The 48895-nt window shown below is 43.5% G+C and carries 44 protein-coding genes, 1 tRNA gene, 1 rRNA gene and 1 pseudogene; 33 read left to right on the forward strand and 14 right to left on the reverse strand.

Annotation, left to right across the window (positions count from 1 at the left end):
* Positions 1 to 35 precede the first annotated feature (35 nt).
* Positions 36 to 111: transfer RNA gene (locus BCU75_RS02965), tRNA-Gly, on the forward strand.
* A gap of 632 nt (positions 112 to 743) precedes the next feature.
* Here the strand turns inward: BCU75_RS02965 and queG are convergent.
* Complete coding sequence (gene queG, locus BCU75_RS02970) at positions 744 to 1922, reverse strand: tRNA epoxyqueuosine(34) reductase QueG (RefSeq protein WP_102472887.1); 1179 nt, start codon at positions 1920 to 1922, stop codon at positions 744 to 746.
* 247 nt (positions 1923 to 2169) lie between these two features.
* Here queG and tsaE point away from each other — a divergent pair, with 247 nt between their 5' ends.
* The 8 genes from tsaE (at position 2170) to hflC (ending at position 11710) form a co-directional block, all read left to right on the forward strand.
* Positions 2170 to 2634, forward strand: coding sequence for a tRNA (adenosine(37)-N6)-threonylcarbamoyltransferase complex ATPase subunit type 1 TsaE (gene tsaE, locus BCU75_RS02975; RefSeq protein ID WP_004735870.1), 465 nt, complete (start codon positions 2170 to 2172; stop codon positions 2632 to 2634).
* Positions 2628 to 4349, forward strand: a complete 1722-nt coding sequence (locus tag BCU75_RS02980; RefSeq protein WP_102472888.1) for an N-acetylmuramoyl-L-alanine amidase — start codon at positions 2628 to 2630, stop codon at positions 4347 to 4349. Before tsaE ends, BCU75_RS02980 begins: the two co-directional genes overlap by 7 nt.
* Before the next feature lie 51 nt (positions 4350 to 4400).
* Positions 4401 to 6659: a DNA mismatch repair endonuclease MutL gene (gene mutL, locus BCU75_RS02985; RefSeq protein WP_102472889.1), complete on the forward strand. Its 2259-nt coding sequence runs from the start codon at positions 4401 to 4403 to the stop codon at positions 6657 to 6659.
* A 97-nt stretch (positions 6660 to 6756) separates the two neighbouring features.
* A complete protein-coding gene (gene miaA / locus BCU75_RS02990; protein WP_076679106.1) occupies positions 6757 to 7689 on the forward strand; it encodes a tRNA (adenosine(37)-N6)-dimethylallyltransferase MiaA in 933 nt (310 codons plus the stop codon).
* 192 nt (positions 7690 to 7881) lie between these two features.
* A complete protein-coding gene (gene hfq, locus BCU75_RS02995; RefSeq protein WP_004735866.1) occupies positions 7882 to 8148 on the forward strand; it encodes an RNA chaperone Hfq in 267 nt (88 codons plus the stop codon).
* 44 nt (positions 8149 to 8192) lie between these two features.
* Entirely contained in the window at positions 8193 to 9500 is a 1308-nt protein-coding gene (gene hflX, locus BCU75_RS03000; RefSeq protein ID WP_017107433.1) for a ribosome rescue GTPase HflX, read from the forward strand.
* Between the two features lie 27 nt (positions 9501 to 9527).
* The gene (gene hflK, locus BCU75_RS03005) at positions 9528 to 10730 is read left to right on the forward strand and encodes an FtsH protease activity modulator HflK (RefSeq protein ID WP_004735863.1); all 1203 of its coding nucleotides are present in this window, start codon (positions 9528 to 9530) and stop codon (positions 10728 to 10730) included.
* A gap of 2 nt (positions 10731 to 10732) precedes the next feature.
* Positions 10733 to 11710, forward strand: coding sequence for a protease modulator HflC (hflC, locus tag BCU75_RS03010; RefSeq protein WP_004735862.1), 978 nt, complete (start codon positions 10733 to 10735; stop codon positions 11708 to 11710).
* Between the two features lie 171 nt (positions 11711 to 11881).
* Here the strand turns inward: hflC and BCU75_RS03015 are convergent, their stop codons facing one another.
* Positions 11882 to 12070, reverse strand: coding sequence for a DUF2065 domain-containing protein (locus BCU75_RS03015; RefSeq protein ID WP_026012244.1), 189 nt, complete (start codon positions 12068 to 12070; stop codon positions 11882 to 11884).
* Between the two features lie 172 nt (positions 12071 to 12242).
* On the opposite strand from BCU75_RS03015, the gene BCU75_RS03020 reads away from it, so the two are divergent.
* Both BCU75_RS03020 and motX read left to right on the forward strand, forming a co-directional pair.
* The gene (locus tag BCU75_RS03020; protein WP_017078237.1) at positions 12243 to 13559 is read left to right on the forward strand and encodes an adenylosuccinate synthase; all 1317 of its coding nucleotides are present in this window, start codon (positions 12243 to 12245) and stop codon (positions 13557 to 13559) included.
* 340 nt (positions 13560 to 13899) lie between these two features.
* Positions 13900 to 14535 carry a flagellar protein MotX gene (gene motX, locus BCU75_RS03030; protein WP_065682095.1) on the forward strand — a complete coding sequence of 212 codons (636 nt, stop codon included), beginning with the start codon at positions 13900 to 13902 and terminating at the stop codon, positions 14533 to 14535.
* Between the two features lie 167 nt (positions 14536 to 14702).
* On the opposite strand, the gene BCU75_RS03035 is transcribed toward motX, so the two are convergent.
* A complete protein-coding gene (locus BCU75_RS03035; RefSeq protein ID WP_102472890.1) occupies positions 14703 to 16112 on the reverse strand; it encodes an amidohydrolase in 1410 nt (469 codons plus the stop codon).
* 248 nt (positions 16113 to 16360) lie between these two features.
* Between BCU75_RS03035 and rnr the strand changes: the two genes are divergently transcribed.
* From rnr to rplI, 5 genes are all read left to right on the forward strand, one after another.
* Positions 16361 to 18859 carry a ribonuclease R gene (rnr, locus tag BCU75_RS03040; protein ID WP_102472891.1) on the forward strand — a complete coding sequence of 833 codons (2499 nt, stop codon included), beginning with the start codon at positions 16361 to 16363 and terminating at the stop codon, positions 18857 to 18859.
* Positions 18860 to 19047: 188 nt separating this feature from the next.
* Positions 19048 to 19788, forward strand: a complete 741-nt coding sequence (rlmB, locus tag BCU75_RS03045) for a 23S rRNA (guanosine(2251)-2'-O)-methyltransferase RlmB (RefSeq protein WP_004735856.1) — start codon at positions 19048 to 19050, stop codon at positions 19786 to 19788.
* A 292-nt stretch (positions 19789 to 20080) separates the two neighbouring features.
* Positions 20081 to 20494 carry a 30S ribosomal protein S6 gene (rpsF, locus tag BCU75_RS03050; protein WP_004735855.1) on the forward strand — a complete coding sequence of 138 codons (414 nt, stop codon included), beginning with the start codon at positions 20081 to 20083 and terminating at the stop codon, positions 20492 to 20494.
* Between the two features lie 132 nt (positions 20495 to 20626).
* Positions 20627 to 20854, forward strand: coding sequence for a 30S ribosomal protein S18 (gene rpsR / locus BCU75_RS03055; RefSeq protein WP_000090472.1), 228 nt, complete (start codon positions 20627 to 20629; stop codon positions 20852 to 20854).
* A 38-nt stretch (positions 20855 to 20892) separates the two neighbouring features.
* Positions 20893 to 21345, forward strand: coding sequence for a 50S ribosomal protein L9 (rplI, locus tag BCU75_RS03060; RefSeq protein WP_004735854.1), 453 nt, complete (start codon positions 20893 to 20895; stop codon positions 21343 to 21345).
* A 253-nt stretch (positions 21346 to 21598) separates the two neighbouring features.
* Here rplI and BCU75_RS03065 read toward each other — a convergent pair whose 3' ends face one another.
* On the reverse strand, positions 21599 to 22495 hold the full coding sequence (locus BCU75_RS03065; protein WP_102472892.1) for a DUF481 domain-containing protein: 897 nt from the start codon (positions 22493 to 22495) through the stop codon (positions 21599 to 21601).
* A 176-nt stretch (positions 22496 to 22671) separates the two neighbouring features.
* Between BCU75_RS03065 and BCU75_RS03070 the strand changes: the two genes are divergently transcribed.
* The 3 genes from BCU75_RS03070 to BCU75_RS03080 are packed head-to-tail and all read left to right on the forward strand — an operon-like array spanning position 22672 to position 26381.
* A complete protein-coding gene (locus BCU75_RS03070) occupies positions 22672 to 24063 on the forward strand; it encodes a replicative DNA helicase (RefSeq protein WP_171309440.1) in 1392 nt (463 codons plus the stop codon).
* A 6-nt stretch (positions 24064 to 24069) separates the two neighbouring features.
* On the forward strand, positions 24070 to 25155 hold the full coding sequence (gene alr / locus BCU75_RS03075; RefSeq protein WP_076679111.1) for an alanine racemase: 1086 nt from the start codon (positions 24070 to 24072) through the stop codon (positions 25153 to 25155).
* A 50-nt stretch (positions 25156 to 25205) separates the two neighbouring features.
* Positions 25206 to 26381, forward strand: coding sequence for a BamA/TamA family outer membrane protein (locus BCU75_RS03080; RefSeq protein ID WP_372201198.1), 1176 nt, complete (start codon positions 25206 to 25208; stop codon positions 26379 to 26381).
* Between the two features lie 117 nt (positions 26382 to 26498).
* Here BCU75_RS03080 and BCU75_RS03085 read toward each other — a convergent pair whose 3' ends face one another.
* Entirely contained in the window at positions 26499 to 26687 is a 189-nt protein-coding gene (locus BCU75_RS03085; RefSeq protein WP_425336920.1) for a secondary thiamine-phosphate synthase enzyme YjbQ, read from the reverse strand.
* 382 nt (positions 26688 to 27069) lie between these two features.
* Between BCU75_RS03085 and BCU75_RS03090 the strand changes: the two genes are divergently transcribed.
* From BCU75_RS03090 to BCU75_RS03100, 3 genes are all read left to right on the forward strand, one after another.
* Positions 27070 to 27834: a hypothetical protein gene (locus tag BCU75_RS03090; RefSeq protein ID WP_102472894.1), complete on the forward strand. Its 765-nt coding sequence runs from the start codon at positions 27070 to 27072 to the stop codon at positions 27832 to 27834.
* A gap of 340 nt (positions 27835 to 28174) precedes the next feature.
* On the forward strand, positions 28175 to 28852 hold the full coding sequence (locus BCU75_RS03095; protein WP_102472895.1) for a hypothetical protein: 678 nt from the start codon (positions 28175 to 28177) through the stop codon (positions 28850 to 28852).
* 29 nt (positions 28853 to 28881) lie between these two features.
* Complete coding sequence (locus BCU75_RS03100) at positions 28882 to 29523, forward strand: hypothetical protein (RefSeq protein WP_102472896.1); 642 nt, start codon at positions 28882 to 28884, stop codon at positions 29521 to 29523.
* Between the two features lie 213 nt (positions 29524 to 29736).
* Here the strand turns inward: BCU75_RS03100 and BCU75_RS03105 are convergent, their stop codons facing one another.
* The 6 genes and pseudogenes from BCU75_RS03105 to BCU75_RS03130 form a co-directional block, all read right to left on the reverse strand.
* Positions 29737 to 30138, reverse strand: coding sequence for a TetR family transcriptional regulator (locus BCU75_RS03105; RefSeq protein ID WP_102472897.1), 402 nt, complete (start codon positions 30136 to 30138; stop codon positions 29737 to 29739).
* A 34-nt stretch (positions 30139 to 30172) separates the two neighbouring features.
* Positions 30173 to 30307: a hypothetical protein gene (locus tag BCU75_RS24660; protein WP_277868898.1), complete on the reverse strand. Its 135-nt coding sequence runs from the start codon at positions 30305 to 30307 to the stop codon at positions 30173 to 30175.
* Between the two features lie 74 nt (positions 30308 to 30381).
* Positions 30382 to 32253, reverse strand: coding sequence for a site-specific integrase (locus BCU75_RS03115; RefSeq protein ID WP_133148286.1), 1872 nt, complete (start codon positions 32251 to 32253; stop codon positions 30382 to 30384).
* Between the two features lie 62 nt (positions 32254 to 32315).
* The gene (locus BCU75_RS03120; protein ID WP_102472900.1) at positions 32316 to 34019 is read right to left on the reverse strand and encodes a hypothetical protein; all 1704 of its coding nucleotides are present in this window, start codon (positions 34017 to 34019) and stop codon (positions 32316 to 32318) included.
* 47 nt (positions 34020 to 34066) lie between these two features.
* Positions 34067 to 35245, reverse strand: a complete 1179-nt coding sequence (locus BCU75_RS03125) for a tyrosine-type recombinase/integrase (protein ID WP_102472901.1) — start codon at positions 35243 to 35245, stop codon at positions 34067 to 34069.
* 78 nt (positions 35246 to 35323) lie between these two features.
* A pseudogene (locus BCU75_RS03130) lies at positions 35324 to 35587 on the reverse strand (secondary thiamine-phosphate synthase enzyme YjbQ); the annotation flags it as partial.
* Positions 35588 to 35913: 326 nt separating this feature from the next.
* Between BCU75_RS03130 and pgi the strand changes: the two are divergent.
* Entirely contained in the window at positions 35914 to 37566 is a 1653-nt protein-coding gene (gene pgi, locus BCU75_RS03135; protein ID WP_102472902.1) for a glucose-6-phosphate isomerase, read from the forward strand.
* Between the two features lie 138 nt (positions 37567 to 37704).
* On the opposite strand, the gene BCU75_RS03140 is transcribed toward pgi, so the two are convergent.
* The gene (locus tag BCU75_RS03140) at positions 37705 to 38166 is read right to left on the reverse strand and encodes a chemotaxis protein CheX (protein ID WP_004735847.1); all 462 of its coding nucleotides are present in this window, start codon (positions 38164 to 38166) and stop codon (positions 37705 to 37707) included.
* Positions 38167 to 38183: 17 nt separating this feature from the next.
* On the reverse strand, positions 38184 to 38642 hold the full coding sequence (gene zur, locus BCU75_RS03145; protein WP_076679115.1) for a zinc uptake transcriptional repressor Zur: 459 nt from the start codon (positions 38640 to 38642) through the stop codon (positions 38184 to 38186).
* 246 nt (positions 38643 to 38888) lie between these two features.
* Here zur and BCU75_RS03150 point away from each other — a divergent pair, with 246 nt between their 5' ends.
* Together BCU75_RS03150 and BCU75_RS24330 are read left to right on the forward strand one after the other, a co-directional pair.
* Positions 38889 to 39068: a hypothetical protein gene (locus BCU75_RS03150; protein WP_102472903.1), complete on the forward strand. Its 180-nt coding sequence runs from the start codon at positions 38889 to 38891 to the stop codon at positions 39066 to 39068.
* Positions 39069 to 39227: a hypothetical protein gene (locus tag BCU75_RS24330; protein WP_198593388.1), complete on the forward strand. Its 159-nt coding sequence runs from the start codon at positions 39069 to 39071 to the stop codon at positions 39225 to 39227. It begins immediately after the preceding gene.
* An 888-nt stretch (positions 39228 to 40115) separates the two neighbouring features.
* Here the strand turns inward: BCU75_RS24330 and BCU75_RS03155 are convergent.
* Positions 40116 to 40427 carry a tyrosine-type recombinase/integrase gene (locus BCU75_RS03155; RefSeq protein ID WP_102472904.1) on the reverse strand — a complete coding sequence of 104 codons (312 nt, stop codon included), beginning with the start codon at positions 40425 to 40427 and terminating at the stop codon, positions 40116 to 40118.
* A 166-nt stretch (positions 40428 to 40593) separates the two neighbouring features.
* Between BCU75_RS03155 and dusA the strand changes: the two genes are divergently transcribed.
* The 8 genes from dusA to BCU75_RS03195 all read left to right on the forward strand — a co-directional run.
* Positions 40594 to 41595, forward strand: a complete 1002-nt coding sequence (gene dusA, locus BCU75_RS03160) for a tRNA dihydrouridine(20/20a) synthase DusA (protein WP_017080832.1) — start codon at positions 40594 to 40596, stop codon at positions 41593 to 41595.
* Between the two features lie 262 nt (positions 41596 to 41857).
* Entirely contained in the window at positions 41858 to 42079 is a 222-nt protein-coding gene (gene pspG / locus BCU75_RS03165) for an envelope stress response protein PspG (protein ID WP_010434219.1), read from the forward strand.
* Between the two features lie 135 nt (positions 42080 to 42214).
* Positions 42215 to 42883 (forward strand): TIGR04219 family outer membrane beta-barrel protein, encoded by a 669-nt coding sequence (locus BCU75_RS03170; protein ID WP_102472905.1) that lies wholly within the window; start codon positions 42215 to 42217, stop codon positions 42881 to 42883.
* A gap of 471 nt (positions 42884 to 43354) precedes the next feature.
* A complete protein-coding gene (locus BCU75_RS03175) occupies positions 43355 to 43585 on the forward strand; it encodes a hypothetical protein (RefSeq protein WP_004735813.1) in 231 nt (76 codons plus the stop codon).
* A 123-nt stretch (positions 43586 to 43708) separates the two neighbouring features.
* Positions 43709 to 45574 (forward strand): assimilatory sulfite reductase (NADPH) flavoprotein subunit, encoded by a 1866-nt coding sequence (locus tag BCU75_RS03180; RefSeq protein ID WP_032500955.1) that lies wholly within the window; start codon positions 43709 to 43711, stop codon positions 45572 to 45574.
* A complete protein-coding gene (gene cysI / locus BCU75_RS03185; RefSeq protein WP_102472906.1) occupies positions 45574 to 47301 on the forward strand; it encodes an assimilatory sulfite reductase (NADPH) hemoprotein subunit in 1728 nt (575 codons plus the stop codon). The genes BCU75_RS03180 and cysI overlap by 1 nt, the downstream gene beginning before the upstream one ends.
* Positions 47294 to 48070, forward strand: coding sequence for a phosphoadenylyl-sulfate reductase (locus BCU75_RS03190; protein WP_102472907.1), 777 nt, complete (start codon positions 47294 to 47296; stop codon positions 48068 to 48070). The genes cysI and BCU75_RS03190 overlap by 8 nt, the downstream gene beginning before the upstream one ends.
* Before the next feature lie 748 nt (positions 48071 to 48818).
* A 16S ribosomal RNA gene (locus BCU75_RS03195) occupies positions 48819 to 48895 on the forward strand; the annotation flags it as partial.

The following is a 48895-nucleotide window of genomic DNA, read 5'->3' on the forward strand; positions in this document are numbered from 1 at the left end:
GTTGCCCAAGGCAGTAAGAGCAGCGATTAACTAATGCGATACTAGCTCAGTTGGTAGAGCGCAACCTTGCCAAGGTTGAGGTCATCGGTTCGAACCCGATGTATCGCTCCAGCTTTCTTCTAAAAAGCTATTAAGATTCTTTAAGCCACCGTGTTTTTCTTTAGATCACAGAGTTTAAAGGCGACCTTAAAGGTCACGCTCTTTCTTTAATGCTGCGAAGCATAATCCCCCCAAAAAGCAAATAATCCTCCATCATGGTGGATATTTTTTTGTCTTAAATTTTTCTTAGCAACTGGAATGCTAGTAAACATCAGGTCTCTGAAGCAGATACTTGAGGTTTTTCACATCTATAAACAGACTTATCCACAAAATGTTAGATGTGGATAACTTGGTTGATAAAGTTGTTTCAGACTTAATTCTTTACATATCCCAAAAAGATCTTTCTTGTTTTCAATATATTAGCTGAATTGCAATGATCGTAACTTATTGTTTTTTATGAATTTGAGTGTTTATCTCGAATTTGATAAAAGATCGTTAACTTGTTGTTTTTTGATCTTAATCATTTATCGGTACTGTGTTTAACTTTGTGAGAGTGTCGGAAGTTTACGAGAGTTCTGAATTTTTTCCACATTGCTAAAATTGAGAACAAGGTCAAACATTGTTCTCAAATTATGTGCAACGAGTTGTCTTATATATTGGACTGTCGGTGTGGGTCGACCTACCAATCGTTGATACCTAAAGGGCTAGGCGTCTCTTGGTAGTCCTTTCTCAACAATACGTATCAGTCTGTGCTTTTTGGTGAGGATTTTGCTGCTATTTTTTTGCACACAGCTATTTTTCTGCGTAGAGCTATCTTCTTGCACGCTGCTCGCGTTGGGTAACTGTTGTAGTTGTTTATTCAAAGCCCACTCAATATGCACATCCAACATATCGTTTTTGCCTTGATGAGATTCTAGTGTTTCAACAATGCGTTGTTGAAATGGCGCATTGCCCATCGCAACAAAGATATTGCGCAACCACTGGGTGTGGCCGATACGTCTTATTGCTGAGCCTTCCATTTTCTTTAGGAAGGTTGCTTCGTCCCAGCTTGAAAGTGAAACTAGATCGGCTTCTTGGAAATCTTCTCTACGATGAAAGTCTGTTTGATCTGTGAGTTCGGCATGACGATTCCACGGGCAAACTAACTGACAGTCATCACAACCATAAATACGGTTACCAATCGCCTCTCTATACTCTTCAGGAATCACACCATCGTATTCAATGGTTAAGTATGAGATACATTTGCGCGCATCAACGACGCCATCAGCAATAATGGCACCTGTTGGACAAGATGTGATACATGCGGTGCATTTGCCACACTCATCGACACTGGGTGCATCGACTGGAAGAGGGATGTTAACTAACAGCTCTCCTAGAAAGAACCAAGAGCCTGCGTCTTTATCAAGAATTAACGAATGTTTACCTGTCCAACCTAGCCCTGCTTTTTGAGCTAGTGGTCTTTCCAAAATAGGCGCTGAATCTACGAAAGGACGTGAATCTAAACCTTCGACCTCTTTTTCGATTCTTTGTCCCAGCTTTTTCAACTGGTTACGGAACAATTTGTGATAATCGCGGCCTAAAGAATAACGACTGATATAGCCTTGAGTAGTATCGCTTAGGTTAGAGGCAAACTGAGCTTCTGGTGGTAGGTAGTTCATTCGGGCGCTGATCACTCGAATGGTGCCTGGGTGAAGTTCATTAGGACGTGCACGCATCATCCCATGTCGAGCCATCCAATCCATTTCGCCGTGGTTGCCAGCATCTAGCCATGCTTGAAGAGGGGCTTCGTGTTCACTTAAATCAACATCGCAGATGCCAACTTTTTGAAAGCCTAGCTCTTTTCCCCAGATTTTAATTTTTTCAGCAAGATGGTCTAGATTCATGGCTTCATTCTTAATTCTTATTTTCTCTGTTTTACAATTAGAGATAAGGCTAATTAAAATTAGGTTCGGCAAAAATGGGGGCGGATCTTAACGGATCTTAGTGATATTGACCAGAACTGACGTGTTTTGATCAGTATTTTTCATAGAACTTACACTTGAGTGCTTGTCTACTAAAAGCATCACGGTTTACTATTCTTGTTCTTTTGATTTTTATATAGTCAACGATCGATTTTTAGAGAACGTATTCATGAGCACGAAACAATTTACTTTGAAAGATGAACAAGCAACGATTCAATTAGGAACGGAGCTTTCTAATCTTTGCTCACAGCAGACGACTATTTATCTGCATGGTGATCTTGGCGCAGGTAAAACGACTTTCAGTCGTGGTTTTGTAAAAGCACTTGGCCATCAAGGAAATGTAAAGAGCCCAACGTATACTCTAGTTGAACCTTATCAACTTGCCGATTGGCAGGTATATCACTTCGATCTTTATCGCTTAGCCGATCCTGAAGAGTTGGAGTTTATGGGGATTCGTGATTATTTTACTCCGGATGCTATCTGTTTGGTTGAATGGCCTGAGAAAGGTTATGGGATGCTACCAGAAGCAGATTTGGACATTGATATTCGTTACCAAGACGATCACCGTATTGTTTCTTTAACCGCTAATAGTGAATACGGACAGCGCTTACTTAGTCAGTTGGAGTTATGTTGATTTCTAGACGCCTTATTTCAGCAGTAGCCATGATGGCTGCTGTTTTTTCTATACTGTTTTCTTCACTTGTTTCAGCAAACTCACTGAAAAGTTTGAGGGTTTGGCCTTCTCCAGAAGAAACTCGTGTGGTTATCGACTTAAAATCAGAAGCGGACTTTAGCTATTTCACCTTGAGTAGCCCGAGCCGCTTGGTTGTCGACTTAAAAAACACCAACCTTGCAACTAAGTTACCGGTCGTGGTGAAAGATAGCCCCGTTCTATCTAAGATTCGTAAGAGTTCACCGCCAGACAAAAACACCTATCGCTTGGTTTTTGAGTTGAAGAAGTCCTCTACAGCGGAGTTGTTTAAACTCAGCCCGACTCCTGGTGGTCAGTACGGACATCGTCTGGTGATCGATCTGCCTCATGGTGCGGTAAGTAAGGGGACAACGACGTCGAAGCCGAGTAAACCAACGGTGAGCAAAAATATTAATCAGGTTAAACGTCAGAAAGACATTCTGATCGTGATCGATCCTGGTCACGGCGGTGAGGACCCAGGCTCTATTGGTCCAAGTCGTAAATATGAAAAGAATGCGACTCTGAGTATTTCTCGTAAGCTTGCTGCACAGTTGAATGCGGTTCCTGGGATCAAAACTCGCATGACCCGTAATGCCGACTACTTTGTAAACCTTAACCGACGTGTCGCAATTGCTCGTGAAAACGAAGCTCATCTGTTTATCTCTATTCACGCGGATGCTTTTACGACCCCTCAACCAAGAGGTGGTTCGGTGTTTGTGTTGAATACTCGACGCGCAAATACTGAGATCTCTCGATGGATCGAGAACAAAGAGAAGCAGTCTGAATTACTCGGTGGTAGCGGTGCGGCTTTCACTGGCAATATTGATGATAAGAACGTAAACCAAACTCTGCTTGATTTGCAGTTCAGCCACTCACAGAAAGAGGGCTATAAGCTTGCAACCACCATTCTGTCTGAGATGGGTAAGGTTGCTAAGCTCCATAACAGTAAACCAATCAATACCAGTTTGGCGGTATTACGTTCACCACAGATACCATCGGTCTTGGTCGAGACGGGCTTTATTTCGAATCCGACCGAAGAGAAGCTGCTTTTCCAACGTTCGCACCAAGATAAATTGGCACGAGCGGTGACCAAAGCGGTCGTTAAGTATTTGAAGGCTAACCCGCCTGAAGGGATTATCTTGTCTAACGCAACGTCGTCAACGGGTAGCGTGAGCCAACATAAAGTGTCTCGTGGTGAGTCTCTGTCTGTGATTGCGAGCAAATATGGCACCTCGACACAGACGTTGATGAAATTCAACAATCTGAAATCGAGCAGCCTAGCGATCGGCCAAGTGCTTAAGATCCCAAGCAGTGCTTCAGGGTCATCATCAAGCAGCGCAGTGAAAACCAAGACCATAACCCACACGGTTAAGTCTGGAGAGTACCTAGGCAAGATAGCCAGCCGTTACAAAGTACGGGTAGCTGATATCAAACGTGAGAACCGCTTGAAGTCTGAAACATTGAAAGTGGGTCAGAAGCTACGTATTACGGTTGAAGTGAAAGATGTCCCTCTGCGTAAACATAAAGTCGCAAGAGGTGATTATCTTGGCAAGATTGCGTCGAAATACGGCGTGAGTGTTAACAGTATTCGCCAAGCGAATAAGCTACGATCTGACAGCCTAGCGGTGGGGCAGGTGTTGATTATTCCGCACAAGTAAGCTTTTTAACGCAGACATGTTTCCATCAATGGCAGTAAGGTAGCTGTAAATATGACGATCAAAATACTGCCAGCTCGGTTAGCTAACCAAATCGCAGCGGGTGAAGTGGTAGAAAGACCAGCTTCTGTTGTGAAAGAGTTGGTTGAGAACAGTTTGGATTCGGGTGCTACACGTATCGATATCGATATCGAGAAAGGTGGCGCTAAGATGATCCGCGTTCGTGACAACGGTAAGGGCATCGTTAAAGATGAGCTTGCGTTGGCGCTGAGCCGTCATGCTACCTCTAAGATTCATACCCTTGATGACCTTGAGGCGATCGTCAGCCTTGGCTTCCGTGGTGAAGCGCTCGCGAGTATTAGCTCGGTTGCGCGCTTAACCATGACCTCACGCCCAGCCACTCAAGATCAAGCTTGGGCGGCACACAGTGAAGGGCGTGATATGCAGGTGAAACTGCAGCCTGCAGCACATCCCATTGGTACTTCGGTTGAGGTGTTGGATCTGTTCTTCAATACGCCAGCACGCCGCAAGTTCTTACGTACCGAGAAAACCGAATTCACGCATATCGATGAGCTGCTTAAACGCATCGCATTGAGCCGCTTTGATGTGACTATTAATCTTCGCCATAACGGGAAAATGATTCGTCAGTATCGCGCTGCCAAAACACAAGTTCAGGCAGAAAAACGCATCGCTGCGGTATGTGGCAATCCTTTTGTTCGTCATATGCTTAAGATCGAACTTGAGCATCAAGGCCTAAAACTTCATGGCTGGATCACCACGCCTGAAGGGGCAAGACAACAAAGCGATCTGCAATACTGCTATGTGAATGGTCGTATGATGCGTGACAAGCTGATCAATCATGCGATTCGTCAAAGCTACGAAACCAGCCTGCGCCCAGACCAATTTGCGACGTATGTGTTGTTCATTGAGCTAGACCCACATCAGGTAGACGTGAATGTTCACCCTGCCAAACACGAAGTGCGTTTCCATCAAGCCCGTCTTGTGCATGATTTCATTTACCAAGCACTGAGTGATGGACTAGCCCAAAGTAAACAAATTGATGCAGCACCAATCAAGCAGTCTGCGTTTCATCAATCAGAAGTGATCCATCATCAGCAAGGTAGCTCGAACTCTGGTACCGGTGAAGTTGCCAGTTTCTCTGAGCCTGAAAGCACAATGCCTAGCCGTTCGGATCAAACCCAAGTCTCTGATAGTGAGCGACATGCTATTGAGCAAACGCCAGCCTACCCGAGAAAAGCAGAGTCTGAGCGCGCTTATGATCAACCTCAACACAGCGTTAATGATGGTGGGCAACACTATAGCTCGACAGCCAACCGAGGTTCATCATCTAGCTGGGGCTCTTCAACCAACTTAGATTCGTCTACTAACATGAGTTCAGCTAACACAGGTTCGTCGGCTCGCGAAACCAGTTTTACCGGGTCTCCTCGCCAAGAGTGGATAGAGTCTCGACCTGAACCTAAAAAAGAAAAAGAGCAGCACCAACATCATGGTGAACCCGCACCCTCTAAGCGAGAAGTGAAAGCCTACAAAGAGCTTCTGAAAACGCCAGATTTTGATGATCAAGTTGTAGCTCCATCATCTCCTCAAGAGCATGTGGCACCAGTAGGAACCAGAGACAACATAGAAAATAGAGAAAATATAGGAAATATAGAAGCTAAGCCTGCTCAACAGAATCCTGTTCATTTAAAACCAAGAGCTCCTGTGACGGACTTAGGCAAAGCCGTCTCGGTAGTGGAACGCCAATATTTGGTAATGGGAAACAAAAACGGCAGCGTATTGGTGTCTCTAGCCAAAGCGGAATTGCTACGTGTGATTGGCCAACTTGATACTCGAGAAGGGGCGTTAAAAAGCCAACCGCTATTGGTGCCTTTATCGATTAAGCTTGGTAGTGAATTGGTCGATGTTGCTAAGGCGTTGAGCCAAACACTGGCGTTATTGGGGATTGAGCTTAAGGCGCGAAACAGTGAAGCGGTAATGGTGATGGGCGTGCCTTCTCCTTTGAGGCAGCAAAACTTACAAATTTTGATCCCAGATCTGTTATCTTACGCGGCTTCATTAAACGCTCAGATTGTCGATAATCACGCAGATACTGTTTTTCACGATATGTTGCCATCATTGGTCAACTGGATCGGGATTCAAACGGCACAAGTAAAAAGCGACTACACTTTATCTGAAGCGGTTCAACTAGTTGGGGAACTTGAACAGCTTTGGCATGGTCTACTTCCATTAGATGATCCAGAGTTTGTAAATCCTATCGACTTTTCAGCGACCATAGCCGCGTTTACGGTTTAACTTTTTCGCGATGGCATTTATCTTTGCAACTGAATGTATCGCGATACGAAGCCCTTTTTTATAAAGCGCTCTAACAGAGAAACAAATACAAAATATCATGACTGAAAAATTACCTTTAGCGTTGTTTTTAATGGGCCCTACGGCATCAGGAAAAACAGATTTAGCTATCCGCTTACGTCAGAAGTACCCAGTAGAAATCATCAGTGTCGACTCAGCATTGATCTACAAAGACATGGATATCGGCACCGCTAAACCGGATGCAGGAGAGCTCGCGCTCGCGCCCCATCGTTTGATTGATATTCTCGATCCAAGCGAAGCGTATTCTGCGGCAGATTTTCGTCGTGATGCGATTAATGAAATGAATAAGATTGTAGCGGAAGGAAAAATCCCGTTACTGGTTGGTGGCACAATGCTGTACTACAAGGCATTGTTGGAAGGCTTATCGCCATTACCGGCCGCGGATCAAGAGATTCGCAAGCAGATTGAAACGGAGTCTATTGAACAGGGTTGGCAGGCATTGCATGATCAATTAAGAGAGATAGATCCCGTATCCGCTGAAAGAATACACCCAAATGATCCACAAAGGCTTTCAAGGGCATTGGAAGTTTACCGAATTTCGGGTAAAACATTAACAGAGCTAACTCAAACGAAAGGCGATAGCCTGCCATTTCGTGTAAAACAATTTGCAATAGCTCCCAAGGAAAGGAAAGAGCTCCATCGCCGCATTGAACTTCGCTTTGAGAAGATGATAGAGGCGGGGTTTGAAGAAGAGATGAAGGCGTTATATGCCAGAGACGATCTTCACCCTGAACTGCCATCGATCCGATGCGTTGGTTATAGGCAGATGTGGGATTATTTAGATGGGAATTGCGATTTAGACGAAGCGGTTTTCCGTGGTGTCTGCGCAACCCGTCAATTGGCCAAGCGACAAATCACCTGGTTACGCAGTTGGGATGATTTAACTTGGTTGGATAGCGAAAACATTGAACAGGCGTTAGAAACTCTTTCAGATGCAATAGCATCTGATTAGTATTGCTGTGTATAATGTGATCGCTTTTGCGTGAATATACTCTGAAAAGGATCAGTTATTGAGGCTTTTAAAAATCACAGCCTTTCAATAACAACGGAGTTTTTTTATTCGTTTAGCTCAGATGCAAAGGCCGCACCTTTTTGTGCACCACTAGCTAAATAATTACAACAAAATATAAATAAGGAAAATAAAATGGCTAAGGGGCAATCGCTACAAGACCCATTCCTAAATGCACTCCGTCGTGAGCGCATTCCAGTCTCTATCTATCTTGTTAACGGCATCAAGCTGCAAGGTCAGATCGAGTCTTTCGATCAATTCGTGATCTTATTGAAGAACACAGTAAACCAAATGGTTTACAAGCATGCGATTTCTACTGTGGTTCCTGCTCGTGCAGTTAGTCACCACAGCGGCGAGCAACAGCGTGCGCCATCTGATCGTCCAGAGAAGACTGAAGATTAATCGTTCAATTGATACAGCTTGCGCTGTAATAAGGAGTTGGTTGCTTGTTTGACCGTTATGAATCCGGCGAGCGAGCCGTACTTGTTCATATCAACTTCACGCAAGAGGGAGAATGGGAAGACCTAAGCGAATGTGAAATGCTGGTCTCCTCAGCGGGGGTCGAAACGCTACAAGTGATTACTGGTAGCCGACAATCCCCACTCCCTAAATACTACGTTGGAGAAGGTAAAGCCCTAGAAATCGCACAAGCTGTTCAGCTGACCGGTGCTGAAATTGTGATTTTTAACCACTCCCTCTCTCCTGCCCAAGAGCGAAACCTCGAGCAATTGTGTAAATGTCGTGTGATTGATCGCACGGGTTTGATCTTAGATATCTTTGCACAACGTGCACGAACTCATGAAGGTAAGCTACAAGTTGAGCTCGCTCAGCTTCGTCATATCTCTACCCGATTGATTCGTGGTTGGACTCACCTTGAAAGGCAGAAAGGTGGTATTGGTCTTCGTGGTCCAGGTGAAACTCAACTGGAAACCGATCGACGTTTGTTGCGTGACCGTATAAAGGCAATACTGCGTCGTTTAGCTAAAGTGGCTAAGCAACGTGAACAAGGACGACGTGCTCGTAACCGAGCTGAAATCCCAACAATTTCTTTGGTTGGTTATACCAACGCAGGGAAATCAACACTTTTCAATCGAATCACTAGTGCAGGTGTTTATGCGGCAGACCAACTGTTTGCAACCCTAGACCCAACACTACGTAAGATTGAATTGGCAGATGTCGGGCCTGCAATTCTCGCAGATACCGTAGGTTTTATCCGTCATCTACCACACGACTTGGTCGCTGCGTTCAAGGCTACGTTACAAGAGACGCAGGAAGCTGACATTTTGTTACATGTTGTTGATGCCAGTGATGACCGTTTTCGTGAGAACATTCAGGCTGTTCATGAAGTATTAGAAGAAATCGATGCTCATGAAGTGCCAACCCTTGTAGTCATGAACAAAATTGACTGCATGGAAGACCAAAAACCTCGAATTGAAAGAGACGAAGAGGGCGCACCACGCGCTGTTTGGGTTTCTGCAATGGAAGGAGAAGGAATTGAGCTGCTGTTTGAAGCTCTAACTGAGCGTTTGGCGAGTCAAATGGTTCAATTCCGATTGTGTATTCCACATCAACATCAAGGCCGTATTCGCAGCTTATTCTTCGAGATGAAATGTATTCAACAGGAAGAGTATGATGAAAATGGTAACTTGTTGATAGATATCCGAATGCAACAAATAGATTGGTCTAAACTTGAAAAAAGAGAAGGGGCGCTCTTAGGTGACTTTATCGTTACCAAAGAGACTGCTACAGTATAACGTCATATCAAATGATGGAGCTTTCTAATGGCGTGGAATGAGCCTGGAAATAATAACAACGGCGATAATAACGGCCGCGATAATGACCCTTGGGGTAAGAACAATAATCGCGGCGGCCGAGATCAAGGACCGCCAGACTTAGACGAAGTGTTTAGTAAACTAAGTCAAAAGTTAGGTGGCAAGTTTGGTAAAAAAGGTGGCAACGGTAACGGTCCATCTATTGGTGGTGGCGGTGCGATTGGCTTTGGTGTCATTGCTGTCATTGCGATTGCTATCTGGTTCTTCGCCGGTTTCTACACCGTTGGCGAAGCAGAAAGAGCCGTTGTACTTCGACTGGGTCAATTCGACCGTATCGAAGAACCGGGTCTTAACTGGCACCCACGCTTCATCGATGAAATTAAAGATGAGCAACTGGTTAACGTTCAAGCTATTCGTTCTCTACGTGCTTCTGGCACCATGCTAACGAAAGATGAAAACGTTGTGACGGTTGAAATGGGCGTTCAATACCGTGTTTCTGACCCATACAAGTACTTGTATCGTGTAACGGATGCGGACGACAGCTTACGTCAAGCAACTGATTCTGCGCTTCGTGCGGTAATTGGTGACTCACTAATGGATAGTATCCTAACAAGTGGTCGTCAGCAGATTCGTCAAAGCACTCAAGAAACGTTGAACCGTATTATTGATAGCTACGACATGGGTATTCTGATTGTTGACGTGAACTTCCAGTCAGCACGTCCACCTGAGCAAGTGAAAGATGCATTTGATGATGCTATCGCGGCTCGAGAGGATGAAGAGCGTTTTGAACGTGAAGCTGAAGCTTACCGAAATGACATTCTTCCAAAAGCAACGGGTCGAGCTGAGCGTTTGAAGAAAGAAGCGGTGGGTTACTCAGAGCGCACAGTTAATGGTGCTCTAGGTCAAGTCGCTCAGTTCGAGAAGCTTTTACCTGAATACCAAGCTGCTCCTGAAGTAACACGTAACCGTATGTACCTTGATACAATGGAAAAAGTGTACTCAAGCACATCGAAAGTCCTGATTGATTCTGAATCAAGCGGTAACTTGCTATACCTACCAATTGACAAGCTAGGCGCACAAGGTGGTTCTCAGTCGGGCACTCGCCCTGCAAAAGCATCATCAACTTACGATCAAATTGAGTTAGAAACTCAAGCGGATCCAAAGTCTAGCACCCAAACTCGTTCAGACAGTTCACGTCAAGGGAGATACTAATAATGCGTAAATTAATGATCCCTGTATTAGTTGTGACGATTGCCCTTCTATTGATGTCACTATTTGTGATTCAAGAAGGCGAACGTGGCATGGTAATTCGTTTTGGTCGAGTTCTCGATGACAACGGCGTATCACGAATCTATGAACCAGGCTTGCACTTTAAACTGCCTATGTTTGATCGCGTAAAAGTACTTGATGCTCGTATTCAAACGATGGATGGTCGTTCTGACCGTTTCGTAACATCAGAGAAAAAAGACGTTCTAATTGATACCTACGCAAAATGGCGTATTGCTGATTTTGGACGTTTTTATCTGAGTACCGGCGGCGGCAATATCATGACGGCAGAAGCACTTCTTGAGCGTAAAGTGACAGATGTTCTTCGTTCTGAAATTGGTGCTCGTGAAATTAAGCAGATCGTGTCAGGCCCTCGTAATAAGGACATCCTGCCAGACTCTGCTGATAGCGAAGTCGTCACAACGGTAGCGGCTGCAGAAGCTCTAGAAGTTGATGGCGAACGCGATAAGATCATGGAAAACGTTTTGTCTGGAACGTCAGAAAGTGCGATGGCTGATTTAGGTGTTGAAGTTGTTGATTTCCGAATGAAGAAGATTAACCTTCCTGACGAAATCAGTGAATCTATCTACCGCCGTATGCGTGCAGAACGTGAATCGGTTGCTCGTAGACATCGTTCTCAAGGTCGTGAGAAAGCAGAAGTTATCCGTGCTCAAGCTGAGCTAGAAGTAGCAACAGTTCTTGCAGAAGCTGACCGTACAGCTCGAATCACTCGTGGTGATGCAGATGCAGAAGCAGCGAAGATCTACTCTGATGTGTACAGCAAAGATCCTGAGTTCTATGGCTTCATGCGTTCATTGCAAGCTTATGAGACATCATTTAGCGATAAGAGCGACATTCTAGTACTGGATCCGAAGACTGACTTCTTCCAATACATGAATCAAGCAAGCGGCGCTCCAGCAAAATAAGCTGATGCGTTAGCGGATGCTTAGCTCAATAAGCAAAATACGTTAAAACTTAAAAGGCTCCCATTATGGGAGCCTTTTTGTTTCTGCGACCTATCTAAGGACGAGACATGTTTTCGGGGGCGCTATAGGGACGCGACGGAAGGTACTTAACAGAATGGTACTTATATAAGCCTAGCGGTAGGTCATGAAGGCGATAACGACGCCGGCAACCACAAGGCAACCGCCAATTCGGCGCAGTTGCGTGTCTGGCTGTTGGCTTAATTGAGCAACCATGTTTCTCCAGCCATTGGGTGCAATCAAAGGCCCCAGCCCTTCAACGATAAGAACGAGCCCGATTGCGAGCCAGATAGAATTAGACATGTTGCTGCCTTTTGCCTGTAAAAAGATAATAATATCAGCATCTTTACGGATCTTCGCGGTGTCATTGCAAATTTGCTTGTCGTTAGCTTTAATCATTATGAACAAAAAATGACTGCAAGAAATGTGATTCGGTGCTAGAATCCATTTTTAATTAGCAACAGAAATTGGAAAGATGGGAAATAACGTAGTCGTTCTAGGCACCCAATGGGGTGATGAAGGTAAAGGTAAAATCGTTGACCTTTTAACTGAAGATGCAAAATACGTGGTTCGCTACCAAGGCGGTCACAATGCAGGTCACACACTTGTAATTGACGGTGAAAAAACCGTTCTTCACTTAATTCCATCAGGTATCCTACGCAATAACGTTAAATGTGTTATTGGTAACGGTGTAGTATTATCGCCTGACGCACTTCTTAAAGAAATGAAACCTCTTGAAGATCGCGGTATCCCAGTACGTGAGCGTCTTTTCATCTCTGAAGCTTGTCCTCTAATTCTTCCGTACCACATTGCAATCGACAACGCGCGTGAAATCGCTCGTGGCGCTAAAGCTATCGGTACAACGGGTCGTGGTATCGGTCCTGCTTACGAAGATAAAGTTGCTCGTCGCGGTCTACGCGTTGGTGACCTTTTCGATAAAGAAGCATTTGCTGAGAAGCTAAAAGAAGTTATGGAATTCCACAACTTCCAACTAGAGCACTTCTACAAAGCTGAAACAGTAAGCTACGAAGAAGTTCTTGAGCAAGCGATGAGCTACGCAGACATGTTAACTGCGATGGTTATCGACGTAACTGACGAACTAGACGCAGCACGTAAGCGCGGCGACAAGATCATGTTCGAAGGTGCTCAAGGTACGCTACTAGATATCGACCACGGTACTTACCCATACGTAACGTCTTCTAACACGACTGCTGGTGGTGTTGCTGCAGGTTCTGGTTTCGGTCCTCGTCACATCGGTTACATCCTTGGTATTACTAAGGCTTACTGTACTCGTGTTGGTTCAGGTCCATTTCCAACTGAGCTATACGATGGCCTTGAAAAACAAGACCCAGTTGGTAAGCACCTAGGCGATGTTGGTCACGAGTTTGGCGCAACGACTGGTCGTCTACGTCGTACTGGTTGGTTCGATGCTGTTGCTATGCGTCGTGCAATCCAAATCAACTCTCTATCTGGTATCTGTCTAACTAAACTAGACGTTCTAGATGGCCTAGAAGAACTAAAAATCTGTACTGGTTACAAGATGAAAGATGGTTCTATCCTAGAAGTTTCTCCAATGGCTGCTGAGTCATTCGAAGAAGCGACGCCAATCTACGAAACAATGCCTGGTTGGTCTGAAAACACATTTGGTGCTAAATCTATCGACGCGCTTCCACAAGCTGCTCTAGATTACATCAAGCGTATCGAAGACCTAACTGGTGTTCCAATTGATATCGTATCAACTGGCCCAGATCGTAACGAAACTATCATCAAGGTTCACCCATACGGCGCATAATGCCCGCTGAGTGATTACCAGGCACTAACCGTGCTGTGGTAATTAAAGTACTTTGTTACTTTGTTAATTGAAGTGCTCTGATAATGAAATAGTTTTCTAAAAGCCGACTTTATTAAGTCGGCTTTTTAATACCTGCAATTTAGCCACGCACTCTTTGATGGTGATCTTTTAAGCGTCATCAGGCAAAATATTGCCCATTAGCGGCAAGTTTTGTCTAAAGCCGTCAGGGTTATTGCCGATACAGATATCATGGAAAGTGAAGTTCACCCTGTTTTGTGCGTGTAGAAATCCTCTACGGCCCTCAATAGATAACTTTGGCGACAGATAATAGAGTGCAGGTATGAAGCTACGAATTGTAGCAGCTTCATTGATAATGGCGCTGAGCTCACCCTTGAGTCATGCAAATTTGACTGACGTGGGAGAGCCCGTTCCAATATATACAGAAGCTGAACTGATTAATTTAATCGAAAATAATCAACACCTAGAGCGAGTGAAAGCTGATAAGTGCCAGTTAGTTGAAGATATCGTTGCTCGTGCAACGCGTATTAGCTTGCCTTCTTATGAGTTTTTATACGGCGATATGTTGGCTTGGGGCGTGTGTGTTCCACAAGATGTCGAGCTTGGTATCTACTATATGGAAAACGCGGCGCATCAAGGTTTACCGGCTGCACTAGAGCAGCTAGGTCGTTATTATTCTCGTGGAACCTTGGTTCAACAAGACAAAGAACGCGCGATTCCGTACCTACGTGAAGCGGCCTCTATGGGTAACCTAAGCGCAAGCATTCACTTAGCGGAACTCTTACTTCGTGATTACGGTAGCCCGTTAGATTATGAAGATGCTTACCGCTGGTTATACAACTCGGTGACAGCAGATGATAGGCAACACAAACGTATTACTGTGCTTCGAAGCGGTTTAGAGCGAAGAATGCCGGACAATATTATTGCTCGAGCAAAACGTCGAGATGTGTTCTGGTAATGACGAATGTAAATTAAGGTTGATGATGAACGACTGCACTCGTTAATCATCTATCTTGATATAGAAAGATATCGATATAAAAATATCGTATTAAAAAGGCCTCGTAGGTAAATACCTATGAGGCCTTTTTTGATCTGAACGGTAAACCGTTATCTTACTCGGTGAAGTTATTGAACTACTTCACCAGATTCAATCACCGTCTTACGAACGACTTTAGTGAAATCGAGAGCTTCTTGGCGAATCTTGTCTTCATCGACGGTTAGCATGTCGCGGTCTTGCATGATGATCTTACCGTCAACGATGGTGTGGCGAACGTTACCAGAATTAGCTGAGTAAACTAATGCCGAGTATGGGTTGTAGACCGGGACCATGTTTGGCGCTTTCGTATCGATCACTATGATGTCGGCGAGTTTACCGGCCTCAAGAGAACCGATTTTATCTTCCATGTGCAGCGCTTTTGCTGCGCCCATTGTTGCCATGTCGATCACTTTGATCGGCGGCATTGCGGCACGATCTTTATTAACCAGCTTGTGAACTTTAGCGACTTGGTTGAATTCATCAATGGTGCTCAGTGTGTTACCAGACATTGGGCCATCAGTACCTAAACCAATACGAACGTTTTCGTCATACATCTTAAGCGCCGGTGACACGCCTTTTGCTGACTTGATGTTAGCACTCATGTTGTGAGCTACACCCATATCTGATTTTTTCACCAGTTCGATGTCATGATCGTCAACGAGGATCATGTGTGCTCCCACCAAGTTTTTGTTGAGTGCGCCAATGCTGTCCATGTATTGAACTGGTGATAGGCCATCTGAACGCTCGGCGATTTTCTCTTCTTCTCGGTGTGATTCTGCAAGGTGAATCATCACGGGTACATCGAGTTCTAAAGATAACTTAGAGATCTTCTGCAGAACCTCTGTGGTGTTGGTGTAAGGCGCGTGTGGTGCAAACGCGGGTGTGATACGCGGGTGGTCTTTGTATTCTTCAATGAAATTCAGCGCGTATTGGATGCCTTCTTCAGCATTAGCCGCATCAGCGACTGGGAACTTAATCACGGTTTCACCAAGAATGGCACGCATACCGATCTTATCGACGGTTTTCGCGACTTCATCTTCGAAGTAGTACATGTCGGCGTAAGTCGTGACACCGCCTTTTACCATTTCGACATTACCTAGGTTGGCACCAATGCGTACCATGTCTCGCGATACCAGCTTCTTCTCTAGAGGGAAGATATAACGGTGAAGACGGTCAGGCACATCATCGGCCAGCGAGCGGAAAACCGTCATCGATACGTGAGTATGAGTATTGATGAGACCCGGCATGACGATATCGCCATCCACGTCTAACACTTGTTTCGCTTGGTACTGCTTCTCTAGTGAAGCATCACCAACGGCAATGATTTTGTTGTCTTTTACGACAACAGTACCGCTCTCATAAACCGTTTTGTCTTGGTTCATGGTTAGAACCATCGCATCGGTAATCATCAAGTCAGCTTTTTCCATTGCTGAACTCGCAAATGGAAATAGAGCGAGGCTTGCCATTGTTGAAGCCAATAGGGTGCGTTTTAGTTTCATATCAATACTCAGAACAGGAGTTGGTAAAGTGTCGGGATAATAGTGTATTTCATTCATGGCGCAAACGTTTGTTTTATCGTTTGCTTGAAATTTTGATGATAGTCCGCCTCTATGAAGCGATGTTTCACAAAGTGAAGATATGTATCAATCTTAGGTTATTTTAGGCTTTTCCAAAGCATATCTGTAGCTTACCCCTAGCATCAGATATACTAGGGGTATATACATTCCTTGCTTAAGCAGGCCCGCCTATGTCAAAAAACACACCAATGTCAGAAAACACGACAGCGACAACCACTGTTGATCCTTTTGCCGACCGAGAGTCGAAAAATTACGAAAACCCAGTACCAAGCAGAGAGTTCATTATTTCGTTTCTAACAGACGCGAATATCCCAATGAACCGTAACGATCTATTCGAAGCTTTGGGTCTTGCTGGAGAGGAACAATATGAAGGGCTGCGTCGTCGTTTACGTGCAATGGAACGTGATGGACAGCTTATCTTTACCCGTCGTCAGTGCTACGCATTGCCTGAGAAGATGGAATTGATTAAAGGCTATGTGATTGGTCATAAAGACGGTCATGGTTGGGTTCGCCCAGATGGCAGTGTGGGTAAAGACAATGATATCGTGTTGCCGCATCACCAGATGAAAACCATCATGCACGGTGATTACGTATTGGTTCAGCCTACTGATAACAGTAAGCGTGGCCGTCGTGAAGGTCGTTTGGTTCGTGTTCTTGAAGAGCGCAAAACCCCACTGGTTGGTCGCTTCTTCCTAGAATATGGCCATTCTTACGTGGTTGCTGATGATTCGCGTATTAGTCACGACATCCAGATCCCTACCGAGCATAAAGGCGGTGCTCGAATGGGTAATGTGGTTGTGATTGAAATTACGGATCGTGGTGGTCGTTCTCGTAACATGATGGGTAAAGTGACCGAAGTTCTTGGTGAAAACATGGCTCCGGGTATGGAAACGCAGATCGCGATCCGTACTCACCAGATCCCACAAGAGTGGCCTGAAGCGGTAGATAAGCAAATCGTAAACCTCGGTGAGCATGTTCCTGAAGAAGCAAAAGAAGGCCGTATTGATCTACGCAAACTACCATTGGTTACCATTGATGGCGAAGATGCGCGTGACTTCGATGATGCGGTTTACTGTGAAGCGAAGAAAGGCGGAGGCTGGCGCCTGTGGGTAGCGATTGCTGACGTAAGTTATTACGTTCGCCCAGACACTGCGCTAGATAAAGAAGCGATTAACCGTGGTAACTCGGTATACTTCCCGTCACAAGTCGTGCCAATGCTGCCAGAAGTCCTTTCTAATGGCCTATGTTCATTGAACCCTCAAGTCGACCGTTTATGTATGGTGTGTGAGATGACTATCTCAGACAAAGGTAAACTGTCGGGTTACAAGCACTACGAAGCGGTAATGAACTCTCATGCCCGTCTGACTTACAACAAAGTTGGCGCTATCTTAGATGGCAATGAAGAACTTCGTGAGCGTTACGAGCCTGAAGTACCACATCTTGAAGAGCTTCATAAGATGTACAAGGTACTTAAGAAAACGCGTGATGAACGTGGTGCGATTGAGTTTGAAACGGTAGAAACTAAGTTTATCTTCAATGCGGATCGTAAGATTGACCGTATTGAACCTGTCATCCGTAACGATGCACACAAGATCATTGAAGAGTGTATGATTCTTGCGAATATCGCATCGGCGTCTTACGTAGAAAAAGCGAAAGAACCTGCATTGTACCGTGTTCACGATACTCCGGGAGAAGAGCGCTTAACTGGCTTTAAGAGTTTCCTTAGTGAGCTAGGTTTAACGCTGGAAGGTGGCCTGTCGCCATCACCAGTAGACTATGCACAATTGATGCAACAGATTAATGAGCGTGAAGATCGTGAGTTAATCCAAACCATGCTACTCCGCTCGATGAAGCAAGCGGTATATAACGCGGACAACGCGGGTCACTTTGGTTTAGCTCTTAAACGCTATGCTCACTTTACCTCGCCAATTCGTCGTTACCCAGATTTGCTACTGCACCGCGCGATTAAGTACCTTATTGCGAAAGAAGAAGGCCGTCAGAGTGAGCGTTGGACGCCAACTGGTGGTTACCACTACACTTTCGATGATATGGACTTCTACGGCGAGCAGTGTTCAATGACTGAGCGTCGTGCTGATGACGCAACGCGTGAAGTGAACGACTGGCTGAAGTGTGAGTACATGCAAGACCATGTCGGTGAAGTGATGGATGGCGTGATTGCCAACGTGACTGGCTTTGGTTTCTTTGTTCGTCTCACTGAACTGCACATTGATGGTCTGGTACATATTTCAGCGCTAGCGAATGATTACTACCAATTCGATGCTGTTGGTCAGCGTCTAGTTGGTGAAAGCTCAGGTAACATCTACCGCTTGGGTGATTCGGTTAAAGTGAAGGTTTCTGCGGTTAATCTAGAAACTCGCCAAATCGACTTTGATTTAGAAGACACCGATCGTCAGCCGCGTGGTAAAGGTAAAACCGCCAAGAAGCGTGCAGCTGAAGCGATGAAAAAGGCGAAAAGCAAGAAGCGTTCAGCGGTGAAGAGTAATAAGCCGGGTGTACCTGCGACGCCTTTAGTTGAACCGACTAAGCGACCAGACGGTAGCTCTGAAAGTTCAGCTAAGAAGAAGTCAGCGAATAAAACCGGTGCTGCGAAGGCGCGAGCTAAGAAAAAGCGTACCGCAAGTCGTAAGCCAAAGGCTGATAAGTCTTAAGCTTAATAAGGCGCTTTGCTAATTAGGTTTAGCACAGCGCTAGTTTAATGTGACATGACTTTAACGCGAAAAGACTTTAATGCGAGAGTATCAGGCGCAAGACGCATACTCTCGAAATAAACAACACAGGGATGGGGGCATCGGGTTTGATGTCATTCATCTCTGAGCAATAAGAGTAACCAGAGACAATGAGTAACGAATTTATTTACGGTATTCACGCGGTGAAAGCCGTACTAGAAAAAGATCCAGCGCGCTTTATTGAAGCGTACGTGCTTAAAGGTCGTCAAGACGATCGTCTTCTTCCATTACTGAATCAACTGCAGCAATTTGGTGTGTCGATTCAACAAATGGGCCGTAAGCCGCTTGATGAAAAAGCACAGGGTGCAAATCACCAAGGTCTTATTGCTAAGGTGAAGCCTGCTAAGCAGCTTAATGAAACTCACCTAGACGATATACTAGCGCAGCACGAACAGCCTCTGCTGTTGGTTCTAGATGGCGTAACAGACCCTCATAACCTAGGTGCTTGTCTACGTAACGCGGATGCTGCGGGTGTGGCGGCTGTTATCGTACCTAAAGATCGCTCTTCGCCGCTAACGGCAACCGTAAGTAAGGTTGCTTGTGGCGCAGCTGAAACCGTTCCTCTAGTACGCGTAACCAACCTAGCTCGTACAATGCGTGCACTGCAAGAGCAGGGTGTATGGTTCGTGGGTACCGCAGGTGAAGCGACGCATGATATCTATCAAGCGAAGCTAACGGGCCCGCTTGCTGTTGTGATGGGTGCAGAAGGTGATGGTATGCGTCGTTTAACGCGTGAAACCTGTGATGACCTGATTAAGATTCCAATGTCAGGCAGCGTGTCGAGCCTCAACGTTTCGGTAGCATCAGGCATCTGTCTGTTCGAAGCGGTACGTCAGCGCCTAGCTCAATAGCGTTAAGCTTACTAAAAAGGCAAAACGACTCTAAGTCTATGAATTTATTAACGCTCATCACTTGCTGGTGGGCGTTTCTTTTTAGGCTGTTATGACGGAATCGTTTGGTTTGTCAGATGGCTAGATGGCGAAAGAAAAACTGTTTCATTATTAGCCAAATACCGCTTGCCAATACCGGGTTCTTTCTATAATATTTGCCGTCCTTAAAACTCGGTCATTTTTCTTTAGTTCCTTGCTTCCCTTGGACGACCGAGCCTTTCGTGGAAGCTAATAATCCGTAAGGAGCAACCAAATGCGTCATTATGAAATCGTATTCATGGTTCACCCTGATCAAAGCGAGCAAGTTGCTGGCATGATCGAGCGTTACACTGGTTCAATCACTGAAGCTGGCGGTACTATCCACCGTCTAGAAGACTGGGGCCGCCGTCAAATGGCTTACCCAATCAACAAACTTCACAAAGCTCACTACGTTCTTATGAACGTTGAAGCTGGCCAAGAAGTGATGGACGAGCTAGAAACTGCTTTCCGTTTTAACGATGCAGTTCTACGTAACATGATCATGCGCACTAAAGGCGCTGTGACTGAGCAATCTATCATGCTTAAGCAAAAAGAAGAGCGTGCAGAGCGTGCTCCTCGTCGTGATGACCGTGAAGAACGTGCACCACGTCGTGAAGAAGAAGCTAAGCCAGAAGCTGCTGCTGAGTAATTCTTTTTTGGCCTTTTAGGTCATTAAATTTTATTCAACTCGTTTAGGTATTTTCACTACAAGCATTTGCTTACGCTTATTTATAAGCCTGTGTTAATACCGCATTATTAAATTTAGATCAGGAGATAGCCCATGGCTCGTTTCTTCCGTCGTCGTAAATTCTGCCGTTTTACTGCAGAAGGCGTACAAGAGATTGACTACAAAGACGTAGCAACTCTAAAAAACTACATCACTGAAGCTGGTAAAATTGTACCTAGCCGTATCACTGGTACAAGTGCTAAATACCAACGTCAGCTAGCTCGCGCTATCAAGCGTTCTCGTTACCTAGCTCTACTACCGTACACTGACAAGCATCAGTAATCGGTAATAGTTAACAATAGTTTAAGAGGACTAAGATAATGCAAGTTATTCTACTTGATAAAATCGGTAACCTAGGTGGCCTTGGCGACCAAGTAAACGTTAAATCTGGTTACGCTCGTAACTTCCTTATCCCACAGGGTAAAGTAGTTATGGCAACTAAAGACAACGTTGCTATGTTCGAAACTCGCCGTGCTGAACTAGAAGCTAAAGTTGCTGAGCAACTAGCTGCTGCAGAAGCTCGCGCAGAGACAGTTAACACTCTAGAAGGCGTTACAATCGCTTCTAAAGCTGGTGACGAAGGCAAACTATTCGGTTCTATCGGTACTCGTGACATCGCAGATGCTATTACAGCAGCTGGTGTTGCAGTAGTTAAGAGCGAAGTACGCCTACCTGAAGGCGCTCTACGTAACATCGGCGAATTCGAAGTAAGCATCCAACTTCACTCTGAAGTTTTTGCTACTGCGAAAATCGCTATCGTTGCAGCTGAGTAATTTCAGTACCAAGACGAATTCTTTCTTTTGAAAGTTTTAAACACCAGCTTCGGCTGGTGTTTTTTTATGTCTGAAATATAGGAAAACATAGCGAAGGGTTATGGTAAGTAAAAAGCTTACAGTGATCTAAAAGCTCTTATTGCTGAACAGTCTGTTCTCAAGGTTAGAAGTGGCCTTAAGATTAGAACTGCTCTTGAGATTAGAATAGTTCTTGAGATTAGAGCTGCTCTTGATACTAGAGTTGCTCCTGAGATTAGAACTGAAAGAGCAGGTTAATCGATAGCACAGAGTCTTCTTTGCTTAATCCGTGAGGCACTTTATCGTGGTATTGACGAGAGTGAGCAATCTTCAGTGCGATATTGTCAGTAATATCGTTGATCGCTTCTAATTCAGTATCAAATTTCAGGTTACTGTGGCCAGAGACTAACGTCACATCAGCCTTGAGCTGCAAATTCTTCAACACCTGCCATGATGTATTCACATTGCCACGGAAAATCGCCTCTTCAACAATCTCTGGGAAGATGATGTCATCGTCGTCCAATTCATCGAGATTAGGTTCTTGGTAACGAAAACCCGGTCCGACTTCGACTTCCAACACAAACTCTTCAGTGTTCGAGAACTGATAACCCAAACCACTAGAGATTGTGTAGTCTTTAAAGTAAGCACTGTATCGTGAATCGACACCTTTAAAGCTGCCGTAAAGGTAGGTTTTAGGGCTTAACTTGTAGTCACTCTGAGCCGAGTAAGTCGATTGCCTTTTATCTTCTTCACCGTCTTTGTAGAGGTTGTAGTATTTCCATTCACCACTGGTTCTATGACGGCCAGCCGTATACTCACCGTTTAGGCGGGCATTTAGCGATCTTGAATCAGAATTACCAGTATGCGACTGATACCCAAATTCGACTTCCGTCTTGAGTGGGTTCGGCAGTTCTGTGTCACTCGTATCACTTGGTGCGATATCCATATCTTTTTCAGGTGCCGGTGCAACAACGGTCGGCTCAACAGCGGGTTCTGCTACTACTATAGAGTCGAGGATTGCATCGACAGAGGCTGTAGCATCATCAGCTAAGGCCAACGGAGAGCTCAGAAGACCGGTGCTTAGAAGACCAGAGCTTAACAGACCAGTGCTCAGAGCCAATAATTTGGACACGCATACCTCTAGTTGTACAGTGAGTGAATGGCAGGATCGTAATGCTACCCTTGGTTAATTCCGTCAGCAATAGGTAAATTCTTCCTGAAGAATAAAACAAACGCTTAGGAACGGATTACAAATGAGTGTTCTTGGGTATAATGAACGATCATTATTAGTTATTGAGTGTAGTCATAGTGGATACCAAAAGTCAGAAATCAGCCAACGATCAGGTGGACGCCATCAAGGTCCCGCCACATTCATTAGAAGCTGAGCAATCTGTTATTGGCGGTTTGTTATTGGATAACGAACGCTGGGATACTGTTGCTGAAAAGGTTGTGGCCAAAGACTTTTATAGCCGTCCTCACCGCCTGATCTTTGAAGCGGTAAAGGATATCCTTGAAGAAAGTTCTCCTCTGGATTTGATTACACTCTCTGAACATTTAGAGCTTCGTGAGCAGCTAGAAGACGTAGGTGGCTTTGCTTACCTTGCCGACCTAGCGAAAAATACACCAAGTGCCGCTAACATTAATGCGTATGCGGATATCGTTGCACAGCGAGCACTGGTTCGTAGCCTGATCGGTGTGGCGAATGAGATCGCGGATTCTGGTTATGATCCTCAAGGTCGTACATCGGAAGAACTTGTTGATCTGGCTGAAAGTAAAGTCTTCGCGATTGCAGAAGGCCGAGCAAGTGAAAATGAAGGCCCACAAAACGTTGATAGTATTCTAGAGAAGACTCTGGAACGTATCGAAATCTTATATAAATCGCCACAAGATGGTGTTACTGGTGTCGATACTGGCTTTAACGACCTCAACAAGAAAACTGCAGGCTTGCAGGGTTCAGACTTAATCATTGTTGCTGCGCGTCCATCGATGGGTAAAACCACCTTTGCGATGAACTTGTGTGAAAACGCGGCGATGAAGCAAGATAAGCCAGTGTTAATCTTCTCTCTAGAGATGCCAGCTGAACAGCTGATGATGCGTATGTTAGCGTCACTTTCTCGTGTCGACCAAACCAAGATTCGTACCGGTCAATTAGACGATGAAGATTGGGCGCGTATTTCGTCGAGTATGGGTATTCTGATGGATAAGAAGAATATGTATATCGATGACAGCTCGGGGCTAACACCAACAGAGGTGCGTTCGCGTGCTCGACGTATTGCTCGTGAGCATGATGGTATCTCTATGATCATGATAGATTACCTTCAATTAATGCGTGTCCCTTCATTGTCGGAAAACCGTACCTTAGAGATCGCCGAAATTTCGCGTTCCCTAAAAGCGCTAGCAAAAGAGTTGAACGTACCGGTTGTGGCACTTTCTCAGCTTAACCGTTCCCTAGAGCAACGTGCTGATAAGCGCCCAGTTAACTCGGACTTGCGTGAATCAGGTTCGATCGAGCAAGATGCCGATTTGATCATGTTTATCTATCGTGATGAGGTTTATAACCCGGATAGTTCACTGAAAGGCATCGCAGAGATCATCCTTGGTAAGCAACGTAACGGCCCTATCGGTTCGGTTCGACTTACATTCCAAGGTCAACACTCCCGATTTGATAACTATGCAGGCCCTGCATTTGATGATGAGTAATCGCTAATGACTTACATGAAAGCAGCGACGGCAAGCATTGACTTAAACGCGCTCGAACATAATCTTCACCAAATAAAATCGAAGGCTCCTCAGTGTAAGGTCATGTCGGTTGTGAAAGCGAATGGCTACGGGCACGGTTTACTGCATATCGCCAAGCACTCTAAAAACTCAGATGCTTTTGGGGTGGCGCGGATTGAAGAAGCATTGCAGCTTCGAGCTGGTGGTATTGTTAAACCCATTTTGTTGCTAGAAGGGTTTTACTCTTCGGGTGATTTACCCATCTTGGTGACTAATAACATCCAAACCGTTGTGCACTGCGAAGAACAGCTGAGCGCACTAGAGACCGCTGATCTGGAAACACCTGTCGTGGTATGGGTTAAGGTCGACAGCGGTATGCATCGTTTAGGGGTGCGTCCTGAGCAGTATCAAGAGTTTGTTGAGCGTTTACATCACTGCCCTAACGTCGCTAAGCCTTTACGCTATATGAGCCACTTTGGCTGTGCTGACGAACTAGATAGAACAACGACCGCTGAACAGACAGAGCTTTTCTTATCTTTGACGGATGGATGTGAAGGAGAGCGTTCACTTGCTGCCTCTGCGGGTCTATTGGCTTGGCCTAATAGCCACCTTGATTGGGTTCGACCTGGAATCATCTCTTACGGTGTTTCGCCTTTTGCTGATAAATCAGCGCAAGAACTTGGCTTTAAGCCTGTGATGACCCTGACCTCACACCTGATTGCGGTTCGCGATGTGAAAGCGGGTGAGAGTGTGGGTTACGGCGCTAACTGGACTAGCGAACGTGATACCAAAGTGGGTGTTATCGCGATTGGCTATGGGGATGGTTATCCACGTACTGCCCCAAATGGTACCCCTGTGCTTGTGAATGGACGTAAAGCGCCGATTGCAGGCAGAGTGTCTATGGACATGCTAACGGTTGATCTTGGGCCTGATGCGACTGATAAAGTGGGTGATGAAGCGACGTTGTGGGGTAAAGGTTTATCTTCGGAAGAAGTTGCAGAACATATTGGTACCATTGCCTACGAACTCGTGACTAAATTAACGTCTCGCGTCGCGATGGAATACGTGAAATAAAGATGTTCAAACGAATACCTCTACGTTGGTTAAGGTCTCGACATTGGTTAATGTCTGCAGTAACGGTACTGAGTATCAGCGTTTCTTCTTCAGCATTGAGTGAAGAAAAAGATTCAGCTTTTGTGCCGTTTTATTTCAGTACGGAAACCATGGGAAATACCTTTGGGGTTGCTGGTGTCGCAAAAGGTGTTTGGCAACCTCAAGCTGCTCTTTTTGGTATGGCACTCTATTCTGATAAAGACAGCTATGTCGGATTTTTATCGGCGTTTAATTTCGCCTTGTCTGAAAATATTTTGTTCAGCACTCAGATGTACCAAGCGCGTTTCAATGAGAACCCTTATTACATTGGTTCTCAAGGCGACAACGATTCATCGATTGATGACAAAACGATTGCCGATGGCTTAGAGCAAAACTATCAGTTTGAATTCAAGTATTTGTTACCTTGGGGCAATGTTGCGGAACATGGCTTACTAGGTGCATTTCAGCCAATCAAAGATGTAAGCTTTGCTTCACCGGTCGAGTCGGGTGTTAGCTCGATCATTTTCACGCCTTTTTATACCGCTCGAGAACTGGAAGGTCTAAATAATACCGAAGAGGCGACAGGCTTTAACTTAGCGTTTGATTGGGATAACCGTGATAGCACACGTAACCCAACCACGGGCTCTCATACTAACCTTGAGTTCACCACCGGCGCAGAAAGTTGGTCTAATGATGATTTATGGTTGAAGTGGACGTTCCAAAATAGTCAGTACTTCGCATTAGGCCCTTTAGGTGACCTGTTCGACCAACAAGTTGTGGCACTCGATTTCTATACTGCTGATACACCAACCTGGGATAACTGCTCTGGGCAAGATTGTGCTCGTCCACCGGAAACTGAACAAGCTCGACTTGGTGGTTTATATCGCTTACGAGGTTATACCGGAGGTCGCTACCACGGGCGTTCTGCGGTTCATTACTCTGCTGAGTACCGAGTGATTCCTGACTGGCAACCGCTTGGTGATATCCCGCTGATTAACTACTACGATTTGCCTTGGTGGCAATGGGTCGCGTTTGCCGAAGTCGGGCGTGTTGCTGATGAGTATGATATCAAAACATTGCACACGGACATGAAATGGAGCTTAGGCGGCGCGGTTCGCTTCCAAGTGGAAGGCATTGTCGTTCGTGCTGAGTTAGCTCGAGGCGGCGATGAAGGGACGTTTAGGGTCATGATAAACCAGCCTTTCTAACCTGGGCTTATCAACGAGAATACCTCATATTTTAAAAGGGTGGTACATAACTGTGCCACCCTTTTTGTTGTCTATCATTATGTTTATTAAAGGTATTCTATAGGTGGCCACTTAAGGTTACTCACCTTGAATAGTGGCAATCACAGTGCGGTTTCCACCACAATCTCGGTGCTCACCTAAGTATATGCCCTGCCATGTTCCTAAAGCTAAACGACCATTGGTAATGGGTATTGTCACACTGGTGCCAAGTGTCGATGCTTTAATGTGGGCAGGCATGTCATAAATATACCTTGTTTCATGTAACATTGGTTTAGCTTTTGATTTATATAGGATTTTTTATCGTTACACTTTTTGCCGCTATATAAAACCATAAGTCTGCTAAAACCAAGTTTCCAACACTTTAAAATCAATGCCTTATGTTAATTAGTTTGAATGCAATCTATCGGTTTCATTTTCTCGATACGACAGAATCGCTTGGTGATCACAAATAATTGACTGGTTGCCTCAAATCGGTTTTGCCCCATTATCGTTTTCGCGTATAAGTACGAGTTTGGAGATAACCGACTTTTTAATAACCACTAGGAAGGTAAGGGAAGTCAAAAAAATATTATTGATTCACTTACTGTGAGGGTGCTCTACATCGAGTAATCTAATTTAGAACTAAAGCATCAGAACAAGTGAGATAACAATGCATGTAACTATTTGTGAAACTGAATTGAAAAATCTACAGGTTCGTTGGGTTGAGGGAGAGATCTATCCAAATTTAGTGTGTTTAATTAGTGAATTATACAGTAGAAAGTATGAGCTTGATCAGGTATATCGTGAGTTAAAGCAAAAACTGAATAGCGAACAAATTGGGTATTTTTTTGAGAGTTATCTTCTTACCGTGAATGAGTGGAATCCTGAAAATATGAAGCAAGCACGAGAAGATAAAAAAGAGCTTAGTCGTATAAATAAGAGAATAACTAAATTAAGTGCAGAACTGGCTTCTTTACTGGATGAACGGAGTCAGTTGAACAATAGTTCTCATTTTAGATGTAACTCGATAGTAAGAATCTCGGATCTCATTACACTCACCGCAAATGGGAACGGTAATTATTCAAGCTTTATTAAAGATGACATAACACGTTTAGGAAACTTTGATTACGATCGATATTGGCCTTCCATTTCTAATCTTGTTCGTACTCTTGGAGTGGATGCGGAAAATTTAGATGTCTTCCCCACAAATGATCTCACCGAAGCAGTAACAAAATATAATCGCTCATCACCTCTAGACTTCCTTAGGGCTTTTCTTGAGGAGATAGAAAGCATAAAGAGTGAGCCTATAAAAAACATGCCAAATGATTTTTCATTAACCGATTCCTCTCACGCTGTATTAGTAGATTGTGGATTGAGGTTAAATGGAACTTTCACTGAAAATTCCGTTAAAACAATGAGATTTAACAGTAAGTAGACAATATTTAGTCAGTCGTTTTTGTGAGTGCCTAATTTAACGCATCGGCATTTGGTGCGTACTGAACCAAGCCTTTTAGTTAGTGCGATTTTACTCATCGCACTAACTCCTCACAACTGACTTTGCCATACCTGTAGTTATTGGTTGCTTTCTAATTTAGCAGAAGCACTAGCTCATTTAGGTCTAAGGACGTACCTGCACGAACACTGCTAGCACGTCTCTGTCCCTTTCCAAGCTAAAGTCTTTGCTCTTAACGTTCACCATATCGGTATTTTGGTCCCAGTATCGTATTTCCCCGTGATATATTGAACGAATATCTATTAAATATTGGAGGCTTTAAATGCTATTGTTCTTCCTTTTATTGGCAATGTCGGTGGTCTTTTTCTTACTTGCCAAGAGAAAATTTGATGCCCAAAAACGCGCTGAGAAAGATCCTTTTGATATCAGTAAATTTGAGTCTAAAGAAAACTTTGATGAAGCAAATGGCATTGCTTTAAGAATTAAAACACAGAAGCAATTAGATGCTTTAGATGAAAAGATCATGAAGATCGAAGAGCAGTCAGCAAATGCAATGTCAGAGAAAAGGCAGCAATCTCTCGATAAAAAAGTAGAGACTTTGAAATTAGCATATAGCATAGCACACTCTTACCTGTCCTACTGGCAGTTTATTGTTGATCTGGAACTAGACACAACCTTGGATGAACTAAATCTATTGGGCAAGAAAATTTCAAATGAAGAAAAACTAACCTTGACTGAAAGGGAGGCTGTTAGGTCAGAGGCATGGTTTATAGTTAGCCCTGATGATGAGTTCGAAGCCTTAGATCATGACGACAAAGAGAGCTTGAAGTTTCTTACTAAATTAAGAAAAATCGTTGAGTCTGAAGGCTCGACTACAGATAAAGACAAAAAAATAAATGCTCTTGTTGATAAAAACAAAAATATTGCAGCCAACTGGTTTGACATCGAACATGAAATACCTACCTCTGAGCAACTGTGGAAAGCGTTAACAAATCAATAAGCTATCGTCATGCACTACGAGGGAAATAAATGAAAATCCTTGGTTTGGTTTCACTAGGAATCGTGGCATTTGTTTTACTTGTTCTCAATCATGAGTTTCTCCTACCTAGAGAGCAAGCAGGGACGGTAGATGGTTGGTTAGGTTTTTCTGGCGGTCTCTTTGGTGGCTATTTAGCGTTTATTTCGGCTTATTATATCTACCGAAAACAGCGCCACGATAACGTCAGACCTATTTTAGTCATCGAAAAAGCTAGTACGCTTAGTGGCAATATGCTTCACGTTATACATCGGGATCTTGATGTCGATGCAAGACCACAAGTAGGTACTAAACAAGTTTCGATATGCATTAGAAATATTGGGTTAGGGGCTGCGTTAGATATCGAATGTGATGACAGCAGCAAGTATAAGCTCTACTACTCCTTGCCTGATGGATATGGTTGTGAAGTTCAAGAAACATTCGTACTGACTGGTATTGCCGATAACAAAGATGAAGTTCGTGATCTACTAGTGGAACTTCCTTCCCTTGTAGAACATGCCTCACGAATTGTCGAGTTCACGCTTACATATAGAGGAGCTTATGGGCAAAAGTATACAGTCACTGCGCAAGTGTTAATTGAAAGCACAGAGCAAATAAGTAGTGAGTTTTGGGTTAGGACGATAAAACGAACTTAACAAAGAATACTGGAGCAGATCTCACTTTTGCCTAGGTTGGCGTTGTTGTATATGCCAGCAAATTCGTTACTCGCTAGTTTAACAGTTTGTCAAACACGTCTCTGTCCACTTTTGAGTTACGACATCAGTAGACCGACAATACCAACAGTTCGCCTGTATGATCTGATCGTGACTAATCAGCGGATGTGTAAGATCTAGTTTGAGTTACTACATTTATGTGAATAGCGGGGTAACATTATCCGCTATCCCCAAACTGGCTCTCAGCTCTTTGTTTTCTCTCATAAGCGTGGCATTTACCGAGGCATTATTAGCTAACTTCTCGTTCAATTCAGCTATTTCTTCCTCTTTTTCCTTACACTTATCTTCCGCTGCCTTTAGCTTTTCACGTAAGGTTTCTATTCTATCTTTCGCTTGTTCTGAGCTAGACTTACCCATCACACGTTTGTATAAATCAGGCATATCACGCTGAATTAACGCTCGGCTAACGCCAGCTTCTCGCGCAACAGAAGACATTGTGAGTTTCTTGTTCTTAGGGTCTTTAGGTTTGCCTTTCTCAATCGCTACGATAGCTAGGCGTACCTTTTTGTGATTGGGTGATTCATTTTTGCTGCTCATTCTCTAATCCCGCTTTATAGTCATCAATTAGGCTTTAAATTTCGTCCACTAGGTCAACTGGCACTCGCAATACTTTGGTGTCAGGTTTTGTCTTTGGTCGTCCAGCACCTTTACGAGCGCCACCTCGACCCTTTTTGAGTTTTACACCATCTATATCGTCAATTGACATCTGGTTTAACTGGCTTTTATTGGATTTTTTGTCATTTTCATCCTGTTTGAAAAGAGTTACATCATTCAAAGCAATTATGATGCTTGCTGAATTTGATTGTTGTTACTCAATTCATCTTTCATGACTGCAACATCATAGCCCAATACGGTGAGAACCTTTTCTGCTCGTGCTAAGCCTTTTTGAGCAGACTCTCTACCTGCATCACCAATATCATCTAGGTCAACAAGATCAAGTTGTTGAATTAACATGCCTTCCCAGTATTTGACGTTGCGTTTATCTATGATTCCGTGGTCGCATTCATCACAACCTCCTTCCATGCACCCATCATCGTCATTTGTACACCAACCGATGCCAGTAGAGCGAAGTGGCAGCTTCATTGCCCTCGCCATTTCCTTATGGCTTCCATAGACCTTGATGTTTTCCTCGTTTGACCTGAACTCTTTGATATTATCCGCCACTGACCCGCCTGTAATTGGATAATCTAGAGCGAAGAAGTCCGAAAATATTTCTTCTTCTACAAACAGCTTCTCACGCAGGAGTTCTTCAAATAACTCTTGGTCTAAATCATCATTCGCAGCATAAAGTACAGTCATCGTGATTGACCAGTGCTTAAAGTGCTCTTTCAGTGCTCGTAAATCACCAAGCTCACTGTGTATTACGTAGTTTGCAAAGGTGCGTCTTAGTTGGTGAGCAGCTAAGTGCCAATCAACGCCAGCCATTGCGCAGAGGCTTTTGAGACTAATTTTAGTAATAGTGTTGGGGGATGGTATGGCAATTGGATTGCCTTTTTGGTTTTGAACCTTGGCTAAAATCAGGTGATTATTAATCCCGCTTAGACGTATGACTTCCTTATGGTTGCCCTGACTTTTCGCTTCTTTTAAATCTGCTTCGAGCTTGTCTTGATAAGGCTTTGAATAAAGTTCTAGTGTCTTGATTGCCTCAATCGCTATTTTTGGTGCTATCCATTCCGCTTTGCCCGTATGTGTTTTATCTGAGCTAGATTGAATGTAGTAAAACGTTTCTTCATCTTTCGTTTCTGTGCGGTAGTTTTTACCACCTTTCCCACGCAGTGAACGCTTGATATTCAAGACCTCGTGGATACGCATTCCTGTGGTAAATAAAAGCCAGAAGATGCAGCTATTTCTGAGTAATAGTAAGGCGTCATTTAAATCATCAAGCTTTTCAAATCCATCAGAAATACTTTGCAGGTATAGGCGTCTTTGCGTGTCTCGCCCATTCTTATTCTTAACCGTTGGCTCAAAAGCGCTGAGCTTCTCTCGCAAGTTTAATAATTCCGTTGCTCGATCTAGGTAGCCCTTGGTGTAAATCGCCAGCGTTGATAGCACAGCTTCGGGGATTATAAGGGTTTTGCCTTCTCTTATTTTTCGGGGATCTCCTTCGCCAGTTATTCCTGATTGCTCATAAGCACTTGAGCTTATCCAAGGGTGCGCCTTAACCCAATCAAACATTCTCCCATGACGGTATAGCTCTTCCACTGATACATACCTATTTGCTTTTGAATATGGCTTTAGGGGCTGTAACTCGCCTTTACGTTTAATCATTAACCCATTTACGTGCTGAACATATTCTTGAGCCAGAAAGGCATCAAAATCTCGCTTAGAGCGAAGGGGATTGGACTCAACCCAAGTTAGAAATGACAGAATATTTATACTAAGCCGTTTCAGAGAGCTGCCCCTTAATCCCATTTGTCGTCTCGACCACATCACCCATTTCGCCAATGATTTAAGAGTATTGCTTTGGATTGAGCTGAACCTTATGAATCGATCAGAAGACCTTGCACTTTTAATGAAATCTTCAAGTGGCAACTCCCATACATCTTCTTCAAATCGAGCGTACACAACGAACTGACCATCTTCGAGGGTGGAGTAAGCAACAACGCCCATTAACGCTTCAATTTGTGCCTGTGTTGGGTTGTCACCCAACATTTCTAGCGTTGGACACTTTTGCTTTTCTAGCTCTTTTGCACTTAGCGCATTCTGGACATTAATCATTTTCCAACCCTCAACATGTCTAAGTTTTTCCAAAAAGGATGCGGTGTTGTTCTTGCTTTTTCTTTCATGATTTGAACTTGTGGAATCGCATTTAATTCAATGAATCGAGGCTCTATGTGCTCGTCAATTACTCTCAGAATGTCTTTGAGGTACTTCTTCCAGTTCTTGCGACCAAAGTTATCCCTGTTGCGAACAACTGCCCAGTAGAAGCTGTAGAGCTTCCAAAGGTCATCCAGCGTGATAACAAAGCTTTTACATCGGAAGCACCCCAAAAAATCAGCACATATTTTTCCATTCTTGGGCGCTCTATCGCCATACTTAGTATCTTTACACGTACCCACTGGCGTTTTTTCTTCTCCTTCACTCAAGATATTGACCACTCTAATTTCTGCGGCACGACCAAGATTTTTCTTTGCCTCTTCTGGCGCTCGCAGGTAAAGGTCTGTTGTGCTTTGGTGTTGATGTCTTGCGGCGTGTGCTGCCGCGACTAAGTCCTCACCTGATAGCTCGTAAATCCCATTAATAAAGGTCTTGCGGATGCGACTCGCGTTCACTGTGATTGGATTGCCATCTTCATCTATTAGGTTGTAGTCCTTAACCAATGATTTTATGTGGTGAAGAAGTATATTTGCTGTAAGTGAGGTGGTCGATCCAACGTTACTAGCACTTGTTGAGGTGTACGTGAGCAATAAATCCGTGTTTAGCTCTTCTCTGCTCGAAGCGTTGAGTTTAGTGATAGTTTCAATAAATAGCGCCACATCCAATTTAACCCCCTGAACAATGTCAATGTCTTCACTCTTACGTAAGTTGTGCAACTGAGTGGCATTACCTCGGCGTTTAAATAAGGTCAACAGCCGCCTGTTGGGCTTTAATGGGTGATCAGATAAGGAAGTCACTGACATTTCAAGGAGTGGGGTGGTATTAACCCCTGTCTGCATCGCAATCGCCAAAACCAATACTGTTAGTTCATATGCTGATAATGGAGCTTCTCTGTCTTTTTTAATGATAGGCTTAATGGCTCGTTTCAATGCAATAACGAGTTGTTTTTTCTCATGCGGAGCAAAAGGGCTTGCGCCGCCACCGCTACGTTGATTTGATTTTGGGTAGGGGTTAGGTTTAAAACAGCCTTCCACGTAATCAGGTGAGGCATCCCAATACCCTTTGGTTTTCATCGCATGTAAAAGAGATTTTGTATTGCTGTAGAAATTTTTTTGAGAGCGGTATGACAGATTACCTTCGCCACCTTTTTTCTTAAGCGTCTTTAAATGTGTATGAAAGTTATCCATTAGCTCTCGTGATATATCTGCTTGAGATAAATCATGTCCTTTATGCTGGCGATAAAGAGGTAGGTAGTCTGTTAGATAGTAAAACCCATTTGCTAAATAACCTCGAATAGTATTTTGAGAGCTGCCACTTGAAATAGCAGAGTCAAGTAATGCCTTAATCGTGTAATAGACACGATTGACTAAGTCATCAAACCCTTGACCATAAAAGGGTTCAAAGTCGATGTTCGCCCCGCTACCACCTTTCGCCCCCAAGGCTGGGAAATTAACCATTGCTCTGATTGGTCGAACAATCTCTAGGTTGCCAGCACCTTGAATTGTATCTTCCTTTACGTGCTGTAGTACGAACTTATCTAGGCTGACTTTGCGGGATTTTTTCTTGGGCATGATAATGTCTTTTGACTCTTGTAACGCCAATCATATTAGATGGCTCTGAATGTTGTTATAAGCTTCTTTAGTGTTTTTTATGCACATAAGCCTTGAACAGAAATCTCATTGATTTGGTCTTGATATTCCAGCGCCAAATCGTCCATCAAGTCATTCACGATTTCGAGGTATATCATGGTTGTAGTGATGCTTGAGTGTCCAAGCCTTCGCTGTAGATACATCAGCGGTTCAAACTTGCCTTGTTTACGATCTTGTAAGCCTTTTAGCGTGTGACACGCGTAGGTGTGGCGCAGCTTGTGAGGGTTCACTTTAAAATCCAACCCTAAGTCGTTCAGAGCTTTATTGAAGCCCGAACCCACTTTCCATTCTGTGTTGTCATTCGTGTTGAGGAATAACAAATCACTATGGAAAACAGGGTTCCCTTTTTTATTTGTGCCATGTGACATCACTTGTTCGTGGCGGATTGTTTGGGTGTAATTCCACAGGTCTTTCATAAGACGGTGAGGAATGTGTATAACACGCTCTTTTTCACCCTTCGTTCGGTTAATTTCAACTCTGTAGATGGCTCTACCTTCTACTGGGTTACGTATTAGATCCAAGGGAAACAGTAGTAATTCTTTCTTTCTAATTCCTGCCTGTAGACAGAGCCTTGTCATGAGTTTAACTACAGGGTTTTTAATGGCACTTAAAAGCTCTTGAACTTCCTCTTTTGAAAGAAATTTAGGCAGCTTTTTAGGCGTATTTAGCATGACATCAGGGCTTAGTACCTCACCAGCATCACTCTTGGTGTGGGCAAGGAAATCATGTTTGTTTTTGCTTGTTTTGATACTAATCAGAGAGTAAGGGAGTTCTGATACCCAACCTTGCCCAACCGCAAATTCATAGAAGCGCACGATGGTTCGTAGATGCTGATTCACAGAGCTACTCTTCATTCCATCATCGAGGCTAGCATCACGGTAGACAGCTAGAATCATCTCAGTAATGCCATCGTCACTCATATCAGTCCAATCCAACCCATTATCTTCGATGAAGGTAAAGTAACTCACTAGATGTGCAGCATAGGTCTTCCATGTTTCTCTGCTCTTAATTCTTCCACTTTTAATTAATAGAAATTCTAGAAACTGATGACCTTCTTCAAAGAGAGTGCCTGACAGAGTACCAATGTCTGCATTTGAGTGAGACCAAAGTAATAGAGGGAAGTTAGTATAAGGATAACCTTTGATCCTAAATTCTGATGTAGAACTAACTGAAACCATATAATGTGCCACCTTCAATAAATGATCGTTATGAGTTAACCATCATACTTTATTTGTTACAGTTAGTCCTCTATTTATCATATCATCATCGCCTTCATAGGTGTGTCTGTAATAGGGTGCTCGCTCAGGTACAAACTTATTAAAGTGTGATTCCATATCGGTACGGACGGTAGGATCAGCGTTCTCGTTTAGCGTGAGGCTAGCAGAGGTATGTTGGATAAAAAGATGTAATAAACCAACAGATAGAGAATTGATATCGTGTATCTGTTGTTCAATTTCATCAGTAATGAGATGGAATCCACGCTTTCGTGCATTTAGGTGTATAGTCTTCTGAGTCCACATACGCCATCCTTTATAATGTATTTGGAAAAAAAGTGGTTTAACGTTATCTTTTGAACTTGAATTTATCAGGTATCGCTCACATTTAATTATGTTAGAGCTAGAGTCTGTACCGATTCTTGTATCAGGAAATCGAATCCTGATTTATCTCAAGGTACAGCTCTTCATATGCGGCATAATACGTCGTGAAAAAAAATTACAAAGAATCTTTCAGTGGTGACGCGGTTTGGTCATCTCAGAAAAATATAAACTTTCGCCTAATCGGGGGTTCTATTCATCACCCAGGTGACGTTTAGAATAAAACCTACAGTAACATCGGGATAGATACCATGTTGAAAAATATCAACCCAACGCAAACACAAGCGTGGAAAGCTCTAACTGCACATTTTGAGTCTGCTCAAGATATGGACATGAAAGAGCTGTTTGCTCAAGATGCAAAGCGTTTCGAGAGCTTTTCTACTCGTTTCGGTTCTGACATCTTAGTGGATTACTCTAAGAACCTTATCGATGCTGAAACAATGCAGCACCTATTTGCTCTTGCGAACGAGACTGAAGTTAAGTCTGCAATTGAAGCAATGTTCGGCGGTGATGCAATCAACAAGACTGAAGGTCGTTCAGTACTTCACACTGCTCTACGTAACCGCAGCGACAAGCCAGTAATGGTTGATGGCAAAGACGTAATGCCAGCAGTGAACGCAGTACTAGCGAAAATGGAACTTTTCACGCACCGCATCGTTTCTGGTGAGTGGAAAGGTTACACAGGTAAAGAGATCACTGATGTAGTTAACATCGGTATCGGCGGTTCGGACCTTGGTCCATACATGGTGACTGAAGCACTTACGCCATACAAAACTCGCCTGAACATGCACTTTGTTTCTAACGTAGATGGCACTCACATTGTTGAGACACTTAAGCCTCTTAACCCAGAGACAACGTTGTTCCTAGTGGCATCTAAGACATTTACTACTCAAGAAACAATGACGAATGCACACTCTGCTCGTGATTGGTTCCTGGCTGAAGCGGGTGATGACGCACACGTCGCTAAGCACTTCGCAGCGCTATCAACTAACGCAACTTCAGTTGCTGAGTTTGGTATTGATACTGACAACATGTTCGAATTCTGGGACTGGGTTGGTGGTCGTTACTCACTATGGTCTGCAATCGGCCTTTCTATCTCTCTTTCTATCGGCTTCGATAACTTCGCTGAGCTACTAGATGGCGCACACGAGATGGATAACCACTTTGCTTCAACGGAATTTGAAAGCAACATTCCAGTGATCCTTGCGCTTATTGGTGTTTGGTACAACAACTTCCATGGCGCTGAGTCAGAAGCGATTCTACCTTACGATCAATACATGCACCGTTTTGCTGCTTACTTCCAGCAAGGTAACATGGAATCAAATGGTAAGTTCGTTGACCGTGAAGGCAACCCAGTAGAATACCAAACAGGTCCTATCATCTGGGGTGAACCTGGTACTAACGGCCAACACGCTTTCTACCAACTGATTCACCAAGGCACTAAGCTGATCCCATCAGACTTTATTGCTCCTGCTATCAGCCACAACCCAGCATCTGATCACCACCAGAAGCTAATGTCTAACTTCTTTGCTCAAACTGAAGCTCTAGCATTCGGTAAGACAAAAGAGACAGTAGAAGCTGAATTCCTAGTGGCTGGCAAAACAGCTGAAGAAGTGGCTGAGCTTGTACCTTTCAAAGTATTTGAAGGTAACCGTCCAACGAACTCAATTCTTGTTAAGCAAATCAACCCTCGCTCTTTAGGTAACCTAATCGCGATGTACGAGCACAAGATCTTTGTTCAAGGCGTTATCTGGAACATCTTCAGCTTCGACCAATGGGGTGTAGAACTTGGTAAGCAACTAGCAAACCAAATTCTTCCTGAGCTTGCTGACGATGCTCAAGTAACCTCTCACGACAGCTCAACTAACGGTCTAATCAACGCATTTAAAGCGCTGAAAGCTTAAGACTGTTTAAGTAACACCAAGTAATAACTGTAAACGCCAACCTTTCGGTTGGCGTTTTTTATGTCCGTTGATTTTATGGCAATAAAAAAGGCTGACGTATGTACGTCAGCCTTTCATTTTTTATTTACTCGATTGTCTCTATTCGAAACAGATCTCGATGAAGGCGTTACCCCACTGAGATGTGAAAGGCATGATGATAATAGCACCTTCACATTTATGACGAATGGTGTGGCCTTTTCCTGAAACAACGATTGGCGTTGCCATGTCGAAATCAAAGCCGCTTTCTGCAAGAATACGTTTTGCTCCACCAGTCACCATGTTAGTGATTTCACCCACCATATCAGTCACTTCTTCGTTCAAGCCATTTGGTCGTTCACCCAACATGTTTTCCATGATTTCTAGGGCAAGACCTTCATCAAAAGTGATCGACATTGAGCCGCGAGATTGTGTGCCAACCATACCAATTAGGCCGGATACATCACCACGAGCGATCTCATCTTTCTTAACTCTTGGTTTTTGTGGCTTTAATTCTAGAGAAGCCATCGTTTTTAATACGTTCATCAAAGAAGCTAAAAACGGGTTTACAAATTCAGCGCGCATAATGTTCTTCTATAATCTTATTCTTTCATATCGGAGGAGCAAGTTTGGCAAATGCCATGCGACTCAATGACTTGATTAGTCAATTTAAAGCCATGCTTCTCAGCGTTACTAGCGAGTAGAGTGACAAGCGCATCGTCTTGTAATTCTACCACAGTGCCACATTTATCGCAGATCAGTAGTTGGGAGAAATGTTTATTGGCATTGCAAGAACAGCAGCATATAAAGCTATTGGTTGATTCAACTCGGTGAATGAAACCTTGTTCCAACAAGAAATCCAAAGCGCGATATACTGTCGGAGGCTTGGCTTGTGGTTCACTGACTTTCAATTGCTCTAACAATTCATAAGCACTAGAGGCTTTTTTATTAGAGAAAATGAGCTCAAACACTCGCTTTCTCTGAGGTGTTAATCTAACGCCTCGAGATCCGCATATCCCTTCAACTTGCTCTATTAATGTGTGGTCCAAATTTTTCACCATTCAATCGGACATCCCTATTCAAACCCTATTTCTAGGTTACTACGTTTTGGGAGCCAATGATTTCTATTAAAGTCAGGTACAGAGCGTATTGTGACCCACGACTTTGAATAAGACAAGGTAACTCAAAATGACAGTGTGACTCAAGGCATAACTGATTAATGAGGCTGAATTAGAGATCTGGTGAATATGTTTATAAAAAAATGTGCAATAAGTTGCTTTTATAAAAAGTTTTAAATCGACATTAGCTTGTCATCAACCAAAAAGGGTTTAGCGTTACTTGGCGCGGGAGCTGCTTTGGTAGCTGGCCACCCTGAACTTATCACCGCTAGCGTATCGGCAGACGGTGTTCAATTCGATGGCATTATTGGCACAAGTGCTCCAATAGTATTTGGCCTATGGGAAACCCTACGCAATGAGTTCAAGTAAATGGCAGAGTACCAAACATTAATAATAGCCATTGTTAGTGCTTTATCTAGTGGGGTTGGGGTAGGCATTACACTAAAAACTGATGTTAAGTGGTTGCGCTTAATGATGGAAAAGATGGATGGGCGTATTACAAGGCTCGAAAGTGGTAAAGGAGCATGAAAAAGACAGCCTTATGGCTGTCTTTTCAGTTATTCTTTAATCAAGTCTACGACAGCATTGACGCAATAGATTAGGCCCTTGACAAAGAAACTCGGTCTTAACTTGAAAATAGTAAAGCCCGTATCGAACACCTCACGCAGTAAAGCTTTGGTGCTTTTGGACAACATAATTACACCTTTATAGTTGTGTTAATTTTATTGCCAAGCCTGTATCCACGATCTATAGTCTCGGTGTCAGATATTGAGATTTAGATATCTAGTAGTCACTTTTTGAGTAATTGGCGTTACTCTAGACTTGGCTTCGAATTCGAACCCTGCCTTTTGGTGGGGTTCTTCGTTTCTGCTTAAATAAACAACATCGCCTGTATAACTCTCCTTTGTATATTGTGAATAAAAAAAACACTATATAGTGTGCTTCCCCGTATTACGGATTACAAGATAGTGCTACAACTGATATTTTTCAAGGTAAAGAAATGGGAGTACTTGTGGATAAGTGGTTAATTGAAATAAAACTGTAAGTGACTACTTACTGACGGTCATATGGGCGGCTTGATTGTACGAAAACAGTTCTTTAATGATGCTTTATTTTTGCACGTCTATAAAAAATAATCCCTTGACCTTTAATCAAAATCCATAACCTTATTATTTAGTTGGTATTGCATTTAAGTGGCTAAATTTTGGGAGTTTTTATGGTGAATCAGCGTGAATACATTACGGTGCGATAAAGTTGAAAGCCCTATTGCCCGTAAATATTGAAGATAATTTAGAGAGTGCCTTAAGCAGCCATGAAATAGTGAGCTTTTAAGTTCGCCCACTAGATCCCACTAAAAGGTCTACAACAAAAACTTTGCTATCTACTAAGACCTAGCTTCTGTACGCCAAATTACACTTAAGGTTGTGTCTTTTTATGTAAGTTTTGCGGAAACAGCTGTGTATAAACTTGCCACAAAATGTTCAAGTTTCGGTGCTCAGTTACTTGGGCTACTTCTTCAATCGAATAGCCCTTCTCAAATAATCGACTTGCTCCCTCTTTTTGTAATTCGTGATACCTCAAATCCTCGATACCCAATTCATTTATTACTCGCTGAAAAGCTGCACTAACACTACGTGAGTTGTAAGGGAAAATAAGTTCGTCTTTGTTCCTGAATGTTTTCGATTCCCTGTGTATAATCGCCCAATTATTTTTGACTACAATGTCCACTGTGAAGCGTGATTCACCGCTTTGAAGTGTTCTTTTTTTAATGCTAAACGATGCCTTCGTTCTACCCCATCAATACGTACTATATGCGTACTGAACGGGTGAGTTTGCGGCAGAACTAGCGAGTTTCTGTATATATATGCAGTGTATAGATTTTGAGTAACGCTTTATGAAACCTGACAATACCAGTAAATACGCGGCTAACCGCTTATCCGTTGCACCCATGTTGGATTGGACTGACCGCCACTGTCGTTACTTTCACCGTTTGCTTTCTCAGCAGACGCTTCTGTACACGGAAATGATAACAACAGGTGCGATCTTACATGGTAAGGGCGACTTTCTAGAATATAACGAGCAAGAACATCCTCTTGCACTTCAACTCGGTGGTTCAAACCCAGTTGATTTGGCGGCGTGTGCCAAGCTTGCTGGTGAGCGTGGCTATGATGAAATCAACCTTAATGTCGGTTGCCCTTCCGACCGAGTTCAGAATGGTCGCTTTGGTGCTTGCCTGATGGCTGAGCCTGAGCTGGTGGCAGATTGTGTGTCGGCGATGAAAGAGGTTACTGATATTCCAATTACCGTGAAAACGCGTATTGGTATCGACGACCAAGACTCTTATGAGTTCTTAACTAAGTTTGTTTCGACGGTTTCTGAAAAAGGCGGCTGTGAGCAATTTACTATTCACGCGCGTAAAGCATGGTTGAGTGGCCTTAGCCCGAAAGAGAACCGAGAGATTCCACCGCTAGATTACGATCGTGCATACCAAATCAAGAAAGATTTCTCTGATCTTGTTATTGCCGTGAATGGTGGCGTTACTACTCTTGAGCAAACTAAAGAGCACTTGCAACACCTTGATGGTGTGATGATCGGTCGTGAGGCTTACCATAGTCCGTTTATCTTGGCTGAAGTTGATCAACAGATTTTTGGTTTGGATACGCCAATTAAGAAGCGCTCACAAGTAGTTGAAGAGATGTATCCGTACATCGAACGTGAACTTTCAAATGGTGCAAGCTTAGGACACATCTCTCGTCATATGCTTGGTTTGTTCCAAAGCATGCCGGGCGCAAGACAGTGGCGTCGCTACATCAGTGAAAACGCACATAAGAAAGGTGCAGGTATCGAAGTGATGCAGACAGCATTGGCTAAGATTCCTAAAGAGCTAAACGTATAACCTCCTTCGAGGTTAAAAGTTCGAGCTTAAAAGCCAAAGCTAAAAACCCAAGCTTAAAAACCTAAGCTTAAAATCTTAAGGCTAAATTCGCCACTAGAGGCTAAATTTGCCATTGATAGTTTCTTTAAAAGCCACGCATTTAGATGTGTGGCTTTTTATTTGCCTGATAAGTAAGGGTTTTATTGTTTTTACTAACTTGGTATGGAAGCTGCAATGTTAGAAAGTAGGAAAGATAGGTCATTAACTCATTAGGGAGACCATTATGTTTGAATTAATCTTTGTTCTTATTTTCGTCGCAACTCTACTTGTCACAGGTATCACGTTTATGACGGTATTGGCTGCAACCGGAATCGCGTTAGCAGTCATGTTGGTCTTAGGTATGATGGGCGTCGTGTTTAAGTTGCTGCCTTGGTTAATCGTGATTGCATTGGGTATCTGGTTTTTCAAAAACTTTGTACACAGTTCTAACCAAAGACGTTACTAAGGTCATGGTGTCGTCAAATCTTTGATCGTCAGCGGTTTATCGTTTTAGAATTTAAGATGTGTGATAGAATTTTCCCCAATAATCTATGAATGTGCATACAATTAGCACAACGATATGGAATTGGAGCTACCTCAAATGAATAAAATGCCATTAATTGCTTTAGTGGGAATGCTATCTTTAAGTTCGGCAGTGTCTGCTGAAGAAGAGTTTTCTTACACGGCTAAAGTCGGTGCAGATATGTGGTGGGGAAGTACAAAGCTAAACGAAGTTAGACAAGATGATGACTCTAACTCTCCTTCGTTGTATTTCGCATTTGAGCATAATGCCCCAATGCTACCAAACGCTAGTTTTCGCTATACTTCTGTCGATGCAGATTCATTGGCCTTCGATAAGTACGATTACACCTTCTACTACACGTTGTTAGATCACAAGCTGATGAACTTCGATGCGGGTGTGACGTTTACTCAGTATTCAAACTCGAATTACATCGAGCCGAAAACGGGTGGCGCTCAAACAAGCTTTGATGAATTCACTTGGAGCTTCTACGGTAACGCAGAGATCAACGTTCCTGAGACCAATTTCGATATCATCGGTACGATGGAGTTCGGTGATAGCAGTGGTATTAAGAGCACGGATTTGATGGCAGGTGTTCAGTACCGAATTCCTGTAGCAGAAACTGAAGTGGCACTGCGTGGTGGTTACCGCGTGATCGACCTTGATTCGGAAGAGTTCTTCTCTTCAGAGGTTGGCAAAGAGTTTGTCATGGTTGATGGCTGGTTTGCTGGCGCTGAAGTGCGCTTCTAGGCCATATAAAGCAAATTTAGAACGAATTTTGAGAACGCCACTTTATTAAGTGGCGTTTTTTTATATCTATTGGTTATACCCAAGTGGCTTCAAGATGCTGGATTCAGAGCGTTGTCATTGAGCCCCTAATTACCGAAAGTAAGTAAGGAAAACGACGCAGCGTAATAGCTGGCTCTTTCCAAGTTGTTTGACGCAGCAATCGGTTCAATGACACGCTCCCAAAGGGCGAGTTGTCTTGGCTTGTATACTTTGTTGTCGATTCTTGATTTAGGCCCACTAGACTTTTAAATCGTCGCCGCGTCTACAAACCAAGTCATTCTCGCTGAACCAAGCATCTTGAGGTTACTTGGGTATATATCTTTCTGGAATTAGTTAGCACATTCATCACTTTCGACCATCCTTTATACAGAGAGCTAATTAGCGTCTATTCTTATAAGGTCTATGTTGTGAGGTCAAAGCAAGGGATGGAATATGACACTCAATGAATTACGAAATTTATATAGAGAAAATCTGTTAGTTGAAGCGATCATAGAGCCCTCAATTCAAGAAGGGTCTTGGGTTGTGGAGTTTCGCCATATGGGAGGTGGCTTTGTTCTGCTTACTGATGTTCATGGTGAAGAGTGCCATTACGCGGATTTAGACCTAGCATCTAAATCGGCAATGGCGGTTGGCTTTCAGCAAGTGCGTATTGAAAATCAGTAAGTCAATTTACGTTTCAATCGGTTTTTACTTCCAAAAAGTTATAAAACATACTTTTCTATTCTTTCTTGTTATTAAAAGGAGTGGTTAATCTATCGTCACGCAATGATTAGGGATGTCGTGACCATGTCTTTAAATAAGAAAGAGTCTTCACAAAATAATAATGCACAGTCTGGGGCTAATGAACTACCTGGGCTAGCAGCACCACTTAATGACCAACAATTGGGTCATCTTCAACACACTGTTTCTGAGTTATCTTCACAACAACTGGCATGGGTCAGTGGTTACCTTTGGGGAGTGAGCCAAGCTCAGCCTGTCGGTGCAGCTGCGCCAATCGCTCAAGCGGCTGCTGCAGTAGCGGCTAAACCAGCGGGTAAGCTCAGTATTATCTTCGCATCTCAAACAGGTAATGCTAAAGGTGTCGCTGAATCGCTTGAGGCAGAAGCTAAAGCCTTAGGTATTGCTGTCGAGCTTTTCGATGCAAGTGATTATAAAGGGAAGAACCTAGCCAAAGAGACACACGTCATTTTTGTCGCTTCAACCAATGGTGAGGGCGAAGCCCCTGATAACGCTATTGAGTTGCATGAATTCCTACAATCGAAGAAAGCGCCAAAATTATCAAACCTACAATACGGTGTGATTGGTTTAGGTGACTCAAGCTATGAGTTCTTCTGCCAAACGGCTAAAGACTTCGATAACTTCCTCGCTAAGCTTGGTGCTAAATCGTTTGTTGATCGTCTTGATTGTGATGTTGATTACGAAGAATCAGCAACGGAATGGCGCGCTAAAGCATTAGAGCAAGTAAAAGAGACGCTATCGACAGGTACTGAAGCCGATGTGGTTCAATTACCAGTAGGTCAAGCGGCCGCCGGTCATTCGCAATACACGAAACAAAATCCATACACAGCAACATTGCTGACTAGTCAAAAGATCACCGGTCGTGATTCGGGCAAAGATGTTCGTCATATCGAGATTGATCTTGATGAGTCGGGTATTACTTACCAACCGGGTGATGCGCTAGGTGTATGGTTTGAAAACAGTTCAGAACTCGCTAATCAGATCCTTTCTAAGGTTGGGTTATCTGGTATCGAAAGTGTTGATGTCGATGGTGACAACTTATCTGTCCACAGCGCACTCGTCAGTAAATTCGAGATTACATCTTCAAACCCTCAACTTGTGACTAAGTTTGCTGAGCTATCGGGCAGTAAGAAGTTAATCAAGCTGGTGGAAGATAAAGACAAGCTTCGTGAATACGCGGGTAATACTCAAGTTGTTGATGTTTTAGCTGAGAAGAAAACTAAGCTATCGGCTGATGAATTGATTGGTCTACTACGTAAGCTGACCCCACGCCTCTATTCTATTGCATCAAGCCAAGCTGAAGTGGATGAAGAAGTTCACTTGACGGTTGGTTTGGTTGAATACCAAAAAGGCGATGAATCTCGTTTAGGCGGAGCTTCTAGCTTCTTAGCTCAACGTCTTGAAGAAGGTGGTGAAGTGAAGGTGTTTGTTGAGAACAACAATAACTTCAAACTACCACAAGACGACAATACACCAATCATCATGGTCGGCCCGGGTACCGGTATCGCACCGTTCCGCAGTTTTGTTCAAGAGCGTGAAAACAATGATGCTGAAGGCAAAAGCTGGCTCTTCTTTGGTGACCGAACTTTCACTCAAGATTTCTTATATCAAGTTGAATGGCAGAAGTACCTTAAGTCTGGTGCGCTAACCAAGCTTGATGTTGCCTTCAGTCGAGATCAAAAAGAAAAGGTTTATGTTCAAGACCGCTTAATTGAACAAGCAGAGCAGGTTTGGCAATGGCTTCAAGAGGGCGCGTACCTCTATGTATGTGGCGATGCGACTCGAATGGCGAAAGATGTTCATGAAGCGTTAGTTACAATTGCGGAAAAACATGGCAATCAGAGCCGCGAGCAAGCTGAACAATATATTAATGATTTACGTAAAGCGAAACGTTACCAAAGGGATGTGTACTAATGAGCAAGCAAGTAATAGAGCAAGAAGTGCTAGGTCAAGTACTGGGACCTTTGGCTGACAATGAACGTCTTAAGCGTGAAAGTAAAAATCTTCGCGGTACGATTGAACAAGATCTCCAAGATAGAATTACGGGTGGTTTTACTGCTGATAACTTTCAGTTGATTCGTTTCCACGGTATGTATCAACAAGACGACCGTGATATTCGTAGCGAACGTACCAAGCAAAAGTTAGAACCTTTACATAATGTGATGCTGCGTGCGCGTATGCCTGGCGGGATCATCACTCCGAAGCAGTGGCTCGCGATTGATAAATTCGCAGATGAAAGCACCTCTTATGGTTCTATCCGTCTCACAACCCGTCAAACTTTCCAGTTTCACGGTGTGTTGAAGCCGAACATTAAGTTAATGCACCAAACACTAAACAGTATTGGTATTGATTCAATCGCGACGGCGGGTGACGTAAACCGAAATGTTCTATGTACGACAAACCCGGTTGAGTCTGAGCTACACCAAGAAGCTTACGAGTGGGCGAAAAAAATCAGTGAACACCTATTACCTAAGACTCGTGCTTATGCTGAGATCTGGTTAGATGGTGAAAAGCTAGCAACAACGGATGAAGAACCTATCTTAGGTAGTAACTACCTACCACGTAAGTTCAAGACGACGGTTGTAATTCCTCCGCAAAATGACGTAGATGTTCATGCTAACGACCTTAACTTTATCGCGATTGCTAAAGACGGAAAGCTGGTGGGCTTTAACGTATTAGTCGGTGGTGGTCTTGCAATGACGCACGGCGACACTTCTACTTATGCACGTAAAGCTGACGATTTCGGTTTTGTGTCATTAGAGAAAACGTTAGATGTAGCGGCAGCTGTTGTGACGACACAACGTGACTGGGGTAACCGTTCGAATCGTAAGAATGCTAAAACCAAGTACACACTAGACCGTGTTGGTATTGATGTATTCAAAGCAGAAGTAGAAAAACGTGCAGGTGTTGAGTTTTCGGAAAGCCGTCCTTATGAGTTTACTGGCCGTGGCGACCGTATCGGTTGGGCGGAAGGCATTGATGGTAAGCACCACTTAGCGTTATTCATCGAAAATGGTCGTTTACTAGATTTCCCAGGGAAAGCGCTGAAAACAGGTGTTGCTGAAATAGCGAAGATCCACAAAGGTGACTTCCGCATGACAGCGAACCAAAACCTAATTGTTGCAGGTGTACCTAAGAGCCAAAAGGCAAAAATTGAAAAGCTGGCACGTCAATACGGTCTGATGGATGATGCCGTTTCCGAGCAGCGTAAAAACTCTATGGCTTGTGTGGCATTCCCAACATGTCCTTTAGCAATGGCAGAAGCAGAGCGATTTCTTCCTGAGTTTGTAACGGATGTTGAAGACATTCTGAAGAAACATGGATTACCAGAAGAAGATAACATTATCCTTCGTATCACGGGTTGTCCAAACGGCTGTGGTCGTGCAATGTTGGCTGAGCTGGGTTTAGTCGGTAAGGCGCCAGGGCGTTACAACATGCACTTAGGTGGCAACAAAGCCGGAACTCGTATCCCGAAGATGTATAAAGAGAACATCACTTCAGCTCAGATCTTAGAAGATATTGATTCGCTGGTGGGACGTTGGGCTACGGAACGTAACGACAATGAAGGGTTCGGTGATTTTACAATTCGAGCTGGCATCATCGAAGAGGTGATCATTTCAAAGAGGGATCTGCATGCATAATTCTGTCGCTTCAAAACTGAAGTTAGCAGAGCTACTCGCATTGACTAAGACGGAGCAAATACTTCGTCTTGGGCAAATCAATGCTGAGTTAGAGCAGCTAACCGCATTAGAAAGAGTTAAGTGGGCACTAGAACATTTAGAAGGGACACATGTTGTGTCTTCTAGTTTCGGAATCCAAGCGGCGTTGATGCTGCACTTAGTGACTCAAGCAAAACCAGATATTCCGGTTATTCTTACGGACACTGGGTATCTATTCCCGGAAACGTATCAATTTATCGATGAGTTAAGTCAGAAGTTGACTCTAAACCTTCAAGTTTTTCGTTCTCAGCAGAGCCCTAATTGGCAAGAAGCGCAATATGGCAAACTTTGGGAGCAAGGTATAGAAGGGATAGAGAAGTACAACAAGCTTAATAAAGTTGAACCGATGAGAAGAGCGCTGGATGAACTCGAGGTTGGCACTTGGTTTTCTGGGTTGAGAAGAGAGCAATCTCAATCGCGTGCAAACTTGCCTATCTTATCTATCCAAAATGGTGTGTTTAAGTTCTTGCCAGTAATAGATTGGACAAATAAAGATGTTCATTATTACTTAGAAGAGAATGGTCTCAGTTACCACCCACTTCGCGAGCAGGGGTACCTTTCTGTTGGAGATACTCATACGACTAAGAAATGGGAACCGGGTATGACTGAAGAAGAAACCCGTTTTAATGGTCTAAAACGAGAATGTGGTCTCCATGAAGACGATGGAGAGCAATATGGCTCTGGGATTTAGACTCATTGCCATTTAAAAAGCTGCCTCAAGGCAGCTTTTTTAGTTTCTAGGATGAAAATTAGAGTAATTGTGGATAAGTCTGTGGTTATTCTGTAAGTACTTTGTAGTTAAACTTGCATAAATAAGGCTTTGAGTGTTTATTCGTCATCTAACCGTTATTTTTACATTTTTCGGTAATAAACACTTGCCAATGTGAGGAACATCTCTATAATGCCGCCTCACTGACACGGTAGACGCCACAAGGCCTCAGCGAAGAATGTTAGTAAGGCAACTAGCTTCAAGCGATAATTCGCTTCTACTTTTAGAAAGTAGAAATTAATTTTCAAAAGTGTTTGACACTGAGAATTAAAACGCTAGAATGGCCGCCTCTTCCGAAGTGATGTAAGTCACAACGAAGAGAAGCTCTTTAACAATTTAAACCTATCAATCTGTGTGGGCACTCGTTGATGAATATCAAAACGTTATTGGTTCTTTTTCGAAAGAGCGTAATAACAGTTACTTCGGTAACAAACTTGATTTCAATGAACTGAGTGACCTGAGCTAGAAATAGTTCGAATGCTTTTTGGTTTTACTTTTTATTAAAAAGTGAAAACAACAAGCGGCACAGTCAATTCATTACCATTCTGTTGGAATGGTAATAGCTTTAGAATTACATGTTCACTTCTCTTTTTCGAAAGAAGGAATGAATATTAGTTTTGAAGTCAGTATTCGTTGAGTCACACCTATTAATTTAGGTAATCAAAACTTTAAATTGAAGAGTTTGATCATGGCTCAGATTGAACGCTGGCGGCAGGCCTAACACATGCAAGTCGAGCGGAAACGACA

This window comes from Vibrio splendidus (genome assembly GCF_002873455.1).
In the GTDB taxonomy this organism is placed as follows: domain Bacteria; phylum Pseudomonadota; class Gammaproteobacteria; order Enterobacterales; family Vibrionaceae; genus Vibrio; species Vibrio splendidus_J.

Coding starts and splice junctions, on each gene's coding strand:
- BCU75_RS03090 (WP_102472894.1), top strand. CDS start 27,070: ATGCATGTAACTATTTGTGAAACTGAATTGAAAAATCTACAGGTTCGT.
- hflK (WP_004735863.1), top strand. CDS start 9,528: ATGGCGTGGAATGAGCCTGGAAATAATAACAACGGCGATAATAACGGC.
- BCU75_RS03180 (WP_032500955.1), top strand. CDS start 43,709: ATGTCTTTAAATAAGAAAGAGTCTTCACAAAATAATAATGCACAGTCT.
- BCU75_RS03085 (WP_425336920.1), bottom strand. CDS start 26,687: ATGTTACATGAAACAAGGTATATTTATGACATGCCTGCCCACATTAAA.
- miaA (WP_076679106.1), top strand. CDS start 6,757: ATGACTGAAAAATTACCTTTAGCGTTGTTTTTAATGGGCCCTACGGCA.
- alr (WP_076679111.1), top strand. CDS start 24,070: ATGACTTACATGAAAGCAGCGACGGCAAGCATTGACTTAAACGCGCTC.
- zur (WP_076679115.1), bottom strand. CDS start 38,642: ATGGTGAAAAATTTGGACCACACATTAATAGAGCAAGTTGAAGGGATA.
- BCU75_RS24330 (WP_198593388.1), top strand. CDS start 39,069: ATGGCAGAGTACCAAACATTAATAATAGCCATTGTTAGTGCTTTATCT.
- pspG (WP_010434219.1), top strand. CDS start 41,858: ATGTTTGAATTAATCTTTGTTCTTATTTTCGTCGCAACTCTACTTGTC.
- BCU75_RS02980 (WP_102472888.1), top strand. CDS start 2,628: ATGTTGATTTCTAGACGCCTTATTTCAGCAGTAGCCATGATGGCTGCT.
- BCU75_RS03080 (WP_372201198.1), top strand. CDS start 25,206: ATGTCTGCAGTAACGGTACTGAGTATCAGCGTTTCTTCTTCAGCATTG.
- BCU75_RS03170 (WP_102472905.1), top strand. CDS start 42,215: ATGAATAAAATGCCATTAATTGCTTTAGTGGGAATGCTATCTTTAAGT.
- queG (WP_102472887.1), bottom strand. CDS start 1,922: ATGAATCTAGACCATCTTGCTGAAAAAATTAAAATCTGGGGAAAAGAG.
- BCU75_RS03015 (WP_026012244.1), bottom strand. CDS start 12,070: ATGTCTAATTCTATCTGGCTCGCAATCGGGCTCGTTCTTATCGTTGAA.
- BCU75_RS03190 (WP_102472907.1), top strand. CDS start 47,294: ATGCATAATTCTGTCGCTTCAAAACTGAAGTTAGCAGAGCTACTCGCA.
- BCU75_RS03125 (WP_102472901.1), bottom strand. CDS start 35,245: ATGGTTTCAGTTAGTTCTACATCAGAATTTAGGATCAAAGGTTATCCT.
- BCU75_RS03140 (WP_004735847.1), bottom strand. CDS start 38,166: ATGCGCGCTGAATTTGTAAACCCGTTTTTAGCTTCTTTGATGAACGTA.
- pgi (WP_102472902.1), top strand. CDS start 35,914: ATGTTGAAAAATATCAACCCAACGCAAACACAAGCGTGGAAAGCTCTA.
- BCU75_RS24660 (WP_277868898.1), bottom strand. CDS start 30,307: ATGTCAATTGACGATATAGATGGTGTAAAACTCAAAAAGGGTCGAGGT.
- rpsR (WP_000090472.1), top strand. CDS start 20,627: ATGGCTCGTTTCTTCCGTCGTCGTAAATTCTGCCGTTTTACTGCAGAA.
- BCU75_RS03035 (WP_102472890.1), bottom strand. CDS start 16,112: ATGAAACTAAAACGCACCCTATTGGCTTCAACAATGGCAAGCCTCGCT.
- BCU75_RS03175 (WP_004735813.1), top strand. CDS start 43,355: ATGACACTCAATGAATTACGAAATTTATATAGAGAAAATCTGTTAGTT.
- BCU75_RS03095 (WP_102472895.1), top strand. CDS start 28,175: ATGCTATTGTTCTTCCTTTTATTGGCAATGTCGGTGGTCTTTTTCTTA.
- BCU75_RS03100 (WP_102472896.1), top strand. CDS start 28,882: ATGAAAATCCTTGGTTTGGTTTCACTAGGAATCGTGGCATTTGTTTTA.
- mutL (WP_102472889.1), top strand. CDS start 4,401: ATGACGATCAAAATACTGCCAGCTCGGTTAGCTAACCAAATCGCAGCG.
- tsaE (WP_004735870.1), top strand. CDS start 2,170: ATGAGCACGAAACAATTTACTTTGAAAGATGAACAAGCAACGATTCAA.
- dusA (WP_017080832.1), top strand. CDS start 40,594: ATGAAACCTGACAATACCAGTAAATACGCGGCTAACCGCTTATCCGTT.
- rlmB (WP_004735856.1), top strand. CDS start 19,048: ATGAGTAACGAATTTATTTACGGTATTCACGCGGTGAAAGCCGTACTA.
- hflC (WP_004735862.1), top strand. CDS start 10,733: ATGCGTAAATTAATGATCCCTGTATTAGTTGTGACGATTGCCCTTCTA.
- BCU75_RS03020 (WP_017078237.1), top strand. CDS start 12,243: ATGGGAAATAACGTAGTCGTTCTAGGCACCCAATGGGGTGATGAAGGT.
- motX (WP_065682095.1), top strand. CDS start 13,900: ATGAAGCTACGAATTGTAGCAGCTTCATTGATAATGGCGCTGAGCTCA.
- rplI (WP_004735854.1), top strand. CDS start 20,893: ATGCAAGTTATTCTACTTGATAAAATCGGTAACCTAGGTGGCCTTGGC.
- BCU75_RS03105 (WP_102472897.1), bottom strand. CDS start 30,138: ATGAGCAGCAAAAATGAATCACCCAATCACAAAAAGGTACGCCTAGCT.
- cysI (WP_102472906.1), top strand. CDS start 45,574: ATGAGCAAGCAAGTAATAGAGCAAGAAGTGCTAGGTCAAGTACTGGGA.
- rnr (WP_102472891.1), top strand. CDS start 16,361: ATGTCAAAAAACACACCAATGTCAGAAAACACGACAGCGACAACCACT.
- hfq (WP_004735866.1), top strand. CDS start 7,882: ATGGCTAAGGGGCAATCGCTACAAGACCCATTCCTAAATGCACTCCGT.
- rpsF (WP_004735855.1), top strand. CDS start 20,081: ATGCGTCATTATGAAATCGTATTCATGGTTCACCCTGATCAAAGCGAG.
- BCU75_RS03115 (WP_133148286.1), bottom strand. CDS start 32,253: ATGTTGGGTGACAACCCAACACAGGCACAAATTGAAGCGTTAATGGGC.